This is a genomic window from Aggregatibacter actinomycetemcomitans, from assembly GCF_003130205.1.
Taxonomy (GTDB): domain Bacteria; phylum Pseudomonadota; class Gammaproteobacteria; order Enterobacterales; family Pasteurellaceae; genus Aggregatibacter; species Aggregatibacter actinomycetemcomitans_A.
This window is the reverse complement of record NZ_NRDF01000009.1, coordinates 1-57,671: the sequence shown is the minus strand read 5'-3', so window position 1 is coordinate 57,671 and position 57,671 is coordinate 1. Positions and strand designations below refer to the sequence as shown.

The 57,671-nt window shown below is 44.9% G+C and carries 52 protein-coding genes, 3 tRNA genes and 3 pseudogenes (1 of these 58 running past the window's edge); 30 read left to right on the top strand and 28 right to left on the bottom strand.

Annotated features, from left to right (window positions below):
• Window positions 1-1,441: pseudogene (locus tag DK423_RS07725) on the top strand (TonB-dependent hemoglobin/transferrin/lactoferrin family receptor) (it extends 1,636 nt beyond the left edge of the window).
• A gap of 111 nt (window positions 1,442-1,552) precedes the next feature.
• Here the strand turns inward: DK423_RS07725 and grpE are convergent.
• Window positions 1,553-2,131, bottom strand: coding sequence for a nucleotide exchange factor GrpE (grpE, locus tag DK423_RS07720; RefSeq protein WP_005559582.1), 579 nt, complete (start codon window positions 2,129-2,131; stop codon window positions 1,553-1,555).
• Between the two features lie 140 nt (window positions 2,132-2,271).
• Between grpE and DK423_RS07715 the strand changes: the two genes are divergently transcribed.
• Window positions 2,272-3,189, top strand: a complete 918-nt coding sequence (locus tag DK423_RS07715; protein ID WP_005559584.1) for an NAD(+) kinase — start codon at window positions 2,272-2,274, stop codon at window positions 3,187-3,189.
• 73 nt (window positions 3,190-3,262) lie between these two features.
• Window positions 3,263-4,942, top strand: a complete 1,680-nt coding sequence (gene recN, locus DK423_RS07710) for a DNA repair protein RecN (RefSeq protein ID WP_005559586.1) — start codon at window positions 3,263-3,265, stop codon at window positions 4,940-4,942.
• 62 nt (window positions 4,943-5,004) lie between these two features.
• Here the strand turns inward: recN and DK423_RS07705 are convergent, their stop codons facing one another.
• Window positions 5,005-5,652, bottom strand: a complete 648-nt coding sequence (locus DK423_RS07705) for an OmpW/AlkL family protein (protein ID WP_005559588.1) — start codon at window positions 5,650-5,652, stop codon at window positions 5,005-5,007.
• 267 nt (window positions 5,653-5,919) lie between these two features.
• Here DK423_RS07705 and DK423_RS07695 point away from each other — a divergent pair, with 267 nt between their 5' ends.
• From DK423_RS07695 to DK423_RS07645, 11 genes are all read left to right on the top strand, one after another.
• On the top strand, window positions 5,920-6,678 hold the full coding sequence (locus tag DK423_RS07695; RefSeq protein ID WP_005559591.1) for a hypothetical protein: 759 nt from the start codon (window positions 5,920-5,922) through the stop codon (window positions 6,676-6,678).
• 5 nt (window positions 6,679-6,683) lie between these two features.
• Complete coding sequence (locus DK423_RS07690) at window positions 6,684-7,235, top strand: septation protein A (RefSeq protein ID WP_005559593.1); 552 nt, start codon at window positions 6,684-6,686, stop codon at window positions 7,233-7,235.
• A 3-nt stretch (window positions 7,236-7,238) separates the two neighbouring features.
• A complete protein-coding gene (gene yciA, locus DK423_RS07685; protein ID WP_005577840.1) occupies window positions 7,239-7,709 on the top strand; it encodes an acyl-CoA thioester hydrolase YciA in 471 nt (156 codons plus the stop codon).
• A gap of 2 nt (window positions 7,710-7,711) precedes the next feature.
• Window positions 7,712-8,008, top strand: a complete 297-nt coding sequence (locus DK423_RS07680) for a YciI family protein (RefSeq protein WP_109043941.1) — start codon at window positions 7,712-7,714, stop codon at window positions 8,006-8,008.
• Window positions 8,009-8,488: 480 nt separating this feature from the next.
• Window positions 8,489-9,664 carry a Cof-type HAD-IIB family hydrolase gene (locus tag DK423_RS07675; protein WP_005557819.1) on the top strand — a complete coding sequence of 392 codons (1,176 nt, stop codon included), beginning with the start codon at window positions 8,489-8,491 and terminating at the stop codon, window positions 9,662-9,664.
• Window positions 9,665-9,953: 289 nt separating this feature from the next.
• Entirely contained in the window at window positions 9,954-11,204 is a 1,251-nt protein-coding gene (locus DK423_RS07670; RefSeq protein WP_109043940.1) for a NupC/NupG family nucleoside CNT transporter, read from the top strand.
• 127 nt (window positions 11,205-11,331) lie between these two features.
• Window positions 11,332-12,051 carry a purine-nucleoside phosphorylase gene (gene deoD, locus DK423_RS07665; protein WP_005557816.1) on the top strand — a complete coding sequence of 240 codons (720 nt, stop codon included), beginning with the start codon at window positions 11,332-11,334 and terminating at the stop codon, window positions 12,049-12,051.
• A gap of 302 nt (window positions 12,052-12,353) precedes the next feature.
• Entirely contained in the window at window positions 12,354-14,741 is a 2,388-nt protein-coding gene (pgaA, locus tag DK423_RS07660) for a poly-beta-1,6 N-acetyl-D-glucosamine export porin PgaA (RefSeq protein ID WP_005557814.1), read from the top strand.
• A 15-nt stretch (window positions 14,742-14,756) separates the two neighbouring features.
• Window positions 14,757-16,667 carry a poly-beta-1,6-N-acetyl-D-glucosamine N-deacetylase PgaB gene (gene pgaB, locus DK423_RS07655; RefSeq protein ID WP_005557811.1) on the top strand — a complete coding sequence of 637 codons (1,911 nt, stop codon included), beginning with the start codon at window positions 14,757-14,759 and terminating at the stop codon, window positions 16,665-16,667.
• A gap of 8 nt (window positions 16,668-16,675) precedes the next feature.
• Window positions 16,676-17,911 (top strand): poly-beta-1,6-N-acetyl-D-glucosamine synthase, encoded by a 1,236-nt coding sequence (gene pgaC / locus DK423_RS07650; RefSeq protein WP_005557809.1) that lies wholly within the window; start codon window positions 16,676-16,678, stop codon window positions 17,909-17,911.
• Window positions 17,912-17,913: 2 nt separating this feature from the next.
• Window positions 17,914-18,207: a hypothetical protein gene (locus DK423_RS07645; protein ID WP_005575916.1), complete on the top strand. Its 294-nt coding sequence runs from the start codon at window positions 17,914-17,916 to the stop codon at window positions 18,205-18,207.
• Between the two features lie 119 nt (window positions 18,208-18,326).
• On the opposite strand, the gene uhpC is transcribed toward DK423_RS07645, so the two are convergent.
• Entirely contained in the window at window positions 18,327-19,652 is a 1,326-nt protein-coding gene (gene uhpC / locus DK423_RS07640; RefSeq protein ID WP_005557805.1) for an MFS transporter family glucose-6-phosphate receptor UhpC, read from the bottom strand.
• A 170-nt stretch (window positions 19,653-19,822) separates the two neighbouring features.
• Between uhpC and pdxH the strand changes: the two genes are divergently transcribed.
• Complete coding sequence (pdxH, locus tag DK423_RS07635) at window positions 19,823-20,455, top strand: pyridoxamine 5'-phosphate oxidase (protein ID WP_005557804.1); 633 nt, start codon at window positions 19,823-19,825, stop codon at window positions 20,453-20,455.
• Window positions 20,456-20,570: 115 nt separating this feature from the next.
• Here pdxH and DK423_RS07630 read toward each other — a convergent pair whose 3' ends face one another.
• The 4 genes from DK423_RS07630 to srmB form a co-directional block, all read right to left on the bottom strand.
• Window positions 20,571-21,122 (bottom strand): hypothetical protein, encoded by a 552-nt coding sequence (locus DK423_RS07630; protein WP_032996713.1) that lies wholly within the window; start codon window positions 21,120-21,122, stop codon window positions 20,571-20,573.
• 6 nt (window positions 21,123-21,128) lie between these two features.
• Window positions 21,129-22,430, bottom strand: coding sequence for an ATP-binding protein (locus tag DK423_RS07625; RefSeq protein ID WP_005557799.1), 1,302 nt, complete (start codon window positions 22,428-22,430; stop codon window positions 21,129-21,131).
• A gap of 199 nt (window positions 22,431-22,629) precedes the next feature.
• The gene (locus DK423_RS07620) at window positions 22,630-22,800 is read right to left on the bottom strand and encodes a catalase-related domain-containing protein (RefSeq protein WP_005557796.1); all 171 of its coding nucleotides are present in this window, start codon (window positions 22,798-22,800) and stop codon (window positions 22,630-22,632) included.
• 25 nt (window positions 22,801-22,825) lie between these two features.
• A complete protein-coding gene (gene srmB / locus DK423_RS07615; protein WP_109043939.1) occupies window positions 22,826-24,157 on the bottom strand; it encodes an ATP-dependent RNA helicase SrmB in 1,332 nt (443 codons plus the stop codon).
• Window positions 24,158-24,246: 89 nt separating this feature from the next.
• On the opposite strand from srmB, the gene DK423_RS07610 reads away from it, so the two are divergent.
• The gene (locus DK423_RS07610) at window positions 24,247-24,948 is read left to right on the top strand and encodes a tRNA1(Val) (adenine(37)-N6)-methyltransferase (protein WP_032996711.1); all 702 of its coding nucleotides are present in this window, start codon (window positions 24,247-24,249) and stop codon (window positions 24,946-24,948) included.
• Window positions 24,949-25,035: 87 nt separating this feature from the next.
• Here the strand turns inward: DK423_RS07610 and pnuC are convergent, their stop codons facing one another.
• The gene (gene pnuC / locus DK423_RS07605; RefSeq protein WP_109043938.1) at window positions 25,036-25,725 is read right to left on the bottom strand and encodes a nicotinamide riboside transporter PnuC; all 690 of its coding nucleotides are present in this window, start codon (window positions 25,723-25,725) and stop codon (window positions 25,036-25,038) included.
• A 379-nt stretch (window positions 25,726-26,104) separates the two neighbouring features.
• Between pnuC and rluA the strand changes: the two genes are divergently transcribed.
• Complete coding sequence (gene rluA / locus DK423_RS07600) at window positions 26,105-26,764, top strand: bifunctional tRNA pseudouridine(32) synthase/23S rRNA pseudouridine(746) synthase RluA (protein WP_005557787.1); 660 nt, start codon at window positions 26,105-26,107, stop codon at window positions 26,762-26,764.
• Here rluA and DK423_RS11180 read toward each other — a convergent pair.
• The 5 genes from DK423_RS11180 to DK423_RS07580 all read right to left on the bottom strand — a co-directional run bounded on the left by DK423_RS11180 (window position 26,761) and on the right by DK423_RS07580 (window position 29,497).
• Window positions 26,761-26,913: a hypothetical protein gene (locus tag DK423_RS11180; protein WP_005557785.1), complete on the bottom strand. Its 153-nt coding sequence runs from the start codon at window positions 26,911-26,913 to the stop codon at window positions 26,761-26,763. The genes rluA and DK423_RS11180 overlap by 4 nt on opposite strands.
• Window positions 26,914-27,082: 169 nt before the next feature.
• Complete coding sequence (gene luxS / locus DK423_RS07595) at window positions 27,083-27,589, bottom strand: S-ribosylhomocysteine lyase (protein ID WP_005548120.1); 507 nt, start codon at window positions 27,587-27,589, stop codon at window positions 27,083-27,085.
• Window positions 27,590-27,801: 212 nt separating this feature from the next.
• On the bottom strand, window positions 27,802-28,287 hold the full coding sequence (locus tag DK423_RS07590; RefSeq protein ID WP_061886980.1) for a YqaA family protein: 486 nt from the start codon (window positions 28,285-28,287) through the stop codon (window positions 27,802-27,804).
• A gap of 2 nt (window positions 28,288-28,289) precedes the next feature.
• Window positions 28,290-28,895: a sugar O-acetyltransferase gene (locus DK423_RS07585; RefSeq protein WP_005557780.1), complete on the bottom strand. Its 606-nt coding sequence runs from the start codon at window positions 28,893-28,895 to the stop codon at window positions 28,290-28,292.
• Window positions 28,895-29,497 (bottom strand): beta-phosphoglucomutase family hydrolase, encoded by a 603-nt coding sequence (locus tag DK423_RS07580; RefSeq protein ID WP_005559736.1) that lies wholly within the window; start codon window positions 29,495-29,497, stop codon window positions 28,895-28,897. The genes DK423_RS07585 and DK423_RS07580 overlap by 1 nt, the downstream gene beginning before the upstream one ends.
• 127 nt (window positions 29,498-29,624) lie before the next feature.
• Here DK423_RS07580 and DK423_RS07575 point away from each other — a divergent pair, with 127 nt between their 5' ends.
• On the top strand, window positions 29,625-30,005 hold the full coding sequence (locus tag DK423_RS07575; RefSeq protein WP_005557776.1) for a PRD domain-containing protein: 381 nt from the start codon (window positions 29,625-29,627) through the stop codon (window positions 30,003-30,005).
• Window positions 30,006-30,076: 71 nt separating this feature from the next.
• Here the strand turns inward: DK423_RS07575 and DK423_RS07570 are convergent.
• The 6 genes from DK423_RS07570 to DK423_RS07545 form a co-directional block, all read right to left on the bottom strand.
• Window positions 30,077-30,153, bottom strand: a tRNA-Arg gene (locus tag DK423_RS07570).
• A 54-nt stretch (window positions 30,154-30,207) separates the two neighbouring features.
• Window positions 30,208-30,284 (bottom strand) — tRNA-Arg (locus DK423_RS07565).
• A 17-nt stretch (window positions 30,285-30,301) separates the two neighbouring features.
• Window positions 30,302-30,395: transfer RNA gene (locus DK423_RS07560), tRNA-Ser, on the bottom strand.
• Between the two features lie 125 nt (window positions 30,396-30,520).
• Entirely contained in the window at window positions 30,521-32,536 is a 2,016-nt protein-coding gene (gene rep, locus DK423_RS07555; RefSeq protein ID WP_005557774.1) for a DNA helicase Rep, read from the bottom strand.
• A 9-nt stretch (window positions 32,537-32,545) separates the two neighbouring features.
• Window positions 32,546-32,776, bottom strand: coding sequence for a YceK/YidQ family lipoprotein (locus DK423_RS07550; protein WP_005557771.1), 231 nt, complete (start codon window positions 32,774-32,776; stop codon window positions 32,546-32,548).
• Between the two features lie 102 nt (window positions 32,777-32,878).
• Complete coding sequence (locus DK423_RS07545; protein WP_005557768.1) at window positions 32,879-33,442, bottom strand: porin family protein; 564 nt, start codon at window positions 33,440-33,442, stop codon at window positions 32,879-32,881.
• Between the two features lie 214 nt (window positions 33,443-33,656).
• Between DK423_RS07545 and polA the strand changes: the two genes are divergently transcribed.
• The 4 genes and pseudogenes from polA to DK423_RS11665 all read left to right on the top strand — a co-directional run.
• A complete protein-coding gene (polA, locus tag DK423_RS07540; RefSeq protein WP_061886979.1) occupies window positions 33,657-36,458 on the top strand; it encodes a DNA polymerase I in 2,802 nt (933 codons plus the stop codon).
• A gap of 14 nt (window positions 36,459-36,472) precedes the next feature.
• Window positions 36,473-36,790 carry a cupin domain-containing protein gene (locus DK423_RS07535; RefSeq protein ID WP_109043937.1) on the top strand — a complete coding sequence of 106 codons (318 nt, stop codon included), beginning with the start codon at window positions 36,473-36,475 and terminating at the stop codon, window positions 36,788-36,790.
• Between the two features lie 56 nt (window positions 36,791-36,846).
• Window positions 36,847-37,170 (top strand): IS630 transposase-related protein, encoded by a 324-nt coding sequence (locus DK423_RS07530; protein ID WP_005557764.1) that lies wholly within the window; start codon window positions 36,847-36,849, stop codon window positions 37,168-37,170.
• 10 nt (window positions 37,171-37,180) lie between these two features.
• Window positions 37,181-37,225, top strand: a pseudogene (locus DK423_RS11665) (hypothetical protein); the annotation flags it as partial.
• 51 nt (window positions 37,226-37,276) lie between these two features.
• Here DK423_RS11665 and nadN read toward each other — a convergent pair.
• Window positions 37,277-39,091: an NAD nucleotidase gene (gene nadN, locus DK423_RS07520; protein ID WP_005557763.1), complete on the bottom strand. Its 1,815-nt coding sequence runs from the start codon at window positions 39,089-39,091 to the stop codon at window positions 37,277-37,279.
• A 26-nt stretch (window positions 39,092-39,117) separates the two neighbouring features.
• Window positions 39,118-39,894: a hypothetical protein gene (locus DK423_RS07515; protein ID WP_061886978.1), complete on the bottom strand. Its 777-nt coding sequence runs from the start codon at window positions 39,892-39,894 to the stop codon at window positions 39,118-39,120.
• 279 nt (window positions 39,895-40,173) lie between these two features.
• Here DK423_RS07515 and rfaD point away from each other — a divergent pair, with 279 nt between their 5' ends.
• From rfaD to gss, 4 genes and pseudogenes are all read left to right on the top strand, one after another.
• Window positions 40,174-41,100: an ADP-glyceromanno-heptose 6-epimerase gene (gene rfaD, locus DK423_RS07510; RefSeq protein WP_005557760.1), complete on the top strand. Its 927-nt coding sequence runs from the start codon at window positions 40,174-40,176 to the stop codon at window positions 41,098-41,100.
• Between the two features lie 170 nt (window positions 41,101-41,270).
• On the top strand, window positions 41,271-42,398 hold the full coding sequence (locus tag DK423_RS07505; protein ID WP_005557759.1) for a DUF4172 domain-containing protein: 1,128 nt from the start codon (window positions 41,271-41,273) through the stop codon (window positions 42,396-42,398).
• 19 nt (window positions 42,399-42,417) lie between these two features.
• Window positions 42,418-43,461 (top strand): lipopolysaccharide heptosyltransferase II, encoded by a 1,044-nt coding sequence (gene waaF, locus DK423_RS07500; RefSeq protein WP_061886977.1) that lies wholly within the window; start codon window positions 42,418-42,420, stop codon window positions 43,459-43,461.
• Between the two features lie 117 nt (window positions 43,462-43,578).
• A pseudogene (gene gss, locus DK423_RS07495) lies at window positions 43,579-45,472 on the top strand (bifunctional glutathionylspermidine amidase/synthase).
• Between the two features lie 85 nt (window positions 45,473-45,557).
• Here gss and DK423_RS07490 read toward each other — a convergent pair.
• The 6 genes from DK423_RS07490 to DK423_RS07465 form a co-directional block, all read right to left on the bottom strand.
• Entirely contained in the window at window positions 45,558-46,193 is a 636-nt protein-coding gene (locus DK423_RS07490) for a cytochrome c3 family protein (RefSeq protein ID WP_005557756.1), read from the bottom strand.
• A gap of 13 nt (window positions 46,194-46,206) precedes the next feature.
• Entirely contained in the window at window positions 46,207-46,656 is a 450-nt protein-coding gene (locus tag DK423_RS07485; RefSeq protein WP_005557755.1) for a nitrate reductase cytochrome c-type subunit, read from the bottom strand.
• Between the two features lie 37 nt (window positions 46,657-46,693).
• A complete protein-coding gene (gene napH, locus DK423_RS07480; RefSeq protein ID WP_005557754.1) occupies window positions 46,694-47,575 on the bottom strand; it encodes a quinol dehydrogenase ferredoxin subunit NapH in 882 nt (293 codons plus the stop codon).
• A complete protein-coding gene (napG, locus tag DK423_RS07475; RefSeq protein ID WP_109043936.1) occupies window positions 47,575-48,390 on the bottom strand; it encodes a ferredoxin-type protein NapG in 816 nt (271 codons plus the stop codon). The genes napH and napG overlap by 1 nt, the downstream gene beginning before the upstream one ends.
• Window positions 48,391-48,462: 72 nt before the next feature.
• Entirely contained in the window at window positions 48,463-50,949 is a 2,487-nt protein-coding gene (napA, locus tag DK423_RS07470) for a nitrate reductase catalytic subunit NapA (protein WP_005557751.1), read from the bottom strand.
• A 35-nt stretch (window positions 50,950-50,984) separates the two neighbouring features.
• On the bottom strand, window positions 50,985-51,269 hold the full coding sequence (locus DK423_RS07465; protein WP_061885865.1) for a chaperone NapD: 285 nt from the start codon (window positions 51,267-51,269) through the stop codon (window positions 50,985-50,987).
• Window positions 51,270-51,544: 275 nt separating this feature from the next.
• On the opposite strand from DK423_RS07465, the gene narQ reads away from it, so the two are divergent.
• From narQ to rpoH, 4 genes are all read left to right on the top strand, one after another.
• Window positions 51,545-53,248: a nitrate/nitrite two-component system sensor histidine kinase NarQ gene (narQ, locus tag DK423_RS07460; RefSeq protein WP_005557748.1), complete on the top strand. Its 1,704-nt coding sequence runs from the start codon at window positions 51,545-51,547 to the stop codon at window positions 53,246-53,248.
• Window positions 53,249-53,262: 14 nt separating this feature from the next.
• Window positions 53,263-54,288, top strand: coding sequence for a UDP-N-acetylmuramate dehydrogenase (murB, locus tag DK423_RS07455; RefSeq protein ID WP_005557747.1), 1,026 nt, complete (start codon window positions 53,263-53,265; stop codon window positions 54,286-54,288).
• Window positions 54,289-54,302: 14 nt separating this feature from the next.
• Complete coding sequence (locus DK423_RS07450) at window positions 54,303-54,617, top strand: DUF2322 family protein (RefSeq protein ID WP_005557746.1); 315 nt, start codon at window positions 54,303-54,305, stop codon at window positions 54,615-54,617.
• A gap of 184 nt (window positions 54,618-54,801) precedes the next feature.
• A complete protein-coding gene (gene rpoH, locus DK423_RS07445) occupies window positions 54,802-55,650 on the top strand; it encodes an RNA polymerase sigma factor RpoH (protein WP_061886295.1) in 849 nt (282 codons plus the stop codon).
• Between the two features lie 65 nt (window positions 55,651-55,715).
• Here rpoH and DK423_RS07440 read toward each other — a convergent pair whose 3' ends face one another.
• Window positions 55,716-56,351, bottom strand: a complete 636-nt coding sequence (locus DK423_RS07440; protein ID WP_005557743.1) for a TfoX/Sxy family DNA transformation protein — start codon at window positions 56,349-56,351, stop codon at window positions 55,716-55,718.
• Between the last annotated feature and the right edge of the window lie 1,320 nt (window positions 56,352-57,671).

Genomic DNA, 57,671 nt, shown 5'->3' with positions numbered 1-57,671 from the left:
TAAATCCGGCTATCAAGAAAACTTATGGACTCAGCGTGATCTTACAACCAAAACAAAGCAGATCAATATTGATTTAACAAAGCATATTGAAATCTCCGGTACAGAACATGATCTGTCCTATGGTGGGTTGTGGGCAGAGTCTAAAAAAGAAATGATAAATATTTCAGGCATCAGTGCTAGAAATATAAAGTGGTGGGCTCAATATCCTAAAGATTGTTCACCTTCAATAAGTAATCCGGATCGCTACAATGCACTTTGCAATAGAAAGAATGTTTATTCTTTCCTAATTCCTGTGAAAACTAAAACAGGCGCACTATACTTTATTGACGATTTCAAATTAAATGATTACATAAGTTTCGGTATCGGTTACCGTTATGACCGTGTGAAATATAATCCGGAATATATCCCCGGCGTCACTCCAAAAATTCCTGATGATCTGGTAACTAATCTGTATATAACAGATCCAAAGTTTGATCCATCCGATTTAACATCTCCTGAAAATCAGGCAAGACGGGAAGCTAACGCAAACGCGAATATCAAAAAAATTGCACAGCCGAAAAAGTTCTCTGCCAGCTCGTATTCATTGAATACGACGGTAGATCCACTGGATTGGTTACGTTTGCAGGCGAAATATAGCAAAGCATTCCGGGCGCCAACTGGTGATGAAATTTATTTTACCTTTAAACACCCTGATTTCTCTGTATTACCCAATAAGGATCTTGCGCAAGAAACAGCAAAAACTAAAGAATTGTCTATAACCTTACATAATGATATGGGCTATGTTTCTACGTCTGTGTTTGAGACCCGATATAATAACTTCATTGATTTGGTATACAAAGGCAACAAACAACTACAAGGGCATTCCAAGTTACGCCCGTTTAATGTATATCAAAATATAAACAGACCTAATGCAAAAGTAACGGGCTTTGAAATCGTATCTCAAATTTCTTTGAATGATTTGGCAAAAATCCTTAATGGATTTAATTTAAGTTATAAATACACTTACCAAAAAGGGAGAATGGATGGCGGTATTCCGATGAACGCAATTCAGCCCAGAACTGCTGTTTATGGTATAGGTTATGTTCATTCTGATGATAAATTCGGTTTAGATTTATATATAACTCATGCCGGAGCAAAACAAGCTAAAGATACTTACAACATGTACCACAAAGAGGAGGGTAAAAAGGACAGCTCCATCAAATGGCGTAGTAATTCTTATACAACGATTGATTTACTTGGTTATATTAAACCAATCAAAAACTTAACTTTAAGGGCCGGAGTATATAATCTCACAAACAGAAAATATATTACTTGGGATTCTGCAAGATCAATTCGCCCGTTTGGTACAAGTAATCTGATTGACCAAAAGAGCGGATTGGGTATCAACCGCTTCAATGCACCGGGTCGTAATTATAGACTTTCAATGCAACTTGAATTCTAACCAAACAAAAAGGAGAAGCCCTCGCTTCCCCTTTTCTTTTGCCTCAAAAGTGCGGTCGTTTTAAAAAACGTTTTTCAAAACGACCGCACTTTTATTTGATTTGGCATTAGTTTACGCCGCTACCATCACCATTGCCGGGCGGATGACTCGTCCGTTTAATAGATAACCTTTTTGTAATACGGCGGTGATTTGGTTGCTTTCAAAGCCTTCCGCCGGTTGCATGGAAATGGCTTGGTGTAATTCCGGGTTGAAGGCTTCACCGACGGCGCCGACAGGTTCAATACCGAAACGGGCAACCGTTGCCAATAATTCTTTTAAAGTCAGTTTAACGCCATCAAACAGCGCTTTTACGCTTTCATCTTCGGTATTTGCCGAGGTGGCGAGTGCGCGTTCTAAGTTATCAATGGTATTTAAAATGTCTTTGGCAAATTTTTCCAAAGCAAATTTATGCGCTTTTTCAATGTCTTGTTCGGTACGACGACGGATATTATCAATTTCGGCACGGGTGCGTAGCAATAAATCCTGTTCTTTTTTTGACGTTTCGGCAAGTTGCGCTTCTAACTCCTGAACGCGCGCAATGGCTTCTTCCAGCGGGTCTTCACCCTGTTCTTTTACCTCATCAACAACGTCTTCCTGTTGCATCTCTTGTTCCAATTCGTGCTGATTATCTGCGCTTTGGTGGTTTGTCATTCTTATTTCTCCTTGAGTCAAATTTGGGCGATTATAGCAAAAAATCTTAAACTTACCATGTGCGCCGACTGGCAAGCAAAAGGCGTTCTGTTGTAATATAATGCCCAATTTTCCGAATTCAAGTTAATCACAAGATAAATATGGATACCTTAAATGCGGTGAAACCGCAAACTTTACACACGTCATTTCAGACCATTGGTTTGGTGGGGAAACCGAGAAATGACCTAAACCTGCAAATGCATAAAAACTTGTTTTTTTGGCTGTTGGAGCACGGTTATCACGTTCTGGTTGAGCGGGAAATCGGGGAAAAAATCGAACTTCCGCCAGAACACTTGGCGTCCGTCGATGAAATCGGCAGCGAAGCGCAGCTTGCCATTGTTATCGGCGGTGACGGCAATATGCTGGGGCGTGCGCGAATCCTTGCCAAATACGACATTCCGCTTATCGGCATTAATCGCGGAAACTTAGGTTTTCTAACGGACATTGACCCGAAAAACGCCTACGCACAGTTGCAAGCCTGTTTGGAACACGGCGAGTTTTTTGTGGAAGAACGCTTTTTATTGCAAGCCTCCATTGAGCGGGATAATGAAATTGTCGCAAGCGGCATCGCCGTTAATGAAGCGGTCATTCACCCGGCAAAAATCGCCCACATGATTGATTTTCATGTACACATTAACGATCAATTCGCCTTTTCCCAACGTTCCGACGGTTTAATCATTTCCACCCCCACCGGTTCCACCGCTTATTCGCTGTCCGCCGGCGGTCCGATTTTAACGCCGAAACTGGATGCCATTGCGTTGGTGCCGATGTTTCCGCACACCCTGACTTCACGCCCTTTGGTCATTGACGGCAACAGCAAAATTTCCATGCGTTTCGCCGAATACAATACGTCACAACTGGAAGTGGGCTGCGACAGCCAAATCGCCATGCCGTTCTCCCCTTATGATGTGGTGCATATTCAAAAAAGCGAACATAAACTGCGCTTACTGCATCTAAAAAACTACAATTATTACAAAGTATTAAGTTCCAAATTAGGTTGGTTACGCAATAAATCCTAGCACAATAAAAATCCGCTTTACTGTATATTAGAACAGTATTATACTGACAAACATACAGTAAAGAGGATTGTTTATGTTAACCCAACTCACTATCAATAATTTTGCTATCGTACGCCATTTAAACATTGAATTAATGCAAGGCATGTCCGTGATTACGGGCGAAACCGGTGCAGGAAAATCCATTGCCATCGATGCCTTGGGCGTTTGTTTGGGGCAACGCACGGAAGCTGCCATGCTGCGCGAAGGTCAGGAACGCGCCGACATTTGCGCCACCTTTCAAATAAGCCGAAACAATCCCGCCTACCAATTTCTGCTGGATCACGACTTGCAGGATCAAGATAATCCCGAAGAATGTATTTTGCGTCGCATGATTAATCATGACGGACGTTCCAAAAGTTTTATTAACGGCATTCCCGTCGCTGCCGCACAGCTCAAAGAAATCGGACAACACCTCATTCAAATCAGCGGGCAACACGCCTCACAATTGTTATTAAAAAATGAATATCAGCTACAGCTGGTGGATAATTTTTGTCATCACCCCGTCCTTTTACAACAGATGCAAACGGATTACCAAACCTGGCGCGATTTGCAACAGCAAGTAAAAACTTTTCAACAAAAATGTGCGGAAAATGAAGCCCGAAAGCAACTTTTGCAATATCAAGTCAGCGAACTGGATGAATTCAATTTGAAAGCCAATGAATATGCGGAATTGGAGGCGGATCATAACCGTTTGTCCAATAGCGAAGAATTGACCCAACTTTCGCAATCCGTATTACAACTGTTAAGCGAAAATGAAACGGTGAGCGTAGATTCCCTGCTCTATCGTGCCACAAAACATTTAGACGAGCTTTGCGAACTGGATAATCGTTATGCGGAAGTACAAAATTTACTTAACGAGGCGATGATTCAGGTGCAGGAAGCCGCAGCGGAAATACAATCGTTAAGCAGCAATATTGAACAGGATCCTGCTCTCTTGGCGGATATTGAACAACGTATGGGACAAGCGGTTCAACTGGCACGCAAACATAATGTAAAACCACAGGAATTGGTAGAATTGCACCACCAATTAAAAGCGGAATTAAATGCGTTGGAAGCGTTTTCCGACAGCGAAGACGAACTCATTAAGCAAGCGGAAACGGCGCATGAAAAAATGCTTGCCAGCGCCACCGCACTCCATCAAAGTCGCCAAAACGGCGCGCAAAAACTGGCGCAACAAGTGACCAAATCCATTAAACAGCTCGCCATGGAACACGCGGAATTTTTCATTACGTTGAGCACGGACTACGACAAAATCGGGGCAAACGGCGCGGATTTCGCCACATTCACGTTGCAAAGTAACCTGGGGCAAACCGCCCAACCACTCGCCAAAATCGCTTCCGGCGGTGAGCTTTCCCGCATTGCGCTAGCGATTCAGGTGCAAGCCTCCAACCAAACGGCGATTCCGACCTTAATTTTCGACGAAATTGATGTGGGTATCAGCGGAGCCACCGCCAACGTGGTCGGAAAATTATTACGAAAACTCAGTGAGAAATGCCAGGTCATTTGCGTTACCCATTTGCCGCAAGTCGCCTGCCATGGCACACATCATTTTTCTGTGGAAAAATCCACCGTCGATCAAAAAACGGAAACAAAAATGACCGCACTTTCCGCCCAACAACGGGTGAAAGCGTTGGCGAAATTATTGGGCGGAAGCAAAATCACCGATGCTGTTTTAGCCAACGCACAGGAAATGTTAGATACTTCGACACAATAAAAGAAAACAAAAAATTGGGCAACGAAAGCCCAATTTTTCAATGAGAAACAAAAGAAGGAAAATCAGAAGCGGTATGCTAAACCGGTGAAGAATACAAGAGGATCCAATTTAACTTTTACTTCATGAGACGCCCCTAGCGCTTTAAATTTAGCGGTTGTTTTAATTTTGGTGTACCACATCGCGGTATTTAGATACACGTTATCGGTTAATTTAATATCAATACCAGCATTTAATATAGGGCTGAAAGAGTGTTTTTTCACATCAAGATCAGTAATAGCACTTACCATCGGTTTTGCACTAAAGAAGCGGGTATAGTTAATACCTGCCCCGACATAAGGACGGGAACCGGAATCTTGATCTAAGAAATAATATTGAGCATACAGGCTAGGCGGCAATTGTTTAAGTTTAACCACATCACCTAAACCTAATTTAAGCGCCGGTACAGTTGCACTAATTTTATGGGAAAAAGGCGTTGCACCCAATAACTCAATACCAAAGTTGTCAGTGAACATATAAGTGCCGGTTAAACCTAACTGTGCGTTATCTCCAACATCTAAATTCACATTAATCGGGGTTTTAGTGACTGAATCGGAGTTGGCAGAAACAAAAATACCACCACCACGAACAATAAAGCTGCCTGCTTCATGGGCATTTACCGCTCCCATTGCTAAAACAGACGCCAAACCTAAAATAATTTTGTGCTTTTGCATAATGAACTCCTAAAAATTATTGTAATGTTTATCCCTAATAAAAATGTGTTTATTAAGCGCGGTGAAATATACCACTTTATGAGTAATCCGATATGTGAAATCAAATTTTTGGAAATTAGAGAAAATAATTTGGAGAATCTACATCATTTTTACCTCATACCTCGTAAGGAAAGCATTGTTTTAAATCAAAATGGAGTTTTTTATGCTTTTATCTCAAAAGGACAGTATAATTAAACACTTTATTTCACATCAAATTGAGTAGATGAAATGTCAATTAACTTTACCCAAATCATGAAAGATAGCTTCCATTTCATACAAAATGAAAAACAAAACGTCATTATATTGTCGACACTCTATTTCTTTGCCATCATCACCATAGCATTGTTGCAATCGTCAATGCTGCCAAATGAAATCATTATTTCCTTAACCGAAAAACAAATCTCTCCTGCGATGTCAGAAGGACAAGCTATAGATTTAGTAATCTTCTTTTTTCTGAAACAAATTATCTATATTTTTATCAGTGCATGGTGCTTGGTGAGTATTCACCAAATCAGTCTGCGTCACTTTAATACATTGCAACACAGCTTCTCCATAACCTTAAAACGTATTTGGGGAGTAATTTTGATTAGCTTTGTGATATTTATTCCAATCTTCATCGGACTAACCGAAGCGATAATTGCAATTCAACAGAAAATACAGCCATCAATCGTCTCACTACTTGCTATCATTATCGGTATTGGATTATACATTCGCCTCTGTTTAGCACCGGTGCATTACTTGCTGACAGATGACACCATGAGCACTGCCGGAAAAACGATATGGCGCGCTGCTATCGGGCGCGTTTCTATGTTAGTTATTTTCTGCTTACTCATCTATGTTCTCATACCAATGACAGAAAATTTTCTTGTCAGTTTTTCAACTAATTCAATCATGGCGTTGATTACGGGTATCATGGTGGCATTCTTGAATATCTTTGCATTAATTGTCACCTACCGTTTTTACACACGCTTTATTCAAAAGGTATAATACAAATGAAACAACTCCTTGAATTTATTCCGCTTATTTTATTCTTCGCCGTGTACAAATTAATGGGTATTCGCGAAGCGGCAGTCACCTTGGTGATTGCCACCATTGTGCAATTTATCATTTTAAAAGTGAAATACGGCAAAATTGAAACTCAGCAAAAATTCGTTGCCGGCGCGGTGGTTTTCTTTGGTACGCTGACCGCTTATTTCAACGATCTTGAATTTTTAAAATGGAAAGTCACGATTATCTACGCCCTTTTTGCTTTGGTATTATTAATCGCTCAGTTTGGTTTCAAAAAACTGCTCATCAAACAATTGCTCGGTAAAGAAATCGAATTACCGGAAGCCGTGTGGAAAAATGTAAATCTCGGCTGGAGCGGGTTCTTCATTTTGTGTATGCTGGTGAACATTTATATCAGCCAGTATCTCTCCGACGATATTTGGGTGGATTTTAAATCCTTCGGTATTATCGGCATGACGTTTGTTGCCACTTTCATTACCGGTCTTTATATTTACCGTTATTTACCTAAAAACGAACAGGAACAAACAAAGGAATAAATTATGGCACATCAACCGGTTGATCCAAGAAACGCCCAACCGCACGGTACGTTATTGTTAAGAACCTTGGCAATGCCTTCCGACACCAACGCCAACGGCGATATTTTCGGCGGCTGGATTATGTCGCAAATGGATATGGGCGGCGCCATTCTCGCCAAAGAAATTGCCCACGGGCGTGTGGTAACCGTAGCGGTAGAAAGTATGAACTTCATCCGTCCGGTGACGGTCGGAGATGTGGTGTGCTGTTATGGACGTTGTTTATATGTGGGTCGCAGTTCGCTCAAAATCAAAGTGGAAGTGTGGGTGAAAAAAGTGGCAAGCGAACCCATCGGCGAACGTTATTGCGTTACCGAAGCGGTATTTACCTTCGTCGCCGTGAATAACGAAGGCAAATCCAGAGCGATTCCCCGTGAAAACAATCACGAATTGGATAACGCCTTAGCACAAATTCAAGCCAATCAAACGGAGAAATAATCATGTACTACGTTATTTTTGCGCAAGACAAACCGAATACCCTAGCACAGCGTTTGAGCGTGCGTGAGCAACATCTCGCGCGCTTAACCCAATTACAGGCGGAAAATCGTTTACTCACCGCCGGTCCGAATCCGGCAATTGATGATGAAAACCCGGGCGACGCGGGTTTTTCAGGCTCTACCGTCATCGCCCGATTTGACGGCCTGCAAGCCGCAAAAGACTGGGCAGCACAGGATCCTTATGTAGAAGCCGGCGTATATGGCGAAGTGATTGTTAAACCGTTTAAGAAAGTGTTTTAATCAATAGCGGCAGTTTGGTAGATAATTCCTAATGGATAACACTTAACAGATAGCGAGCGTCTCCCGACCACAGCTGTTCGAAACATCGTAATTCATTGATATTTTTAAATACCTTGCCTTCCTCCGTTTACGGGGGACAAAACGCAATGCGTTTTGAGCGTTGGCTTTGCCAACGACCCCAAAGGGGTGAGCAAGTGAGTTTCCGAGCTTGCGAATAACGTGCCCGAAGGGCGGAAGGGGGGGTTTATCTTGATGTTTTCACAAGATCATGCTTAAAAATTGAGATTTTGCCCCCCTCAGGGCTTCGCCCGGCTCCCCCCGTGAACGAGGGGAACCAAGTTTTTTTCTTTTTATATAAAATAGTTACAATGTTTCGAACAGTTGTGGTCTCCTGACGCGTGCCTTCTGCATTTTAGAATAAAAAGTATGCGTCGGGACGCACACTATCCATAAACAACGCCACCAATAAACGGATTCCGCATGAAACTCAAAGACCTCATCAAAGCGCCGCCCGCCGAGGGCTACATCAAAAATTCATCGAATTTAGTGACCGCACTTTTTATTCTGGCGGGCGTGTTGTACTACCCCACCAACGGCTACGGTGCGGTGATTGCCCTTGCCGTCGCGCTTATCGTGCTCATCGGACAGAAAATGCTCATCGGGCAAGCCAATAAAGATTTCGCCGAGATGCAATTTGCCGAAAAGCAATTTCCGCAAACGCAGAATTTGGATTATGTGCGTTTCATTCATGCCCGCGCCACACAAATTTTAAATGATAACAAAGTGTTATCGGAAAAAGGCAAAAAGGAACTCCACCGCCTGCTCAGGTTCGCCGACGCCACGCTGGCGGAAAACAACGAACAAATCCCCCCGCCATACAACGCCGTCTTCAGCGACATCGACGGCACGCTGCTCAACAACGAACATAAAATCACCCCGAAGACGGAAGACGCCATCAAAAACGTGCTCAAACTGGGGATTCCGTTTATTCCCGTCTCCGCCCGTCCGCCTTACGCCATTACCCCTTATACGGAACAGCTTGGTGCACAGCACGGCATGATTTGTTATAGCGGCGCGTTAATTTTAGATAAAAATCTGACCGCACTTTACAGCGTGATTCTCGAACCTCAGGATCTACAAAAACTGAACGAACTGATGGCGGATTTCGCCCACCTTTCCATCAGTTACTACGCCGGGTTGGATTGGTTCTGTAACGATGTCAACAATGATTGGATTAAACAGGAAAGCACCATCACCGGCTTAAACGCCGCACCGATGCCGGACAACCTTACGGAAGTGCATAAACTCTTAATCATGGGCGATACGGATGAAATCCAAGCGGTGGAACCCGTGTTGAAACAGGCATTGCCGCATTTAAGCATTCACCGTTCCAAAAACGAATATTTGGAAATCATGAACTCAGCCGCCACCAAAGCCAAAGCCATTCAATTTATGGAACAGCACCTCGGCACCACGGCGGAGCAGGTCATTGCTTTCGGCGATAATTTCAACGATTTGGATATGTTGCAATACGCCGGTTTAAGCGTCGCCATGGGGAATGCCCCCGACGCCGTCAAACAGGCGGCAAAAGAAGTCACCGCCAACAATAACGAAGACGGCATTGCCTTAGTACTCAATCGGGTATTTGGTCAGTAAAATTTAACGTGGGAAATGACCGCACTTTTCGTTCCGATGACAAAACTTGAAGCAAAAACTGTGACGGAGATCACGTATCTTGGACATGCGTAAATTGCGTTTGCCTGTTGCATTTCGTAAAATGACTCACCCATTTACTTCATTCAGTGTGAGAATTTTCACATCACGCCGGTTCCGGGATATTTTAACCACGATGAAGTTAGATGCTTAACCTACCAATAAAATTCGTTCCCATTTTTTATGGGAAACAAATAAAATAGGCGGAATTTTAATTTACTTTGAGGTTTTTATGGACATTTTAATTAGCATTATCGGTATTTTTGTGCTGTTAGGGATTGCGGTTTTATTCTCTAATAACCGTAAGGCGATAAATTTACGTACTGTTTTCGGTGCCCTGGCAATCCAAATCGCTATTGGTGCTTTCGTGCTTTATGTGGATAAGGGACGTGAAGCGTTAAAAGCCGCTTCCGATTTTATCGGGAAAATCATCGGGTTCGGGAATGAGGGAATTAGTTTTGTGTTCGGTGGTCTGACCGATCCGAGCCAAAGTTTTGGCTTTATCTTTGCCGTGAAAGTACTACCCGTCATTATCTTCTTCTCCGCATTAATTTCACTCCTTTACTATATCGGCATCATGCAATGGGTTATTAAGCTTATCGGTGGTGGATTACAAAAATTATTAGGCACCTCAAAAGCCGAATCCATGTCTGCCGCAGCGAATATTTTCGTCGGTCAAACAGAAGCACCATTAATCGTCAAGCCATTCATTGGTCGCATGACGCAATCCGAATTATTCACAGTTATGGTCGGTGGTGTGGCGTCTATTGCAGGTTCCGTTATGGCAGGCTATGCAGGTATGGGCGTGCCGTTGACTTACTTGATCGCGGCATCCTTCATGGCAGCACCGGGTGGTTTATTGTTTGCCAAAATCATGTTTCCACAAACGGAAAAAACCGATGACGCATTAAAAGAAGATGCGAATGTGGAAAAACCGTCCAACGCCATTGAGGCCTTGGCAAACGGTGCACGTGATGGCATGCATTTAGCAATGAATGTAGGCGCAATGCTGATTGCTTTCGTTTCTGTTATCGCCTTAATTAACTGGATTTTAAGCAGTTTCGGTGGATTTTTTGGCGAACCGAATTTGACCTTACAAGTGATTTTAGGATGGATCTTTAAACCTCTGGCCTATTTAATCGGGATTCCTTGGAATGAATCAGCTGTAGCAGGTCAGATGATCGGTCTGAAATTAGCGGTCAATGAATTCGTCGGCTACCTGGAATTCACTAAATATTTGCAACCTGATGCGGCAATAGTATTAAGCGATAAAACCAAAGCAATTATCACCTTTGCCCTTTGTGGTTTCGCCAACTTCAGCTCCATCGCGATTTTAATCGGCGGCTTGGGCGGAATGGCACCAAATCGCCGTAGTGATGTTGCCCGCTTAGGTTTAAAAGCCGTAGTTGCCGGTTCATTATCCAACTTAATGAGCGCAACCATTGCCGGTTTATTTATTGGTTTAAGTGGTGCCGTGCTATAAAGTGCGGTATGATTTAACGACGTTTTTTATGACGACACCACGATGCGTTCGTGGTGTCGTCGTTTATAGGCAGCGAAAACGTTTGCTTGGAATTTTGTTCAACGTAATCTAATAAAAGGAAAACACTATGACTCCACATATTAACGCACCTGCCGGTGCATTTGCCGATGCCGTATTAATGCCGGGCGACCCGCTCCGTGCAAAATATATCGCTGAAACCTTTTTAGACGATGTGAAAGAAGTGACTAATGTACGCAATATGCTGGGCTTCACAGGCACTTATAAGGGCCGTCGCATTTCCGTCATGGCGCACGGTATGGGAATTCCGTCTTGCTCCATTTATGCGAAAGAATTGATCACTGAGTACGGCGTAAAAAAACTCATCCGCGTGGGTTCCTGTGGTGCCGTACGTATGGACGTTAAAGTGCGTGATGTGGTTATCGGCGTTGGCGCCTGTACCGATTCCAAAGTAAACCGTATCCGTTTTAAAGACAATGATTTCGCTGCTATCGCCGATTTTGGTTTAACTCAGGCAGCTGTACAGGCGGCAAAAGCGTTGGGCGTGAAGGCACGTGTCGGCAATTTATTCTCTGCCGATTTATTCTATACCCCGGATGTGGCAATGTTCGACGTGATGGAAAAATATGGCATTCTCGGCGTGGAAATGGAAGCGGCGGGTATTTATGGTGTAGCGGCAGAATACGGCGCCCGTGCATTAACTATCTGCACCGTTTCCGACCATATCCGCACTCATGAACAAACCAGTGCGGAAGAACGTCAATTAACCTTTAATGAAATGATTAAGATTGCATTAGAAGCCATATTAATTGACGATAAAGAAGCATAATTTTATTTAATTATTTTTTGAACGCGAAAGTGCGGTCAAAAATCTCGATGTTTCGTAGCAAAGACTTAGTTTTTGTATTTGCTACGATTTTATTTATGAAGATGTTAATTATCAGTAATAAAAATGTTATATTTTCTACTGTTTTTTTATCATTTATGTAAATTGTGACTGAACTAATTTATAAAGTTATTGTCTTCCTGACTGATCAGTAGAATTTTTAAACAACATTCTGCAATTTATAATAAATCCATGGAATAAACTAAAAAATGAAGCGACCGTCTTATCTATTTAAGATGGTATTTATGAGTGGAATTTCGCTCTCAACAATACCATTTGCACACGCCAATCAATCTCCAATTGATCTTGAACGGGAAAAAATTATTATCTTTTCCAGACAGGGCGATAGCGAATTAAAACAAGCTATTCCCCAATTAGAAAAACTCTTTGAACGCACTAAAGATCTCAAAGTCCGTGATGATTTAATCGCCCTTTATTTGCGTAATAATCAATCTGTACACGCCTTAAAGGTATGTGAATTCTGCACACCGACGAAATTTTCCGAAAGTGAGTTGGAAAATCTGGGAAAAGCTGCCCGTAATGAAAAACAATTCCAACGTTCTTTTGAACTGTATTCAGAGTTAGCAAAAAAATATCCGCAAAATCCTAATGGGTTATTAGGCAAAGTCTTGGTGGCAACCGAATTAAAAAATTATACGGTGGCAAAAGACGCGCTCACTAACTACAAAAAACGTTTTGGTGAAAATGCAGCTTATTGGGATGCCAACAGTTATTTATTGGATTTTACCCAATCCGATATGGCAAAATTGGGGCGTTGGCAGCGTGAATTGTCAAGAAATCCGAAAAATACCCATCTTGCCGGTAATCTTTATCGGCTTGCCTCAAAATACAACATTCATCCGTTGCAGAAAAAATTACAAGCGGAATATCCTGATTTGTTTAGTGAAAAAGATTTGCTTTGGTACGAGCATGATAAAATCATCGCATCAGCAAAAAATGCCAAAAATAATAGAAAGCATTTAAAAAATTCATTCGCAGGATTGACCGCACTTTTACAGAAAATTGATCCGGCCCATCCGCTTTATCAACAAACATTAATAGATCGATTTGTATTAGGTGTGCAATTACATGAATTTGATGCCGTTCGTGATGATTATGCCACTTTAAAAGCGTTACCGACCCCGTCGGCTTATTTGCGCGAAGCTTTTGCCGATTATGAACTGGCACATGCGTCACCGCATAAAGCCTTGGCAATATATCAATCTTTTGCACAGCCCGCTTTAGATAAGAAAGCGCCGGTAAGTGATGAGCTTTTGTTAAAAATGTTTTCTGCCGCCAGTGACGCAGGTGAATTCGCTTTGGCACAGCACTATTTAGAACAGATTAACAGCTCACCTTATGTAAATGATTATACTCATACATCACGGGTTCCGAATCCGTCATATGATGAGCGTTATTTCGGTTTGGCACGCTTGGCATTATGGCGTGGCAATGCAGGTTTGGCGCAGAAAATGATTGATGAACGTGCATTGGATAAAACCCCGGGGGATGGTTGGGTACTATTGCAAAAAGCCGAGTTGGAACGTAATCGTTACAATTTTGATGAGGCTAAAGAATGGGCGAATAAAGCAGGCGTTTTCTTTATTGAATCCGACCAAAAATATGTTCGTCATGCCTTAATTGAAATCGCATTACGTCAAAATGATTTACCAACGGCGAAACGTTTGATTCAGGAAATGAGCCCTGAAGAAATGGATTCGGTCAAACCCTTGATAGAGCGTTATGAATTGGCGCATAAAGGGCGTATTGTAGGAAGCGTTAATCTACAGCACCGCACTTCTGCACCGACCAAACAACATAATGAATCCACTCAAGATTACGCGATTTACACGCCAAAAACCGCAGAGGGGCACGATCTTTATGTGCGCTATACGGAAAGCCGCGTACCGGTGGATGGCAATTCACTCAATGCACAATTTATTGGTGCGGGTACCGAACTGAATTTCTATCCGCTTAATGTGCGTATCGAAGCCGGCAAAGGCATTAAACTCAGCAAACGCGGTTATGTGGCATCCGATTTAAGTTATGAGTTAAATCAGCGTTGGGCATTTAATTTGCGTGGACATATTAACGGCACCGATGTTCCGTCAAGAGCAGCTGCGCAAAATGTTTATACCAAAGGTGGCGGCGCATCGGTGGTTTACACCTATTCTGATCTGTTCCAATTGGGCGGTGGTGTTTATTTTTCCCGCTTTACTGACAGTAATTTAAGACGTGATGCTAATGTATGGCTGAATACAAAAACCTTTAAGTATGATCGTTGGGCGCTAACCAACAATTTCCGCGTGGATTATACGCGAAACAAAACCGTTCAATCGGCGGATTATTACAACCCGATAAAAGCAGTCAGTTACGAAGTGGGCGGTGATTTGAGTTATTACCAACCGTTTGATTATGCGCTGATTCTGACCCATCACTTGAAAGGCAACTTTGGTGCTTATAAACAGCAGACACAACAGCGTAGTAAAACCTGGTCAGTGAGTTACGGGCATGAATGGCGTATTGGTAAACAATATGGCTTTTTATATGAAATCGGACGTAAAAAGAATATTTATGACGGTAATCCCGAATTTAATAACTTTGGTAACCTCTCTTTCTCACTTTATTATTAGTACTCGGTAGCTATTATGAAAATTTTACAAAAATTATTCCAAATTATTGTCGTTTCATTTGTGTTTATCACCGGTGTAGCATCTGCTCAGGATAGATACGGCGTGCTGGCGTATCACTCAGTAGTGGATGATACGGCCGCAAAAGAAGAAAAACAGTATTTCCCGCAAACCATTTCTACCAATTTGTTAATTAGCCATTTTAACTGGTTAAAAGATAATGGTTATAACGTGGTAAGCTGGCAACAGATTATTGATGCGGAAAACGGCAAAAGTACTTTGCCGGAAAAAGCGGTGGTGCTTTCTTTTGATGATGGCTATGCCACCATGTACAACGTGATTTATCCGATTCTAAAAGCCTATAATTATCCCGCCGTGTTTGCCCCGGTGAGCAGTTGGTTAGATACCCCGGTAAACCGATTAATTCCTTATGCCAACATCAAGCTTCCACGTAACGTTTTTGTCACTTGGGATCAAGTGCGTGAAATGGAACAAAGTGGCTTGGTGGAAATCGCCTCCCATACGGATGATTTACACCATGGTGTACGCGCTAATCCGGCGGGCAGCCAACTTCCGGCGGTGGTGGCACCGGAATATAAAAATAATCGATACGAGAGCAAAACAGAGTATAAAAATCGTTTAGTTCAGGATTTTTCCCGCTCATCAAAAAGTATTCAACGTCAAATCGGTAAGAAACCGCGCATTATGGTATGGCCTTACGGGCAGTTTAATGACGTTGCCATAGACGCGGCGAAGCAATCGGGAATGACGCATCACTTTGCTTTAGGGCAGAAAATTATTAATAAAATTGGCGATAAATACGTCGGTCGTTTATTGATTGATACGGAAACCGGTTTCTCTACCATTAAAAATTTCCTTGATGGCGTGGATGATGAAAGTAAATTGATGCGCATAGTCCATATTGATCTCGACTCTCTTTATAACGCCGATAAAAAACAACAGGCCAAGAATTTTGATAAATTAATTGAGCGTATGTATCGTTATGGTATTACCACGGTTTATCTGAAAGCGTTTTCCGATCCGGACGGCGATGGCGTTGCCGATGCCTTGTATTTCCCGAATCGTTACTTACCGGTGCGGGATGATATTTTCAGTCAAATTGCCTGGCAGCTCAGAACCCGTGCCAACGTGAAGGTATATGCGTGGATGCCGGTATTGGCGTTTGACTTGCGCAATTATGTTAAAGAGGCAACCTATGTGGTGGATCACCGCACAAACCAACCGGCGAAAGATAAATACTTACGCCTTTCGCCGTATGACCGAAAGAATGTGGAGATGATTAAGTCTATTTATAATGACTTGTCCTTCTATGCAAAATTTGACGGAATTTTATTCCACGATGATGCGTTTTTAACGGATTTTGAAGGCGTGAAAAGCCATAGCGAAGGCGTGAGTGCCGCTGCAAAACAAAAAACGTTGGATTTAATTAGCGTGACTGATGAGCTGACGAATGCGCTGAAACCTTATTTTCTAAGTAGTACGCCCGCCCTAAAAACCGTGCGTAGCTTGCATGCGTCGGTGATTACCAATCCGAAAGCGGAAGAATGGTTTGCCCAAAACCTGGCTACCTTAACCAAGCATTACGACACCACGGCAATTATGGCGATGCCTTACATGGAACATGATCAGGTAATTTCCGCCAAACAAGCAGAAAAATGGTTTGACGCCCTGATTCAGCAGGTCAAAGCACAGGCACCGTTAAATAAAGTGTTATTTGAATTCCAGTCGGTGAATTGGAAAACCAAACAGCCAATTCCTGAAACGGAATTAATTAGCTGGATTGAATTGTTGCAGCGCAACGGTATCTATAGCTACGGCTACTATCCGGACAATTTTGTTGCGGATCAGCCGAATATGCAAAAAATGAGACGTTATATGTCTCTAAATACTCAAGCAGGCAAACCATAGGGATTGGTATGAGTGTATTCGAAATATTAAGTATTTTCGTCTTTGTCTATCCTGCCGGTATGGCGATTTACTGGTTCATGGCAGGTACCTGTTACTATTTATTTAAGGAAGGCAAATTAAACGAACCGATTTCCCGTTATTTACCGGGTGAGCAAGTACCTATGATTAGCCTCATGGTGCCTTGTTATAACGAGGGCAATAATCTTGATGAATCCATACCGCACTTGCTTCAGCTGAGATACCCGAATTACGAACTCATTTTTATTAATGATGGCAGTAAGGATAATACCGCTGAAGTCATTGATCGCTGGGCGGCGAAAGAACCTCGAATCACTGCATTGCACCAAGAAAATCAAGGCAAAGCCAGTGCATTGAATCATGGTTTAACGGTTGCCAAAGGAAAATACGTTGCCTGTATTGACGGTGATGCGGTATTGGATTACTACGCATTGGACTACATGGTTCAAGCCTTGGAGCAAGATCCGAAATATGCTGCTACCACAGGTAATCCGCGTGTACGTAACCGTAGTACTATTTTGGGGCGTTTACAGGTATCCGAGTTCAGTTCTATTATCGGCTTAATTAAACGGGCACAAGGTCTAATGGGCACGATTTTTACCGTTTCCGGCGTGTGTTGTTTATTCCGTAAAGATGTCATGGAAGAAATCGGTGGATGGAGTACCAACATGATCACCGAAGACATTGATATTAGCTGGAAAATTCAAATTGCCGGTTACAACATCATGTACGAACCACGCGCACTCTGCTGGGTGCTTATGCCGGAAAGCATAAAAGGGCTTTATAAACAGCGTTTGCGTTGGGCGCAAGGCGGTGCGGAAACCATCATGAAGTACTTTCCGAAAGTATGGCATTGGCGGAATCGTCGCTTGTGGCCAATGTATATTGAGTATTTTGCTACCGTTATTTGGGCATTTCTTTGGGTGTTACTTGCTGTTATTGCCTTAATTCAAAAATATATATTTGACATCAGTATTGAAAATATGGGGCTGTTTGAAACTAACATTTCCATTATGTTCTTCGCTTTCTTTTTACAGTGTCTGTTAAGTTTGTATATTGATTCACGATATGAACGCAACTTACTACGTTATGGTTTATCTTGTATTTGGTATCCTTATGTCTATTGGCTATTAAATACCGTGACGTTATTGGTTGGTATCCCTAAGGCGATTTTCCGAAACAAATCAAAATTTGCCGTATGGACCAGCCCGGATAGAGGAGTATAACGATGTCGTCGTCAGATGAATTGCAAAAACTCATGGTGATTGATAAAAGTGATCGTTTATCTTTCAAAATGTTAGTGAAAAACTTTATCTTGGATCTCCTCACTTGGGGATTATGGATTTACAGTATCGCGTTTATCATCAAATATGCCAAAGGGATCTTTACTCAGCCTGTGCTGGAACAATTTTTCTTTCACGACGTGATTGTAATCATGTTTAGTGTAGCAATTATCCTTGTTATCATTACATTCTTTTGGTCGATTATTTCGGCAGGAAGAAGGAGAAAAAAGAGAAAATAAGAAACGATTTCTTAGTTTGATAAAGATGGTTTAACGCTATAAACACATTTAACTTGTAAAGCAACATAAAAAAGTGCGGTGGAAAATCCAAATGTTTTTTCAACCGCACTTTTTGTGTCTTATGCTTTCATTTCATTTTTACGGCGTTGTAAGAAATACACCAACACCAGTAATAACGCGCAGCCCAAGGATACAATAAACAGGCTGCCGAAGAAGCCATTCCAGTGTAAGGATTTAATAATCCACGCCAACGGTACACCGGCAGCAGCGGCACCGATGTATGCAAATAAGCTCACAAAGCCGGTGGCAGAACCGGAAGCATATTTGTGGGAGTTTTCCGCTGCCGCCATGGCGATGAGGAATTGCGGTCCGAAAATAAAGAAGCCTATTAAGAAGAACAAGGCGCTCATTACGAAATAATTATCACTCGGAATAAACCATAGCGCGAGAGACACGGCAATAATGCCCAACACATAAATAATGTTCATTTGGGTACGGTTGCCGTGGAAGAATTTATCAGATCCCCAACCGGCAAATAACGCCCCCAAGAAACCGCCGATTTCAAAGAAGGACACCGCCGAGTTGGCTTTTAACAAGTCGTAGCCATGGGTTTCCGTTAAATATAAATTGCCCCAGTCGTTAATCCCGGTACGAACCATATAAACGAAACACCAAGAGAACGCGAGCGCCCAAATAATCGTGTTTTTGAACACGTAGGTTTTTAAAATTTCCCAGTCGGATAAACCCACACCTTCGCTTTCATGTTCTTTTTCCGCCACATCATTGCGCCATTCCCCTACGGTCGGTAAACCCATGGAGGTCGGGCGGTCACGCAACAAGAAACATATGGCAAAACCGACGACACAGGCAATAATCCCCGGTATAATCATGCCATAGCGCCAGCCCCAATAGAGCGTCACCGCACCGGCAAGCAACGGAATCAACGCACCGCCGAGGTTATGTGAAGTGTTCCAAATTGCCCACCACAATCCGCGTTCATTGCGCGAATACCAAGTGTTCAAAATTTTAGAACAAGGCGGCCAGCCCCAGCCTTGGAAAAACGCATTAATCATCCAAAGGGTAATAAACATAAACACTGAGGAACTCAAGCCGAAGAAAATGTTCACCACTCCGGTCATCATCAACCCGATGCCCATAAAATAGCGCGGGTTTGAACGGTCACCTAACACACCGGACAAAAATTTTGACACGCCGTAGGTCAAGTAAAACGCAGTGCCCATGATCCCAATATCCGTTTTTTGCAAGCCCAAATCCGTTAACATCGCCGGCATCACAAAATTAAAACTTTTCCGCGTAAAATAAAATACAGCATAGCCGATGTAGCTGGTAATCATCAGGTGCATGCGCCAATAACGGTAAGTCTTGTCAATTTCTTCCTTGCTTTTGGTCACCGGCAAATCCGGCTGGACACTAAAAATACCCATCGCTCTCTCCTTATTGTGTGATTTAAATAACAAAACCCATATTGACCAGTATAGTACAAAACAAATGTTCAAAAAGTGACATTTGTCACAGATAACAAAATCCTTTACTCCCGAGGCGACGGATTTTGTTATAGTGAGAACACGCTAACAGCAAATAAAAAGGAGAGGCAATGGACTTACATAATATTCGCGAAGAATACCGCAAAAAAGTGCTATCGCAACGGGAATGCCACTCTAATCCCATCACGCAATTTGAACACTGGCTGGATGACGCCATCAACGCACAAGTGAACGAACCCACCGCCATGAACCTCGCCACCGTCAACGAAAACGGGCGACCGAGCAGCCGCATGGTGTTACTAAAAGAAGTGAATGCGCAGGGTTTTGTGTTTTTCACCAACTACCACAGCCGCAAAGGCCGAGCCATCGAACAACAACCCTACGTCGCCTTAACCTTCTTCTGGCCGGAACTGGAACGCTCCGTACGCATCGAAGGCAAAGCGGAAAAAATCCCCGCCGAACAATCGGACGCCTATTTCGCCAGCCGCCCTTATACCAGCCGCATCGGCGCCTGGGCAAGCGAACAAAGTGCGGTCATTTCCGGCTACAAATCTTTACTCGCCAAAGCCGCCCTCATCGCCGCCCAACACCCCCTCAACGTCCCCCGCCCACAACACTGGGGCGGCTACCTCGTCACCCCCGACCGCATCGAATTCTGGCAAGGCAGACCCAGCCGCCTCCACGACCGCATTTGTTATTTGCCGGAAAACGGAGAATGGAAGAATGTGAGATTGTCACCGTAAAAACGCCGGAAAAAAACACCGCACTTTTGGGAAAAGTGCGGTGGGATTTTAAGTTGTTTTTTAGGTAGGCACGGGCGGAAGAGGTTTGTGCTAGCTAGGTGAGGGTTGAGTAGCTTTATTTTTCTTTCATTTTTCTAGCATCCGTTATAAACCACTCTAGCATATCCCACTGATTTAACTCAGTTGTTTCATTGCCCATACTTTTCCGTATTTCTAGTAGCAATAATCCAATAAGTGACATCATTTCTTTCGCTTTATCGGTTAAATTTGATTGTTCGGTCGATTCAGAATTATCAGTTGTGTTATAGAAATATTGGTATAAGTTATTAAACGCTTTAACTACTTCATCAGAGCCAATTAAAGATAGCCTAAATGACACCTTTCTATATTCTAAGGAAAGTAATTTAGTAGTTCCTATAATAAATTTATCTTTTCCTTTATTTTTAGGATCTGATTTCCAGGCAGCATCAGTCATTAACATGATTATATAAGGCTCAAGTATTTGGTGATAAATTTCTATGCGTTCATCTCTTAGCTTTTCTTCAAGTTTTGTTTTGTGCTCAATTGATTGTCTAACTTTCCATCCAACTGCGGTAAGTAATAAAACTAGAAGTGGAGTAGCAATAGAACCTATTGCTGTTAAAAAATCTAACCATGTTTTATCCATAACCCATTATTCTCCCATATTAGAACTGATAACCCCATACAACGGCACATTCACCACCCAATCCTGTTCCTTATAATCCGCCATTGAAAACCGTAAAGCACGTTTGGGTTGAAATTGATCCACATAGACTTTTAAACTCTTTGCTTTCAAATTTTCTTCCGCTTTCACTTCAATTGGGGTGATGTTTTGTCCTTGTTGCAGCACAAAGTCCACTTCTGCCGTGCCTTTTTCCGTTGCCCAGTAGAAAACGGGATTGTCTTGCAACACTAAGAGCTGTTGCAGAACGTATTGTTCGGTCAGTGCGCCTTTGAATTCGGTGAATAGGCGGTTGCCTTCCAAAAGCACTGTCGGGTCTAAATAGCTTTGTGCGCCGAGCAAGCCCACATCAAGGCTGAATAATTTAAAGGCGTTGTCTTGATAGGCGCTCAGCGGTAAATGCGGTTTTTTAATGCGTGGCACGACGTGGACTAAACCGCTGTCTTTCAGCCATCGCAGGGCGCTTTCATAATCTTTACTGCGAGCCCCTTTTTGCAGCTGGGAATAGACGAATTTTTTGTTTTCTTTTGCCAGCTGTTCCGGAATGCTGTTCCACAATGCGCGCACCCGTTGCACCGTTTGCCCGTCGCTAATGTGTTTGGAAAAATCCTGTTCGTATGCCATCAGCAAATTGCGTTGGATTTGCCGAACTTCGTTTAAATTCTGTGTTTCCGCAAAGGTTTTGACCGCTTCCGGCATACCGCCCACAAAATAATATTGGCGCAGTAAATCAATGTACTCCGATTTCATTGCGCTAATTAACGCCCAATCCTGCAGTTCCAGTAATTGCACGAGATCCTGTTTGCCCATGGCAAGTAAAAATTCGCGAGAATCCATGGGATAAATAGGCTGAAAATCCACTTTTCCCACCGGAAAAGAGGCTTGATGATGGAGCGAAACGCCAAGCAACGAACCGGCGGCGACAATGTAAAAGTGCGGTGCGTTTTCATAAAAATATTTGAGGGAGGAAAGGGCTTGCGGCACTTCTTGGATTTCATCAAAAATGATCAGCGTATTGTCCGCTTGAATATCCACGCCGCTTTCGATTTTTAACCCGAGGATTAAACGCTCGATGTTGTAGTCGCCTGCGAATAGGGTTTTCATGCGCGGATTATTATCGAAGTTAATGTAGGCGACGTGTTCAAAAGCCTGTTCGCCAAAATGTTTCATCGCCCATGTTTTGCCCACTTGTCGAGCGCCTTGAATAATTAAGGGTTTACGATTGGGTTTGGTTTTCCACTTTTGTAATAAGTCTAAGATATAGCGTTTCATCGTTTATTCCCTCATTGGATTTTTCGCTATTCTAGCGCAGGCTTTACATTTTTTCCAAGGAAAAAATGTCACATCAAAACACTTTTTACAAGGAAAAAATGTAACTTTTCACATTTTTTCTAAGGAAAGTGAAATTCACCTAAAAAAATAACCGCACTTTTGAGGCTAAAGTGCGGTCAGTTCTCAAGTCAAATTTGTATCAAGCGAGTTTTGCGCTAATGGCGTTTGCTAATTCCGTGTTGGCTTGTTCAAGGTGTGTCAATTGGCGTTCCACCACCGCCGCGTCGGTGACGTCTGCCAGGCTGATGGCGAAGTTGCCGGCGAGGCGGTAGTGTTGTGCATTTTGATAATAGGACAGGCGTCCCTGCAACTTAATGCCATTGCGGCTAACATGATTATTTAACAGTTTTCGGTGGGGTTGACACGCTCGGTTTGCGGCGCTTACCAATGTTTTTACGATCCTGATGGCGCTGTTTGACCTTCTTATCCGCTTTTTTCTGCGCTTCACGTTTTTCGAGTTTCTTCGCTTTTTGTTTCTTGCTGACGGTTTTGATTTCACCGTCTTTCGGTGCTTTGGTGCGCGGCTCTAAGCCCTCAATCACGCGAGCCTTTAAGAGCTCGCCGGTATAACGTTTGATTTTGCCGAGCAGGCGGTAATCGTGAGCTTCCACAAAAGATACCGCCGTGCCTTTTTTTCCTGCGCGTGCAGTACGCCCGATACGGTGCAAATACGTGTCGGCGCTGTACGGCAAATCGAAATTCATAATGTGGCTGACATCATCAATGTCAATGCCGCGTGCGGAGACATCTGTGGAAACCAGCACCGTTACCACGCTGTTTTTCAGTTTGTCGATGGCATTATTGCGCTGGGTTTGTGCCATTTCGCCTTCCAGATAGGCGCTGCGAATGCCGCGTTTACGCAGATTTTCCGCCAGTTCCCGCACCTCTTCACGGCGGCGCACGAATACAATACCTTTACTCACCTGTTCCTGTCCAATGAAGCGCGCCAGCAATTTGAATTTATGTTCATGGCTGTCGGCGTGATAATACCACTGCTGAATCTTCTTGCGTTCGCGACGACTCGGTTCCGCCTCAATTTTCATCGGCTCGTTTAAGGTGCGTGCGGCAAAATCTTCCAGCAGGTCGCCTTCAAGGGTTGCGGAGAACAATAAGGTTTGCTTGCGCCAGCGGGTTTCCGCCGCAATTTTTTCCGCATCCTGCCCGAACCCCATTTGCAACATTCTGTCCGCTTCATCGAAAATCAGAATCTCCACCGCGCGGCAATCAAAATTTTCTTCTTTAATGTATTGCAACAACCGTCCCGGCGTGGCAACCACAATGTCTTGATTTTTATTGAAAATTCCCCCGTGATTTTGATACGCCACACCGCCTGTAATGGTTGCGATGCTGAGTTTGGTGAAGCAGGCAAGTTCCTTCGCCTGCTCCGCTACCTGCATGGCAAGTTCGCGGGTCGGCGTTAACACTAACACGCGCGGCGCACCCGGTTTACGACGCGGGTAATCCAGCAAATGCTGAATTGCCGGCAACAAAAATGCCGCCGTTTTACCGGTGCCGGTGGGCGCGGAACCCAATACATCACCGCCTTCCATCGCCGCCGGAATGGTTTCCTGCTGGATCGCGGTGGGGCGTTGATAACCTTTTTTCTGAAGGGCGTTGAGTAATTCGGGTGCGAGATCAAAATCTGCAAATTGGATGAGGTTTGTCATTGGTATTTGTCGTTCATTAGCATTAAAATTGCGCCGAATTATACCGCACTTTGCTGTTAAAGTGCGGTTGTTTTTAGCGATGTTTTTTGATGAGCAATATGGGATTTCAATTTAAGCAATTTCGTGTGAATCATGATCGCTGCGCCATGAAAGTGGGCACGGACGGCATTTTATTAGGCGCGTGGGCGGATGTGGCGCAGGCAAAACAGATTCTGGATTTAGGCAGCGGGTTAATTGCCTTGATGTTGGCGCAGCGGAGTTCGGCGGAAAGTCGAATTTGTGCCGTGGAAATCGATCCTGCCGCCGCTCAACAGGCGCAGGAAAACGTATCGGCATCGCCATGGAAAGATAAAATTCAGGTGTATCAACAGGATATAGATACATTCTGCGCGCAAAGCAAGCACGCTTTTGACTTGATTGTCGCCAATCCGCCTTATTTTCAAACGGGCGTGGATTGCCGTAATGAGGAACGCAACATCGCCCGTTATTTGGCGTCTCAAAGCCATTTGCATTGGTTGGAAACCGCCGCTTCTTGCTTGGCGCCGAAAGGGAAAATCAGTTTTGTGTTGCCTTTGGAGGCGGGCGAAACGCTACTAAAAACCACCGCACTTTACTGCGTTGAGCGCTGCGATGTGACGACCAAACAAGGCAAAGCGCCGCAACGGGTGTTGTTGACCTTCGCTATGCAACCACAGCCTCTGCAACATAGCCGACTGATCATTTATGATAAGCATAATCGCTATCACGATGATTTTGTGACGTTGACGCGGGCATTTTATATGAAGTTTTGAAAACGCTGAAAAAGACGACCGCACTTTTGTGATCTGCAAACGTGAAGCTGCAAAAGTGCGGTCATTTTTTTCGGTGAATTTACCTCATCAGCTCTGTTTTGCCAACTTCGTCCAGTTATAATAACCATACAAAGAGTTAAGCAAATAGGCGCTGTACATGAGGTATATTGCCGGTGTTTCTGCCCACAACACAATGGAGATAATGTTCAGCAAAATCCACAACAGCCATTGTTCGCGGTAACGCAAAATCATCAATAACTGCGCGGCGACGGTAATGATGGTGGTTAAGCCGTCTAAGCCGGTAGAACTCCCGCCTGCGGCTTTGAGGGCCTGCACGAATAATAGCGTGCCGACACTAACAGTAGCGGCGAGCATAATCCAGCCCTGTAATGTCAGCGATTTGGCAATCACGCTTTCGTTACCGCTTTTTTCTTGTTGCATATGGGCTTTCCACGTGAAATAGCCGATAAATTGCGCCGGAAGGTAAACGTATAACACGGTGTTCATTTCGCCGATGAAATTCGCCTTCCACGCGACATAGAAATAAGTGTAAGCAAAGATAAGACCGAATAAATAGTTACTAATTTTTCCTTTACTGACAAACACCACGCAAATCACGCCGGCAGTGCCGGAAATCATGGCGAGAAGCGATTGCGGATCCAATACAAATGCAATAATTTGCGCCGCGATGAAAAGTAATAACCAGAAAACCTCAAAGGGTTTCCAGCCGGAAAAGAGTTCCTGTTTGGCTTTGTGTAGGAGTTGCTCCGGGTTCATAATAACCTCGCTTATGACGTACAAAGTGCGGTCATCTTAGAAAGTATTTTTTAGAATGTAAAGGATGTGCTACGTTTTTGTGGGGCGGATCACAAAATTCAGATCAATTCGTGTAGTTACAAAATATCCGTGGAACGTTTATTTTTCTTGATAACACCGCTAAAATAGCGCCTTTTTATGAACAGAGAGAACATCACGACTGTTGCGCTTGGGTTTATCCTGATTGAACATCGACAACCGGTTTTCTGGCGGTATAAAACAATATTCGGCCGAAAAAATCAGCACCCTGCAAGTGTAACGTAGCAGGCTTTGCTGCTGTTACAACAGGCTACTCGGCAATTCGATTGCCCGTGATAATCGTCACCAATAAGGAATAAATATGGCTCTGATTGAATATAATCCACCGCAGGAACCTTGGCTGGATTTGGTGTATCGCGATGATTACATCGCCGTGGTGAATAAACCAAGCGGCTTGCTTTCGGTTCCGGGCAATCAGCCGCAATACTACGACAGCGCCATGTCGCGGGTGAAGGAAAAATACGGTTTTTGCGAACCGGCACACCGGCTGGACATGGCAACCAGCGGCATTTTGCTGTTCGCCTTGAGCAAAGCGGCGGATCGCGAATTAAAACGTCAATTTCGCGAACGCAAACCGAAAAAATATTATCAGGCGCTGGTTTGGGGGCATTTGGAACAAGATCAGGGCGTGGTGGAATTACCGCTCATTTGCGACTGGGAAAACCGCCCGCGTCAGAAAATTTGCTTCGAGCGGGGCAAAAGAGCGGTCACTTTTTACGATGTTTTGCAGCGTTATCCAAACAACACCACCCGCGTAAAACTCACGCCCATCACCGGCCGTTCCCATCAATTACGTTTGCATATGCTGGCGCTCGGACACCCGATTTTGGGCGATAAATTCTACGCCCACCTGCAAGCTAAAGTCCTCTCGTCACGCTTATGTCTACACGCCGAAAGCCTGCAAATCCAACACCCCATCACCGGCGAAACCATGGAATTCACCACACCGGTCGGGTTTTAAAAAGTGCGGTGGATTTTTCCTGTGTTTTTTCGATGTGAAACACCTAAAATTCCGACCGCACTTTTCTGTTCCGAGGCGATAAAAAGCAATGAAACGGGTTCATTGCTTTGGTTGTCTTTATTGTATTGCCAAATATTTTTCTTTTTCAATTATTGTCCTTATCATTCCGATCTTTTGAGATTTGCCTTCCATGATGGCGGGCCGGAAGGGGACAGGCTGATGAAGTTGGCGATTAGAACAGGCAATCCGAATCCTTCTGCCACTAAAAAATGACGAATGCTTTCAGGTTATGTATCGATGGTGGTCATAAACGTCTCCTTATTGTTTTAATAAGCTTTCGTCTAAGGTTAAATCTTCATTTTTATTTACGCCGATACCGCGATCCAACACATTTTGTGCGATTTGATGTGCTTCTTCCAAAGAATGCTCGGTGTAAGTGCCGCATTGGTACTCATTTAGTTCAGGGATTTCGCTTTGTTTCTTTACATTCAGAATATCCTGCATCGAAGCTGCCCACGCCTGTGCGATTTGGGTTTCATTTGGCGTGCCGATTAAGGACATATAAAAACCGGTGCGACAGCCCATCGGGGAAATATCGATAATTTCCACATCCTTGCCATTTAAGTGATCGCGCATAAAACCGGCAAATAAATGTTCAAGGGTGTGAATACCTTTCGGTGGCAAGTTTTCTTTGTTAGGTATCGTGAAACGAAGATCAAAAACGGTGATATTGTCTCCTTTTGGAGTGCGCATGATCTTCGCAATACGTACGGCAGGCGCCTTCATTCGGGTGTGATCCACTTTAAAACTATCAAGTAATGGCATATTTTTTCCTCAATTTTAGCTTTTTTGATTAAAAATTAAGCGTTCGTAAATTATTTATAAGTTTTTGTAAATTCTTGCGAACTTTTTCCGTTATACTATTGTCATAAATTACGAGCAACTTGCAGTTGTTTTAATAAAATTGGTTCCTTAGGTTATTTGCCTCTCTTCGTGAGAGGCATTTTTTTATGTATTTTACAGGAAAATCACAGGCTTTACAGAAAAGCCACACCTAAAAACAACAAAAAAACATACCGCACTATTTTGCCCAGCGCGATAAAAACCAGGCACGCCAACCAGTTCAACCGCAACCAACCCGCCACCGCACAAAATACATCTCCGATGATTGGCAACCAGCTGAAAAATAACATCAAACTGCCGTAACGTTGTGTTTTTTCCAATGCCCAAGCCAGTTCGGCATTCTGCGGCGGTTTATTGAAAGCAGGCAACCAACGCCCTAAAACATAAGTGGTCAGACTTCCAAGTGTATTACCGATAACCGCAACCCATAACAGACTTTGAATGTCGATGGAAAAATAATGAGAGCCTGACCATAAAAGCGGTGCGGCGATGGTAAGAAAAATAATTTCCGAATTGCCGGGCAGCACGGTGGAACTGAGAAAGGCGCTGGCGAACATGATCCAAAGCCGGTGTTCGCCGAATAAGGATTGCCACCAATCCCAGCTGAAGAGGTCTAACATCGTTAGATTTGCGGCCGGTAGGTACGCAGATAATTTTCACGATCTGCCACATTCACTTGTCGCACTACCCGACAAGGAGACCCCACGGCGACGGTGTTTGCAGGAATATCTTTAGTGACTACGGAACCCGCAGCAATTACCACATTATCACCAATTGTCACACCGCCCAGAACCACAACATTGCCGCCAAGCCACACATTATTGCCGATGGTAATCGGAAGCGCCTGCTCCCAGCCGGCGAGGCGCAATTCGGGATCGAGCGGGTGTCCCACCGTATATAAACTCACATTGGGCGCAAACATCACATCGTCGCCGATGGTCACCGGCGCGTTATCTAAAATGGTGCAGTGATAATTGGCAAAAAAGTTTTTTCCCACCTTAATATTGCTGCCGTAGTCACAATAAAAGGGCGCATTGACATGCGTTGTCGCGTCGGCTTTGCCAAACAACGCCAAAATCAACCGCACTTTTTCCGCTTTATCGCTAGGGCGGGTCAGAATATTGAATTGGTACAGCAACTCTTTGGCACGCAAGCGCATTGCTACCAGCTCATCGGTGTAAGGCTGATGGGCGAGACCACGCAGCATTTTCTCTTTTTCGCTCACCATCAGTTTTCTCTCAATAATTTATTTACGCGCACATCAAATACATCCATCCCGGCACTTAATCCCGCTTGAATGCCCAAATCACCGTCTTCAAACACCAAACAACGCTGCGGTTTCACCTTAATCAATTCGGCGCAACGTAAAAACGTATCCGGCGCAGGTTTATGATGTTGAATATCCTCGGCGGTGACGATGGCGGAAAAGTATTTTTCAAAATCAAATTTATCCAACAGGATTTCCGTCATGGCGCGGTGGGAACCCGTGCCTAACGCCAAAGGTTTTTTGCTATAAAAAGAACGCACGACATTGGCGGCGGGCAATAGCGTGGCGTGTTGCATAATCAGTTGTTTACCGTATTCGCGTTTCAAATGAATGACGTCATCCAATCTTTCTAACGGCATGGCATGGCGCTTCATCATCTCCAGCGCAATGGTTTTTACCGGCGCACCGCCTAGTTCATATAATAAATTGCCGTCAAACGGATAGCCAAAATGTTGACCCACCATTTCCCACGCCTTGGCGTGACTTGGCATGGTGTCGATAACCGTGCCATCCATGTCAAAAATTAAACCGTCATATTGGTTTATTACATCATTATCTAACATATTGCCTTCCGGATTGTCTTAGTTACAACAAGTAAGGTGGCTATTGTGCAATAAATTTGTGATCCGTGCATCGTTTAATTTCGGCGGATGCGGTTATACTTAGCCCGTTTTAGGTGAGAGCAGGTAAATGGATATTCAACAACAGCTGTGGTTTTTTCAAACGCGGGAGCTCATTGACGATCATATCGTCGAGACCGTACTCAATGTGCGCCGGCATTTGCAACGCCAATGGCAGGTGGACGTGGAAACGGAACAGGTGAAAATGATGTTGGTGCATATTGCCAGCGCGTTGGGGCGCATTAAACGCGGACATTGCGTTTCGCCGTTGTATGCGGAATTGCTGTTGGAAATGAAAAGTGCGGTGGTTTTTCCGCAAGTTTTGCAGATTCACCAAAATGTGTTGGAACTGATTTCGTTGGATATTCCGGAAGAAGAGCAGACGTATTTCCTGGCGAACGTATATGGTTTGGTATTGGATCAGCCGCATGTGCTGGCGCGGGTAAGTTAAAAACGCATGGAAAAACCACCGCACTTCTTGGCGTTTGAGTAAGATAAATGAGAAATTGTTGGAATGTGAAATGGCGCACCCGAAAGGATTCGAACCTTTGACCGCTCGGTTCGTAGCCGAGTACTCTATCCAGCTGAGCTACGGGTGCGTAGTGAATGTTTAACTCGCTCAAACCATTTTAAACCATAGAGTCGACTTAAAATGGCGCACCCGAGAGGATTCGAACCTCTGACCGCTCGGTTCGTAGCCGAGTACTCTATCCAGCTGAGCTACGGGTGCGAGACAAATTAAACAAATGGCGGTGAGAGAGGGATTCGAACCCTCGATGGAGTTTTTGACCCCATACTCCCTTAGCAGGGGAGCGCCTTCAGCCTGCTCGGCCATCTCACCACAACCAATTTGTGGGCGGTATGATACGGGTTTATGACAATAAGTCAAATTATTTTTTCCGAAAAGTGCCTGAAATCAACTTGGTTGAGCGATTTCTCAACAAATCCTAGCGGGGTTTTTATCCTTTATTTTCCGCGTAAAATCGCCCGTAAATTGGCAATATGGCTTTGCGTTTTTGCCTGTTGTTGCTCGGCACTTAACGGCGGTTTATCCCGCTCCCATTGCAAATCGTTTTCCGGCAGTTCCAACAAAAAGCGACTTGGTTCGGGGCGGATTAACTCGCCGAACTGACGTCGTTCCTTACACAAGGAAAACCACAGATTCTGTTGCGCACGGGTAATGCCCACATACGCCAAACGGCGCTCTTCTTCCACATTGTCTTCGTCAATACTGGTTTGGTGCGGCAAAATGCCTTCTTCCATGCCGATTAAAAACACATGAGGAAATTCCAGCCCTTTGGAGGCGTGTAGCGTCATCAGTTGCACCTGGTCGCCATCGTCTTCCTCTTCGCCGCGCTCCAGCATATCCCGTAAGGTTAAGCGGGTAACGATTTGATTAAGGTTCATGGGCTCGTTAAATTCGTCCCCTTTCAACATACCCGCCACCCAGTCGAACAGCGTCGCCACGTTTTTACTTTGCATTTCCGCCGCTTTCGGGCTGGTGGCATATTCGTACAAATATTCTTCATAATGCAACGAGGAAAGCATGGAACGCACCGCCCGTTCGGGTTCGAAACGCTGTATTTCGTCGTTTAGTTCCACAATCCAACGGGCGAATTTCTGTAATGCGTCATACGCTTTCGGCGTAACCCGTTGAATCAGCTCAAAATCAAAAATCGCTTCAAACAAACTGATGTGTTTTTCCTGTGCTAAGGAACCCAGTTTTTCCAGCGTTGTCGTGCCGATTTCCCGCTTTGGCGTGTTGACGATACGTAAGAACGCCGCGTCGTCGTCCTGATTCACCACCAAACGCAAATACGCCATCATGTCTTTAATCTCCGCGCGGGAGAAAAACGAGGTGCCGCCGGAAATTTTGTACGGAATACGGTTTTGCATGAGGATTTTTTCCAACAGGCGTGATTGATGGTTGCCGCGATACAAAATCGCATAATCGCGATAATGGGTTTTGCCGATAAACCGATGGGCAATCAGCTCTCCCACCACGCGCTCCGCCTCATGTTCTTCGTTTTTCGCTTCGATAATTTGTAATTTTTCCCCTTCTCCCAAATTGGAAAACAGTTTTTTATCGAAAACGTGCTCATTGTTATCAATGAGAATATTGGCGCAATGCAAAATCCGTTGGCTGGAACGGTAGTTTTGTTCCAGTTTAATCACCCGTAATGCGGGGAAATCATCGCGCAGTCGCACCATATTCTGCGGGCGCGCGCCCCGCCAGGAATAAATGGATTGATCGTCATCGCCCACCACGGTAAAACGGGCGCGATCGCCTACCAACAGTTTAATCAGTTCATATTGGCTGGTATTGGTGTCTTGGTATTCGTCCACCAGCAGATAGCGAATTTTCTCCTGCCATTTCGACCGCACTTCGGCGTTCTGTTTGAACAGCAGGGTCGGCAACATAATCAAATCGTCAAAATCCAAGGCGTTGTAAGCGCGCAGTTGTTTGTTGTAGCGATCGTAACAATGGGCGAAAGTCTGCTCTTTGTTATCTCGCGCCAACCCCAATGCCTGTTGCGGGCTGCATAAATCGTTCTTCCAGTTGGAAATACGGTTAATCAGCTCGCGTAATAGGTCTTTGTCTTCCTGCAACACATCGGCGGTGAGCTCTTTTAACAGCGCCATTTGGTCGTGTTCGTCAAACAGCGTCATATTGGCTTTAAAGCCTAAGTGCTTGTATTCGCGCTTAATAATGTCGAAACCTAAGGTGTGGAAGGTGGATACAATCAGCCCTTTGGATTGTGCTTTGCCGATGGATTGCGCCACACGTTCTTTCATTTCGCGGGCGGCTTTGTTGGTGAAGGTGACGGCGGCGATTTGCTTTGGAAGATAACCGCATTTATCAATTAAATGGGCGATTTTGTTGATGATCACGCGGGTTTTGCCGGAACCGGCGCCCGCCAAAACCAGGCAGGGGCCGGAGACATATTCCACGGCTTGTTGTTGTTGCGGATTGAGTTTCATATTCGTCGGTTATTCGCTTTGCGACCAGGCATAAGGCAACAGCGCGGTATCCAATAAAAAGGACAGCGGCAGGTCTAAAATCGGTAAGCCCCAGCGTTTCGCCATGTCAAAATCGTACTTGGTGCCGGCGTAGGCAGCGTAAGGCTCCGTCGGATCGATAAGTTTAACCACCGTGCCGCAACCTCCGGCAGCAAAAAGTGCGGTCGAAATAAAGAGTGTTTTTACGGGTTGAAGTTTCATAAGCGGGCGGATTGTACACCAAATCGGCACAAAGCAGGAGGGGACGCATAAAAATATTGCGCCGCAGGTTGCCCGCAGCGCAATGGTCTTGATGAATTCAGCTTAGAAACGATACGTAGCATTGGTGCTATATACATTACCTCTTAACTTTTGACCATCAAATTTGTTATGAGTCCTTAAATATTCCAAGCTTAGCTCAAAGTCCGGTACCAGATTTACCTTAACACCCGCACCAAAACCTATACCGTTTTTAGTATCACTATGCGTAGCTGAGTAGTTGCGCGTACGGACTTCGCTTTCAAATTTAGCCGTTTGCACCCCAACCTTGGCATAAGGAAGGATGCTTGGTGTTACGCGATAGCCTTGTAAATAACTGATGCCCAAACGTGCTTTTTCGTTCAATTTGCCACGGTAGCCGGAAGCGTTATTATCATGTAACGTTGATTTGTTTAACTTCAATTTTCCTTCAATGATACCGACGAAATCGTTACCATAGTCGATGCCATAATCGGCAATTAAATCAACGTTAGAGATACGTTTTGCGTCTTTGTACTTGGTTGTGCCTACACCAACACCAATTCCAAAGCCGGTAAAATCTGAGGATGCCACCGCGGAGGTTGACACAAGAACAGCTGCGCTAAGCGCCAAAAGCGTTAATTTTTTCATAAAAGTCCTCGTTAGATTTAATTAAAATCGGCTTGAGTATAGGCACTTTAGCTAGTCGGATCAAGATCTTTTGCCGATTTTGTGGATCCGACGGGCGAAAGTGCGGTGGTTTTTTCAGTAATTTTAATCGGTTATCAAGCCCGTATTATTCCATGCGCCGCCCCCTGATTTTCGCTATAATGCGCCAATTATTCATCAACATTATGAGATTATTATGGCCCAAATTGCTGCAAATCCCCTCGTTCTGGTGGACGGTTCTTCTTATTTATATCGCGCGTTTCATGCGTTCCCGCCGCTGACCAATTCCGCCGGCGAGCCGACGGGCGCCATGTACGGCGTGCTGAATATGCTGAAAAGCCTGATTTCGCAGGTACAGCCGAGCCATATTGCGGTGGTGTTCGACGCCAAAGGCAAAACCTTCCGCGATGAAATGTTCGAGCAATACAAATCCCACCGCCCGCCTATGCCCGATGATTTGCGCAAACAAATTCAACCCTTGCACGACATGATCCGCGCGCTGGGCATTCCGTTGTTGGTGGTGGAAGGCGTGGAGGCGGACGATGTGATCGGCACGCTGGCAAGTCAAGCGTCGAAAAACGGGCAAAAAGTGCTCATCAGCACCGGCGACAAAGACATGGCGCAGCTGGTGGACGACAACATTATGTTGATTAACACCATGAACAACAGTCTGCTGGATCGTGCGGGCGTGATTGAAAAATACGGCATTCCGCCGGAATTGATTATTGATTATCTGGCGCTCATGGGCGACAGTTCCGACAACATTCCCGGCGTGGCGGGCGTGGGCGAAAAAACCGCTCTTGGGCTTTTGCAGGGCATCGGCAGCATGGCGAAAATTTATGCCAATCTGGAGAAAGTCGCCGAACTGCCGATTCGTGGCGCAAAAAAATTAGGCGAAAAATTACTCGCCGAAAAAGCCATGGCGGATTTGTCCTACGCGCTGGCAACCATTAAAACCGATGTGGCGCTGGCATTTTCCCCCCATGAACTCACCATCGGTGACAGCGATAACGACGCCTTAATCACGTATTTCGGGCGTTATGAATTTAAACGCTGGCTGGGGGAAGTGATGAACGGCACCAATTCCGTTACGCAACGCGCCGAGCAACCCGTCAAAATTAATCACTACCAAGCCACGCCTGCGGCAAAAATTGATGAAAGTGCGGTCGAAAATGCCGTTAAATTTCACATTGATCGCAGTCGTTACGAAAACATTCTCACCGACGCCGATTTGGCGCGTTGGCTGGAAAAACTGAACACCGCCAAGCTCATCGCCGTGGATACGGAAACCGACGGGCTGGATTATATGTCCGCCAATTTGGTGGGCGTTTCCTTTGCCTTGGAAAATGGCGAAGCGGCATATTTACCGCTCCATTTGGATTACCTCGGCGCACCGAAAACGTTGGAAAAAAGCACCGCACTTTCTGCCATCAAACCGATTCTGGAGAATCCGAACATTGGCAAAATCGGGCAAAATCTCAAGTTCGACATGACCATTTTCGCCCGCAACGGCATTGATTTGCAGGGCATCGAATTTGACACCATGCTGCTTTCCTACATCCTGGACAGCACCGGTCGACACAATATGGACGACCTGGCGAAGCGCTATCTCGGACACCAAACCATCGGCTTTGAAGACATTGCCGGCAAAGGCAAAAACCAGCTGACCTTCAATCAAATTCCGTTGGAACAGGCGGGCGAATACGCGGCGGAAGATGCCGACGTGACCATGAAATTACAACAGGTGTTATGGCAAAAATTACAGCCGCAACCCGGTTTGGTGGCGCTTTATCAATCCATCGAGCTGCCATTACTCGGTGTGTTATCGCGCATGGAACGTTGCGGCGTGCTGATTGATTCCGACGCGCTGTTTTTGCAATCCAACGAAATTACCGAAAGGTTGACCGCACTTGAAATGCAGGCGCACGCTTTGGCGGGACAGCCGTTCAATTTGGCGTCCACCAAGCAGTTACAGGAAATTTTGTTCGACAAGCTTGGCTTGCCTGTGCTGCAAAAAACCCCGAAAGGCGCGCCGTCTACCAATGAAGAAGTGCTGGAAGAACTGGCGTACAGCCACGAATTGCCGAAAGTGCTGGTGGAACATCGCGGCTTGAGTAAACTGAAATCCACGTACACCGATAAATTGCCGCAAATGGTCAACCCGCAAACGGGACGCGTGCATACCTCCTATCATCAGGCGGTGACGGCGACAGGGCGGCTTTCTTCCAGCGATCCGAATTTACAGAACATTCCGATTCGTAACGAAGAAGGACGCCGCATTCGCCAAGCCTTTATTGCGCGTGACGGCTACAAAATCATCGCCGCCGACTATTCTCAAATTGAGCTGCGCATTATGGCGCATTTGTCCAACGATCAAGGCTTGATCAACGCCTTCGCACAAGGCAAAGACATTCACCGTTCCACCGCCGCCGAAATTTTCGGTTTGCCGCTGGAACAGGTCACGAGTGAACAACGCCGCAACGCTAAAGCCATTAACTTCGGTTTGATTTACGGCATGTCTTCCTTCGGTCTTTCCCGCCAGCTCGGTATTTCCCGCGCCGACGCGCAACGCTACATGGATTTATATTTCCAACGCTATCCGAGTGTACAAACCTTCATACATGACATTCGCGAAAAAGCCAAAGCGCAGGGCTATGTGGAAACCTTGTTCGGACGCCGTTTGTATTTGCCGGAGATCAATTCCTCCAATGCCATGCGTCGCAAAGGCGCGGAACGGGTGGCAATCAACGCGCCGATGCAAGGCACTGCTGCCGACATCATCAAACGCGCCATGATTAAACTGGATGAACTGACCCGCGATGACCCGGACATTCACATGATCATGCAGGTGCACGATGAACTGGTGTTTGAAGTGCGGTCGGAAAAAATTGCGTTTTTTAGCGGGCTCATCAAACAACACATGGAAGCCGCCGCCGAGCTGGTGGTGCCGCTGATTGTGGATGTAGGCGTGGGTGAAAATTGGGACGAAGCGCATTAAGTTAAAGGGAAAATATGACACATAAAATCATTCGCAGCGCAGACTCCACCGCCGCCCGCACCCGGGGCGGTTTAGACATTACCGAAATGAACGATATCAGCGTACGTTTACATTGGACCGACGAGCCTTACAAATGGCACATCAATGACGGCGAGGAAGTATCTGCCGTGATGGACGGCGTGATGGAAATGCACTACAAAGAACACGGCGAAGCCAAAAGCGTATTGCTGGAAAGCGGCGATATTTTCTACGCCGGCATCAGCACCGAGCACGTCGCCCACCCGCAAGGTGAAGCGCGGATTTTGGTGGTTGAAAAAACGGGCAGTGTTTAATAAAAAAAAGTGATCTGCACCCCAAAACCTGAACACCTAATTATAAGGTGCTGGTTATGTCCTACTCTTATCAATTTCGTTTAAAAATTATCAAACCGGTCACCGAACAGGATTTTGGTATTTATGAGGTGGCTAAACTTTATAAGATTCCTCATTCTCAAGTCATTTATTGGTTAAAAGCCTTTCGTGAAAGAGGACTTGATAGCGTAAAATCGCTCTATACTAAACCCAAAATGAAAAAAACGCAGATTGAAGCAGCTGAAACAACCGACTTTTCACCACTAGCCTTGAAAAAATTGAAACAAGAACCCGCCCTTGAAAAAGCGGAGATTGATTATCTAAAAAAGTTAGTGGAATTGGGGCAACCAAAAACGAACTAAACTCGATTTAAACGGATTGAGCCCGGTACAATACCGAGCTCAATACTTAAGTTAGCTAACCTGTCCAACTTTTGGGGGGCGGATCAAAGTGCGGTCAACTTTTTTGTTATTTTTTAGGTAAGGCTTCACTAACGACATTTAATTTTACATTTGATGTTTTGAAGGCTTCAAAACGTGGGTTTTTCTTCATGAATTTAATGAAGCTTTCTGCATCCGGAAGATAGGTGTCTGTACCTTCGTATTTCGGATCATTGAAAAGATGACCAAAGGTTTTATATCCGTCTTTACCGCTGGCAATATAGGAATTGGTTCCCACTAGATAACGTTTATTATCGTCAATATTTTCCCATTGTTGCGTTTGTTTATTGAAGACCTCGACGCTTACTAAGCGTTTACCATCGGCATTTGGCGTTTCATTGGCTTCATAACGAACACCCGCCCCGTAAGGGAAACCACCGGTAGAACCATCAACTAACGCAAATTGCAGAGCATCTTCCAAAGCCTGTTTAATCAATGAACCTTCCATTTTATAAGTAAATAAAGTATTACCAAATGGTAAAAAGGTATAGGCATCATTGAAGGTGACGTCACCAGGTAAAATATCTGAACGCACACCTCCGGCATTTTGAATAACCAGATCTACATTTTTTAATTCGTTGTACATTGTTTCTGCCACAAAACGGGTCGCAACCGAACCTTCAGGGTTAGAACCCGCTTTATTCGGAATGCGATTATCCGAACCGCCCGGCATTGCTTGTCCAACAATTGAACCGATGACTTCTTTTGCCAGTTGATCCTTTTCATATCGATATTTGCTAATCAGTTTATCCGTTTTTTTATCATGATAATCCAATGAAACGCTTTTCATCTTTTGTAAACTTTGAATTGCTTTTTGACGTTCTTCTCCACTAAGTTCCTGCCAATTACCGTCACTGTTTTTAACTTTTAATTTATTTGTGCTCATTAATACATGTGGAGTTTTTCGGATTATGGAAGCGATCCCATCTTTGCTGAATTTCACGCCTAAATCGCCCACTACGGCGGAATAAGCCCAAGCTTCCATCACAAAGACAGGCTCACCATTCGGGCTTTTAAATTCTAAGGGATATTCATATACCACCGGTAATTTCAATCCACGTAATTCGTCATTACCATATAAATAGTGGGAATCTCCGGTAACAATAATATCAATATCATTCACTTTTTGCGCAATTTCTATGTTCTTTCCACTGCCTGCATGGGAAAGTAAGATAATTTTGTTAACACCCTGTGCTTTTAAAGCATTCGCCATAATTTGGGCTGTTGCAATTTCATCATAAAATTTAACATCTTTCCCGGGGGAAGATGAATTAACGGTTTTATTTACCGTATCTAACCCAATAATGCCGATTTTTTCTCCATTCACCGAGAAAATATCATAAGGTTTCCATTTATTGTACAAAATAGAACCTTTATCAGGAATGACATTAGCAGATAAAACAGGGATTTTTAGTGGTTCAAGTAATTTTAATAAACCTTCATTTCCTGCATCAAACTCATGATTACCCAGTGTAAAATAATGAAAATTACCTGCATTCATCACCGCTGCATCGGCCGAACCGCCAAAAAGAGTAAAATAAAGTGTTCCTGTAATAGCATCGCCTGCGTGTAATACTAGCGGGTTTTTATATTTTTTGCGTAATTCATTAAGCTTGCTGTTAACTGCGGAAAAACCGCCAATATTTACTTTCGTTTCTTTACCATTTAATAAAATGCGGGCTTCGTGGGGCTCCAAATAGGAATGATGATCATTAATATGCAGAATACTCAATTCAACAGCTTTGTGGTTATCTTCCGGCGGATTTGCCGCCAAACCGGAGGTTGAACAAAATACAAACGTAGTACTAAGAATATGAGTAAGTTTTTTTTTAAGTGTAAACATAAGAACTCCTATGATTGTTAAATAGCTTATTCTAAGCCTTCCAACATTGCCTGAAAGGTTTTATAACGGGTTGTATCATTATTGTGTTGCAAATTTTCACGCGGTTGATCCAAGTAAGAAAAATCATCAACTTCAACCCCTTTAAACTGCTGATCAAAAATTGCAGCTGCCAAGGCAAGGCGTGGCTTAATAACGGAAGAAGGGGCAATAACACTTACTCGATTTTCAGTGATAGTAAACTGTTTTTTATTAGGAAAATCCTGGTGCATTTGTTCGCGGATTCGCCGGAAAATGGTTTTAACAGGTTCTGCCAGTACGGATATTTGCGCAGTCTTTGCTCCTTTTTCTGTTAAAAGCTGAACAAATTGATTGGCGTTTGGCATGTCTTTAATATAGATTTGAGCGCGTTCATTTGCCAAGAAAGAGATCAAAAGATTTTTTTTCATTTCCTGCATTAAGGTATCATCAGTCGTTTCAATTGGCTCAAAATACAGGTAATCAATAAATTTGGGTGTCAGATTTTTCTCTGTTTTAAAAATCCGGGTCAGAATTTTTTCGGTAGTCCGAATTTGTTGCGCAAGACGTTGTGGGGATAAGGAGGACAAAGACGTTAACTTTTTTTGTAAAACGATAATTTGTTTTTGTTCTTGTCGGGCAAGTGCAGCGGCTAATTGCTGTTTTACATCCTGTATGGATTGGTTCGACTGATTTTGACCGGTGTGTTCGATGTTTTGCATGGTTTGTCCTTGAATACTAAAAAAATATGTAAGCAAAAATAACACTGAATGAATCTTTTTTTTCATCTTGAACCTCACGTTTTAACAACATGTTCAGAGTAATATCTTGGCTGCTATTATATCTCAAAGGAATCAGCTTAGCACAAAATAGTGTATTTTTGTTGTAGTTTCAAAGTGATGATAGGAAATTATTACAATATAAATTCATTTTATTAAAATATAGAGATAGGTTTTAACATAATATATGGCATTCCAAACTCATTAATTTTTAACCGCACTTTTACCTCGGCGGGCAAATCTATTACAATGAACAGCAATTTTCACATCTAGCAAAAGGACAGAACTATGATTATCGTAACAGGCGGCGCGGGCTTTATCGGCAGTAACATCGTCAAAGCATTAAACGACATGGGACGCAAAGATATTTTAGTGGTGGATAACTTAAAAGACGGCACCAAATTCGTCAACTTAGTGGATTTAGACATCGCCGACTATTGCGACAAAGAAGACTTCATCGCCTCCATTATCGCCGGTGACGATTTGGGCGACATTGAGGCGGTCTTCCACGAAGGCGCATGCTCTGCCACCACCGAATGGGACGGCAAATACATCATGCACAACAACTACGAATATTCCAAAGAGTTACTACATTACTGCCTGGATCGCCAAATTCCGTTCCTCTACGCCTCCAGTGCCGCCACCTACGGCGACAAAACCGAATTCCGCGAAGAACGCGAGTTTGAAGGCCCGTTAAATGTGTACGGCTATTCCAAATTCCTATTCGATCAATATGTACGCGCCATTTTGCCGGAAGCGCAATCGCCGGTGTGCGGTTTCCGTTATTTCAACGTGTACGGTCCGCGCGAAGGTCACAAAGGCTCTATGGCAAGCGTAGCGTTCCACTTAAACAACCAAATCCTGAAAGGCGAAAACCCAAAACTGTTCGCCGGCAGCGAGCATTTCCGCCGTGATTTCGTCTATGTGGGCGACGTGGCGGCAGTGAACATCTGGTGCTGGCAAAACAAAGTTTCCGGCATTTTCAACTGTGGCACCGGCAGCGCCGAATCCTTCGCCGAAGTGGCGAAAGCGGTCATCAAATTCCACAACAAAGGCGAAGTGGAAACCATCCCGTTCCCGGAACATTTAAAATCCCGCTACCAGGAATACACCCAAGCGGACTTAACCAAACTCCGTGCCACCGGCTACGACAAACCGTTCAAAACCGTGGCGGAAGGCGTCGCGGAATATATGGCGTGGTTGAATCGTAAATAGAACGAAAGCATCTGTTTTAGCAAAGAAATTCAAACGGAAAACAGCGTATAAGTGCGGTTAAAATCCATCGTGTTTTTTAACCGCACTTTTGAAAATAGCAATGACAAATAAGGCAAATAATTATATTATTTGCCTTATATTTTAAGGCGAATAGTAAAGGTAATTGCGGCATGGAACAACAATATATTTGGCAACACGCCAATTGGCGACAATGGGACTATGACCTGCCGCAATTACTGCCACTGTTAAACCAAGCCCATTATCAACAGGGGTTATTGCTCGGACGGCTGTTGGACATCGGTTTAGGTGAGCGCGAACAAATCTGCCTTCAGGCATTAACCAGCAGCGTTCTTAAAAGTAGTGAAATCGAAGGCGAAATGCTCAATGCACAGTCCGTGCGTTCTTCCCTGGCACGCCGTTTGGGTATGGATATCGGCGGCTTAACCGCAACGGATCGCGCCGTCGAAGGCGTCGTGGAAATGACATTAAACGCTACCGAACAGTTTGATAGCCCGCTTACCCTAGAGCGATTATTCGGCTGGCATGCCGCACTCTTCCCAAGCGGTTATAGCGGAATGATGAAAATTCGGACAGCACAGTTGCGTGATGATAGCAACGGCGCAATGCAGGTGGTTTCAGGGAGAATCGGGAGACAAAAAATTCATTTTCAGGCACCGCCGGCAGAGCGACTTGAAAGGGAATTAATGCTATTTCTGACCTGGCTGAATGATTCGAACCAAGCGCTTGATCCTTTTATCAAAACCGGCATCGCCCATCTCTGGTTTTTAACCCTGCATCCTTTTGAAGACGGTAATGGCCGTATTGCACGTGCCATTGCGGATTATTTGCTTGCCAAAGCCGACGGAAACCCGCAACGGTTTTACAGCCTGTCCGCACAAATCCAAAAAGTGCGGTCGGATTATTATGTGATTTTAGAGCAAACTCAGAAGGGCGAAATCGACTTAACCCAATGGCTGATGTGGTTTTTAACCTGTTTAATCAACGCCATGAAGCAGGCGCAGGAAACTTTGGATAAAGTTTTGCTGAAAACCCGATACTGGCAATCCTGGCGTCGGTTTTCGCTCAATGAACGTCAAATCAAAGTCCTCAATCTTATGTTGGACGGATTTGAGGGCAAGCTCAGCAATAAAAAATATGCCGCCTTAACCAAAGTGTCGCGGGACACTGCCTTGCGGGATCTCACGGATTTAGTCGCAAAAAATATATTAAAACGCGCAGAAGAAGGCGGACGGAGCATTCATTATGAATTGACGCCCCCGCATTTATCACAAATTTAAAATCACTTAAGGTGAGAAAATGAATATCCTAATTATCGGCCCCTCTTGGGTCGGCGATATGATGATGTCGCACAGTTTGTATCAACAGCTCAAATTGCAATATCCCCATTGCCAAATCGATGTAATGGCGCCCAATTGGTGCAAGCCGTTGCTGGCACGTATGCCGGAAGTGCGGAATGCCATTGAGATGCCCCTCGGGCACGGGAAATTTGCGTTGTGTGAGCGTTATCGTTTGGGTAAGGTGTTGCGTAATCAATACGATATGGCGATTGTGCTGCCGAACTCGCTGAAATCGGCGTTTATTCCGTTGTTTGCGAAAATTGCCGTGCGTCGCGGTTGGAAAGGGGAAAGCCGTTATTGGCTGCTCAATGACTTACGCCACAACAAACGGGATTACCCCATGATGGTGCAGCGTTATGTGGCGTTGGCGTTTGAAAAAAATGCCGTGCCGAACGCGGACGAAATCCCGGTGCTGAAGCCTTATTTAACCGTCGAACCGAGCCAGCAGGCGGCGACCTTAAAAACGTTTGAAAAACAGACCGCACTTTTAGGCGGACGCCCGATTGTCGGTTTTTGCCCCGGCGCAGAATTCGGTCCGGCGAAGCGTTGGCCGCATTATCATTATGCCGAACTCGCGCGGATGCTCATTGAAAAAGGTTATGCGGTGGAACTTTTCGGCTCACCGAAAGATGTGGACGCCGGCGAACAAATCCGCAACGCCTTGCCTGCCGAACTGCAATCTTTCTGTTTGAACCTGGCGGGGCAAACCAATCTCAATCAGGCGGTGGATTTAATCGCCAACTGTACCGCCGTCGTCAGCAACGACAGCGGTTTAATGCACATTGCCGCCGCGACCGCTCGCCCGTTAGTGGCGCTTTACGGCCCGACCAGCCCGGCTTACACCCCCCCGTTATCGGACAACGCCGGAATCATTCGGTTAATAGAAGGGGATTTGATTAAAGTGCGCAAAAGCACCGACAGCGCGGAAGGCTATCATCAAAGTTTGATCGACATTACACCGAACATGGTGTTTGAAAAGCTAATGGGATTACTCAATCAATAACCGCCTGGCCGCACAAAAGTGCGGTCATTTTTTTCCTTGAATTTCGCATTAAACCCTTTGGGGGCAATGGGTTAAAAGATCTATACTATTGCCCTGATTTACTTTTTCGGAGTTGTTATAGCGGATCGCTCACCTAATATCACGACACATGATCCTTTCGGCAGCTTGTTGGGTTATGCGCCCGGCGGTGTTGCCATCTATTCTTCAGATTACAACACGGCGTATGCGCAGGAATACCCTGACGATGCCGCCTTTCGTAGCTACCTCGGCGGCGAATACATGGGCTACAAATGGCAGTGTGTGGAATTCGCCCGACGTTATCTTTATCTCAACTACGGCATGGTGTTCACCGATGTGGGCATGGCATACGAAATCTTTTCCTTACGCTTTCTGCGCCAAGTGGTGAACGACGCTCTGTTGCCGTTGCAAGCCTTCGCCAACGGCGGCAAGCGGGCGCCGGAATGCGGGGCGTTGCTCATTTGGCAGGAGGGCGGTGAATTTAAGCACACTGGGCATGTGGCGGTGATTACCGAAGTGCTGGCGGGCAGCGTGCGTATTGCCGAGCAAAATGTGATTCATTCCCGCCTGCCGAGCGGTCAGCAATGGACCCGTGAGCTACCGATGACGGTCACGGCAGAGGGATATCGTCTGCAGGACACCTTTGATGACACGGAAATTCTCGGCTGGATGATTCAAACGGACAACGAAGAATTCAGTCTGCCGCAACCCATGCCCGCGCCGGAGAAACTCGCCATTCACGCCGAACATATTGAAAATCGGGGACAATTCGCCGCCAATTGGCTACATGAAGACAAACCGCTGGAGGCGGCTTACGTAAAGGCAATGAAAGGGCATATCATCAATCATGGCGATCAATATCGTTATTTTGCTCTTTCCGAAAGCGCACAACATGAGCTGATTCGCGCCACTAACGAGCTACATTTGATGTATTTGCATGCCACCGACAACGTGTTGAAAGACGATAAGTTATTGCAATATTTCAATATTCCTAAACTGCTTTGGCCGCGTTTACGTTTATCCTGGCAAAATCGTCGTTATCAAACCATTACCGGCAGAATGGATTTTTGTCTGGATGAACGGGGCTTGAAAGTTTATGAATACAACGCTGATTCCGCTTCCTGCCATGCAGAAGCCGGAGCGATTTTACCCCATTGGGCGACGCAGGCGGGCCTGACCGCCGGGCATGACCCCGGCGAGGGCTTGCGCAACGCTTTGGCGGATAGCTGGAAACACAGCCACGCCACGCCGTTGGTACACATTATGCAGGATCACGATGCAGAAGAGGAATATCACGCCTTATTTATGCGTAATGCACTGACGCAGGCGGGTTTTAACACCAAGATTATTCACGGCACCGAAGGGTTGCATTGGGATACGCGCGGGCAATTATTGGACAACGAAAATCAGCGGGTGCAAAGCGTGTGGAAAACCTGGGCGTGGGAAACCGTGCTGGAACAATTACGCGAAGATGCCACAGGGCGTGAGGTGGCGCCGCCGATTCGCACCGGTTATCCGGAGGATAAAGTGCGGTTGATTGACGTGTTACTTCGCCCGGAAGTATTGGTGTATGAGCCTTTATGGACGGCAATCCCGAGCAATAAAGCGATTTTTCCGGTGTTGTGGTCGCTGTTCCCGAATCACCGTTATTTGCTGGAAGCCGGTTTTGAGCTTACACCGAACCTCATTGCCAACGGCTATGCGCAAAAACCTATTGCCGGTCGCCGTGGCGATAACAAAACTTATCGGTGAATGCAAAACTGTCCTGGATAGCACCAACGGGCGTTTTGCTAAACAAGAAAACATTTATCAACAATTATGGTGTTTGCCGAAAGTGGAAGATCAATATGTGCAGGTGTGTACGTTTACTGTAGGCGGGCATTATGCCGGCAGTTGCTTGCGCTCCGACCCGACCCGTGTGATTGTGGGCGACAGTGATATGCAACCGTTGCGCATATTGAGCGACAAGGTGTTTACGCAAAAGGCAAAATAGTCTCAAGCCGGAATCAAAATAGGCACCTTGAAGGTGCCTATTTCATTAAAAAGTGCGGTCAAAAAACACAACGTTTTTTACCTACTTATTTTTTGTCTTTCTGTTCTGCCGGTTTCACTTCCGCATCTTGCAACCAACCCGGCGCAACCTGGCTCATATCCGGCAGGTTATGGGCAATACCTTTATGGCAATCGATACAGGTTTTACCGTTTTCCTGCGCCAATTTATGCATTTTTTGCGCCACGGTTTTTTGTTGGGAGAAGTCCATACGATCCATTTTGTGGCAGTTACGACATTCCTGGGAATCGTTGGCTTTCATACGCTCCCATTCGTTTTCCGCCATGTGCGGACGACGGGCGTTGAATTTTTCCAGTGTGTCGGTTAATCCCATGTAATGGGCATACACCTCTTTTGCCGCCACTATTTTACGCCACATTTTCGGTCCGAATTCGTGCGGAACGTGGCAATCCGGACAGCTGGCGCCCACACCGGTGCGGGTTTGATAATGCACGCTGTGTAAATATTCCGGGTACGCATCGTTCATGTGACAGCCGGCACAGAATTGCTCGGTGTTGGTTTGTTCCAAACCGTAGTTAAAACCGACCCAGGATAAAATACCGCCGATGAAGGATAAGACGATAATCGTGCCTACCGCGATACGGCTAGGCGATCTGAACCAACGCCAGAATCGCACTAAAAAATTAGGTTTCTTCGCTGACATAACCACCTCTTCATTACTGTCCGTAACCTTTCATCGGTTTGAATTCGTTTGGCACGATTGGCTCAACATCGGATTGAGAAACATGGCATTGTAAGCAGAAATAACGACGCGGAGAGGAACTGGAGCCGAGATTGCCGTCACGATCCATAAAGTGCGTCGGGCTGATACGGGTCGCCCCGGTCACGCGGGACGCTTCAACGCTATGGCAGTTTAAGCATTGGTTCACGTTTTTGGTGACCTGATAATTTTTCACACTATGCGGCACCATCGGCGGTTGATTCACATAGTTTAAAGCAGGCAGTTCACTTTGTTTCGGCGCATTGTGAAATGCCGGAGAAACACTTTCCGGTGAATTATTGAAAAAGTCATCGGCGTCTTCCGTCGGCTGTTGCGCCATAACGGACGTAGCGAACAGTGCCGTGAATAGTACACCGCTAAAAGCAAAGAAGTTGTTTCTAGTCATTTTAATCACTCCCCCGAATGATGGAATTTTTTTGTTTTTATTGGTTTAACCTGACGATAGGAATGTCGTTATTAAACCGATGGCTAAAGGTAAATACGTTTTCAGCGCAGACATCAATGCAACGCCCGCAACTGATACAATCTTGCGAAAGCACTAACCGACTTTCGTTATTTTTTCCGTGTAATGGTGAACGCAACACTTGCGGTTCCGGGCAAACGTTGTAGCAATCCATGCAATTATCGCATCTTGCCCGATCAATCACTTTGACCCGAATCAGACTTTTCGCACCAATGACGCCATAGGTTGCGCCAATAGGACACAAATGCCCGCACCAACCGTGTTCAACAATAAATAAATCAAACAGAAAAACCGCCAAAACCAGCCATGCCGTCGCCCCAAAGCTATAAATTAAAGCGCGCCCTAAGGCTGCCACCGGATTAACCCATTCCCACAACAACAAACCGCTGACCGCACTGCCGACTAAAATCATCAGCAAAATGGCATAGCGTAAACCACGCGGAATTTTTGCCGTTTGACGAATCCCCAGTTTACGGCGAATCCAAGCGGCACAATCGGTGACCACATTCAGTGGGCACACCCAACCGCAGAAGACTTTGCTGCCTAACAGGGCATAGAGAGCGAAGATAATTAACGCGCCGATGAGGGTCAGCGAGCCGGGTAAATGCCCGGTGGAAAGACTTTCTAAGGTAATTAACGGATCGCTTAACGGAATCACATCGAAAAGCAGACTTCCGCTGTAATTCCCTTTTAAAATCCACACATCAAAGTACGGCCCGCTTAAGAACATCATCAGGATGCTTAATTGGGTGAGCCTGCGCCAGAATAAGAAACGATTGGCGTGCCACCAGCCCAGTTTTTCCCGCGCTTCTTTGCCTGCAAATTTTGGTACGTTCGCCATTATTTGCCTCCCAACGTCGGTGCCGGAATCGGCTCCGGAATGTCTTCTACGCCCATTGCCGGCATTGAGGCTTCCGGCATACGGGTCGGCATCGAAATCAAATCCTTCGGCGCAAGAGAATGTCCCGCTTTTGCTTTTTCTTCCCAGCCCAAACGATAATGTTTGCCTAACATGCCTTTCGCCAAATGTATCGGCAACACTTTGATTGCCGCCTCTTCCAGGACGCACGCCTGTTCGCATTTGCCACAACCGGTACAGGCATCGGAATGCACCGTCGGAATAAACACCGCGTGCTTGCCGGTGCGCTCATTACGGTGGCTTTCCAACGTAATGGCTTTATCAATTAACGGGCAAACCCGATAACATACGTCGCAACGCAAGCCCTGCCAGTTCAGGCAGGTTTCGTGATCCAGCAACACCGCCAGCCCCATACGGGATTGATTAATATCCTGCGCCTCACGATCTAACGCACCGCTTGGGCACGCATGGGCGCAAGGAATATCCGGACACATTTCGCACGGTTTATCCCGCGCGATAAAATACGGCGTCCCTGCTTCCATCGGTGATAACAACGATGCCAAATGCAACATATCGTAAGGGCAAGCTTGTACGCACTGACCGCAACGAATACAGGCGGCGGAAAATTTCTCGTCATCTTCAATGGCGAACGGTGGGCGCAATGCCACGCCTTCGCGCGCTAAGCTTTGTTTTTGCTGTAAACCAAGTAGCAAGCCGAGCCCAACGAACCCGCCCGCAGTGCGGGTGGCGTCTTTGAGAAATTTACGGCGCTCGGGCGTTACAGTCGGTTTTTGCATTTTCTTTTGATTTTCTGGCCGCACTTTTCTGCTTGGAAAACACAAAAGTGCGGTGGTTTTTTACCACGTTTTTTAAGCCGCTTTTTCCACTTTCACCGCGCATTTTTTGAAGTCGGTTTCTTTAGAAATCGGATCGGTCGCGTCCAAGGTTAATTTGTTCGCCAACTGACCGGCATCAAAGAAGGTTGTATAAACCAAACCTTCCGGCACCTTATTACGTCCGCGGGTATCTAAGAACGAAATAATTTCCCCTCGGCGTGAAGCGACTTTGACTTTATCGCCATGACGTAACCCGCGTTTCTGCGCGTCTGTCGGATGCATCCAAACCAGATTGTTCGGGAAGGAACGGTGTAATTCCGGTACGCGGCGGGTCATGGTGCCGGTGTGCCAGTGTTCCAGCACACGACCGGTACATAACCATAAATCGTATTCTTCATCCGGTGATTCCGCCGGCGGCTCATAAGGCACGGCAAGAATAATCGCTTTCTTATCCGGATAGCCATAGAACGCCACGCCTTCCCCTTCTTTGACATACGGGTCGTAGCCTTCGCGATAACGCCATAAGGTTTCTTTGCCATCCACCACCGGCCAGCGTAAACCGCGTGCTTTGTGGTAGGTATCGAACGGCGCCAAGTCATGTCCGTGACCGCGACCGAAGGTGGCGTATTCTTCAAATAAGCCTTTGTGCAAGTAGAAACCGAAGTGATGTGATTCGTCATTTAACTGACCTTCCGCAAGCTCGGTTAACGGGAATTTATCCACTTGACCGTTGCGATACAGTACTTCATATAAGGTTTTGCCTTTGTATTCCGGATTTTTATCCAGAATTTCCGTCGGCCACATTTCGTCCGTGGTGAAATATTTGGAGAACTCCACCAATTGCCATACGTCCGATTTTGCCTCGCCCGGCGCTTTCACTTGTTGACGCCAGAATTGGGTACGACGTTCCGCGTTACCGTAAGCGCCTTCTTTTTCCACCCACATTGCCGTTGGCAACATCAAATCGGCGGCTAAACAGGACACGGTCGGGTACGGATCGGACACTACAATAAAGTTGTCCGGATTACGCCAGCCCGGGAAGGTTTCTTTGTTAATATTCGGACCGCCCTGCATATTGTTGGTACACATTTGCCACAACACGCGCATTTTGCCATCTTTTAATGCACGGCTTTGGGCGACCGCATGGAAACCAAGAACATCGCTAATCACACCGGCAGGCAATTTCCAGATTTGCTCCGCTTTCTCACGGTGTTTCGGATTGGTAACCACTAAGTCCGCCGGTAAACGGTGGATAAATGTCCCTACTTCGCGCGCCGTACCGCAAGCGGACGGTTGACCGGTTAACGAGAACGGACCGCAGCCCGGAATGGAAATTTTACCGGTCAATAAATGGATGTTATAAATGAGATGGTTCGCCCACACGCCGCGGGTGTGTTGGTTAAAGCCCATGGTCCAGTAAGACACCACTTTTTTCTTCGGATCAGCATATAATTTTGCCAGACTTTCCAACACATCTTTCGGCACGCCGGACATTTCATGGGCTTTGTCTAACGTATATTCGGCGACTAAGGCTTTTAATTCATCGAAATTACTGTCATGCATTTTGCCTGCCGTTTTCACGTTTTTCGCTTTTTGTTCCAACGGATTTTCAGGACGCAAACCATAACCGATGTCGGTTTCGCCGCGTTTGAATTTGGTGTGTTTATTGACGAAATCCCAGTTAATGGCATCGTTTTGGATCAGATAATTGATGATGTAGTTTAAAATCACCAAGTCGGTATGCGGTTTGAAAATAAGGCTGTAATCCGCCAATTCAAAACTACGGTGTTCAAAAGTAGAAAGCACGGCGACTTTCACGTCCGGGTTGGATAAGCGACGATCGGTAATACGGGACCACAAAATCGGGTGCATTTCCGCCATGTTAGAACCCCAAAGTACGAAGGCTTCTGCTTGTTCGATGTCGTTATAACAGCCCATCGGTTCGTCCATGCCGAAAGTACGCATAAAGGCAACCGCCGCAGACGCCATACAGTGACGGGCGTTAGGGTCGATGTTGTTGGAACGGAAACCGGCTTTCCATAATTTGGATTTGGCATAGCCTTCAAAAATGGTGGTTTGTCCGGAACTGAACATCCCCACGCCGTTCGGGCCTAGTTCTTTCACTGCGGCTTTAAATTTTTCCGCCATGGTTTTAAACGCTACGTCCCAGCTCACCGGGGTGAAATCACCGTTTTTATCGTATTTGCCGTCTTTCATGCGCAACATCGGCTGCGTTAAACGGTCTTTACCATACATGATTTTCGGTAAGAAGTAGCCTTTAATACAGTTCAAGCCACGGTTGACTTCCGCATCAGGATCGCCTTGTGACGCCACGACGCGACCGTCTTTCGTGCCCACCAATACCGCACAGCCGGTACCGCAGAAACGGCAAACCGCTTTATCCCATTTAATTTCGGATTCCGCGGCTTCAACATTTTTTACCGGAATGCTTAACCCGGCTGCCGTTGCGGCTGCCATCGCCGCATTGGCTTTCATAAAGTCTCGACGACTTAAATTCATAGCGTTTCCCCCACTATTTTTATATCTGTTTTTGATTATTCGGGCTGTTCGTCCTGTTGATGATAAATCAGCGACACGGTAATCACACCGTCAATCTCTTTTACCGACTCCATGTTCTTCAACAAAATATGCTGATCATGAGATTGCATTACCGCCACGATCTTGCCGATTTTTTCATCAAAGGTCGGGACTTCTGTATGTGGAATGGCTAAAAGTGCGGTGCGAATTGCCGGTATTTTTTGCGGCTTGCCTTGCACCACCAAACCGACAACATGCCAGTCTTTAGCGTCTTCCATGGTTAAAATGTCTGTTTTATTCATATTCTTTCGGATAATGTATTTTTATCGCGCCGTTAGCCCTCGGCGTTATTATTTGTCTTTACCAATTAATCTTTTTGTAGATCCCGCATATTAATTTGTTGCGAATGAATTAATATCACTACAAATGAGTATTTTAGGTGGATTCCCACCGTAATTTGTTTTAGATCAAATTTAAGCATTCAGGCATGAAAAAATGCCGTTTGATAAAACGCCGGTAAAAACCACCGCACTTTTTTGTTACACTAACGACACGTTTTCCACCAAGGCTTTTTATTTTGAAAATTAAACATTCCGTTTCCACCCGCATTGCCAACTATCTTATTGTGATTATTATCTTTGTCGGCATTATCGGCGCATTAAGTCTGGCGCTGATGGCGGGCAATAAATCCTACGCGGAAGCCATTAACGTGTCCGGTTCGTTGCGTATGCAAAGTTATCGCCTACTTTATGAAATCGAACATGAACCGCAAATGGTGGAAAGTAGCCTGCGCCAATATCGCGTGAGTTTGCATTCAAAATCCCTGGTGGAAATTAACTATCAGTCTTTTGCTTCGCAGGATGTAAAAGATTCCTATCACAATTTGATTAAACGCTGGGAAGTGATGGAACGTTTGGCACGGGAACAGAATTTCACCGAATACAAAAAAAATATCGCCAATTATGTGGCACAAGTGGATCAATTTGTTTTTACCCTGCAACATTCGGCGGAAGAAAAATGGATTTGGGCGTTGTGCATAATTATTTTTTCCATGCTGCTTATTGTGATCATGGTGTCTTATGTGAATTGGTACACCCGAAAAGCCGTAGTGCGCCCGTTGGAGCAACTCACCCGCGCCAGTACGCAGGTGCAAATGGGGCAATTCAAGCATATTCTGCTGGATGTGCGTAAAGAGGACGAACTGGGGCATTTAGCGCGCACCTTCACCAAAATGTCATCGGAGCTGGGTAAACTGTATTCCGGTTTGGAAGCCACGGTAAATGAAAAAACGCAAAAGTTACAACAAACTAACCGCTCTTTAACGACCTTATATCACTGCTCCCAACTTGTGACGACCAATAAAATCGACGGCAAAATTTTGCAACTGGTGCTGCAAAATGTCATGATTAGTGAACATTTACGTTATTTGGAACTGAATGTGTTGGATGCCCCGCATTGGAATATGTGCTTGGGCGTGAAAGATGATCGGCTGGAATCGCAACAAACGGAAATGAATATTGAAGGGGAAAGCCTCGCCGTGTTGCGTTGGCAGGCGGGGTTGCCGTGCCCGGATTTGCGCACGATGCAAAATGTGGCGCAAATGCTCAGCCGCTCGTTGTATTTCCAACGCACGCAACGCCAACAAGAACAGCTATTGTTGATGGAAGAGCGTTCCATTATCGCCCGCGAATTACATGACTCTTTAGCGCAAGTGTTGGCGTTTTTACAAATTCAGCTGACCTTGTTGAAACACAATTTAAATAAAGACGAAACGGATTCCAAACAAAAAAGTTTGTCGATTATTAAGCAGTTTGAGCAGGCGCTCAGCGACGGTTACAGCCAATTGCGCGAACTGTTGGCGACCTTCCGCTTAACCGTGCAAGAGGCTAATTTGAAACTGGCGTTGGAGCAGGTGATTGATTCCTTACGTAATCAAACGGATATTCAAATGAGCGTGGATTGTTCTTTACCGTCGCAAAGTTTTAACGCACAACAACTGGTCAACGCCTTGCAAATTGTACGTGAAGCGGTGTTAAATGCTATTAAGCATTCACAAGGCACGCTCATTGAAGTCATTGCCCACACCAATGAAGACGGCGAACATGAACTGATCGTGCGCGATAACGGTATCGGCATTCCAAGCCTGGAAGAACCGGACGGGCATTACGGGCTCAACATCATGCATGAGCGTAGCGCACAGCTCAACGCCAAACTGACTATCACTAACCGCACCGACGGCGGCACGGAAGTGAAAGTGACTTTAGCACACACATTATCTTAATTCAGAGGAAAGCCATGCAGAATTTACAACCGTTCCATACCTTTTCTATTCCGGCGCAAGCCCAAAAACTGATTGAAATCACCTCCGTTCCTCAGCTTAAACAGGTGTGGGAGGAATGCCAACGGGAAAATCTGCCGGTGCTTTTTTTAGGGCAAGGCAGCAACGTGCTGTTTGTGGAGGATTTTGCCGGCGCCGTGCTGATTAATCGCCTGCGTGGTATTGCGCATAAGGAAGACGACCGCTTTCATTATTTACATGTGAATGGCGGCGAAGTGTGGCATGATTTGGTGCAATGGAGCATTGAACAAGGCTTTTACGGCTTGGAAAATCTTGCCCTGATCCCGGGCTGTGCCGGTTCCGCGCCGATTCAAAATATCGGCGCCTATGGCGTGGAATTTAAAGATGTGTGCGATTATGTGGAAGTGCTCGATCTCACGTCCGCAGAACAATTCCGTTTGAGTTGCGAAGAATGCGAATTCGGTTATCGTGAAAGCGTGTTTAAACACAAATACGCGCAAGGTTATGTGGTGACGGCGATCGGTTTAAAACTGGCGAAAAACTGGAAACCGGTGTTGAAATACGGCAACTTGGTAAATTTAGACAAAAGTGCGGTCAGTTCTGCGGACGTTTTTGCCGAGGTTTGTGCCGTGCGTCAAAGCAAATTGCCCGATCCGAAACAATTCGGCAACGCGGGCAGCTTCTTCAAAAACCCCGTCGTTGCCGCCCAACAGTTTGCCCGCTTACAAGAAGAGTACCCCGCCATACCGAATTTCCCGCAAGCGGACGGCAGCGTAAAATTAGCCGCTGGCTGGCTCATCGATCAATGCGGCTTGAAAGGCTATCAAATCGGCGGCGCGGCGGTACACCAACAACAGGCGTTGGTGATTATTAACAAAGGCAACGCCACCGCGTCCGATGTGGTAGAATTAGCGCATCACATTTATCAATTGGTTGCCCTTCGCTTTGATGTCCGTTTACAGCCCGAAGTACGTTTTATCGGCAAACACGGCGAAGTGGATAGCCAACTGGCGATCAGTTAATATAAAGGAACAAGATGAATTTTAATGAAATTTTAGCGACATTGCCCGCTATCGAGCATTTAAGCGGCATCCATATTTTACATAACGGCACATTGGTTCATGAGATTCCTGCCGTTGCCGGGAAATTAGGTTCATTACGGGTTTACAATGCGCTCGCCGTCGCATTTAACGGAAATTTAGACCGCACTTCCGCCCAAAAAGGCTTGCAGTTATTCGCCGAACACACGGAAGATGCGCGCCAAAATCCCGGCAAACATCCGAATATTGATTTGCTGTTACACGTAATTGAACAGGATTTGGCCTATCAAATCAAACCGCTAACAGAATAATTTCAGGATAAAATTTTTGTTTTCTTATGCGGGTTATTTTGTAAAATAAAGAAACTTTTTTCACACAATATAGTCAAATAGCCTGCAAAAAGTTAGAATCCAATCGCCAAAACCGATTAACTTAATACAAATTATATTGCATTGAATTCTTTGATTCGGTGGTTAACAAAGAAGAAGGAAGATAATGGATAAAGAAACTCAAACAATGATGCTCGTTCCGCAAGGCAGTTTAGAAGCTTATATTCGTGCGGCAAATGAATACCCGATGCTGACCGCCGAAGAAGAAAAGGAATTGGCGGAGCGTTTGTATTACAAAGAAGATATTGAAGCGGCAAAAAAATTAGTGTTGTCTCATTTGCGCTTTGTGATTCACGTCGCGCGCGGTTATTCCGGTTACGGCTTGCCGCAAGCGGATTTAATCCAGGAAGGTAATATCGGCTTAATGAAAGCGGTAAAACGCTTCAACCCGGAAGTGGGTGTACGTTTGGTTTCCTTCGCTGTGCACTGGATCAAAGCGGAAATTCACGAGTATGTGTTGCGCAACTGGCGTATTGTTAAAGTCGCCACCACCAAGGCGCAACGCAAATTGTTCTTCAACCTACGCAAAACCAAACAGCGCTTAGGCTGGTTCAACGAAAACGAAGTGGACATGGTCGCCAACGAACTCGGCGTATCGCCGCAAGATGTCATGGAAATGGAGTCACGCATGACCGGTGCCGATGTGGCATTCGACCTGCCCGGCGGTGAACATGACGAAGAAACCTATGCACCGGCATTGTATTTGGAAGATAAAAGTTCTAACTTTGCCGCCGAATTGGAAAACGAAAACTACGAAGCACAAGCCACCGATCAGCTTGCCGTTGCGTTAGATAATCTTGATGCACGTAGCCAAGACATTATCAAAGCCCGCTGGTTGGACGAAACCAAAGCCACGTTGCAGGATTTGGCGGCGAAATACAACATCTCCGCTGAACGTGTTCGTCAGCTGGAAATCAACGCCCTGAAAAAACTCAAAAGTGCGGTGGTTTTCTAAAGTGTTTTAGGTGTGCTATAAATGAAAAAACGCTCAATGGAGCGGTTTTTTTCTTTTTGCGATTCTTAAGCCTTTACTTTCCGTAAACCGTTTGCTACAAGTAAAACATTTAATTTGGTCAAAATTGCCGATTTTTCTTTTTCCGTAAGCAATGAAGCATGCTTATTTTTTAATGCGGCGCATAAAGTCCATAACAATTCTACATTGGCAGAAACACCCAGCTTCTTTAACCTAACATAGCTATGTATTGCGCCGACCTTCTGAAATTCACTTACCGTATGAATATTAATTTTAGCCAGCAATCTTTCATGCTTAATGGAAAAATTGGCTAATTCTTTAATTCGCTCTTTTTTCGTCAAATCTTCAGCAACTTTCTTAAATTTTGCCTGTTGAATAGACAATTTAACGGTTTTTTCAAATAACGGCTTATTTTTACGAATAGAATGAGGAAGTTGATAGTAACGATGAAGTGCCAGTTTATTCGTATTATTGGGATCAATTGAATAAGCTACAGCACCTAAACTTTCTAAGTAAGGGACTAACTCATCTTCAGCATGCAAGAAAATGCTATCGTTTTGATGAAGTGCAAACATTATTCCTGAATGAAATATACCATGTCCGGTGAATAAATTTTTAATACTGATTTCACCATCTACTAGTTGTTTGAATTCGTTCTTGAGTCTTTGAGATACAGTTGTCATAATTAAGTCCTTCAGGTTGTTATTTAATTGTATTTATATCATAAATTAAATTTATATGAAGAAAATATTGTTATTTTAATGTTAAATTTGTGATCTTGATCGAGGAATTGGAAAATTTTACTGAAAAAACGTTCTTTTGAACTAAAACTGTCAAAGAATAACACCTGCAGATATAGCGTAAATCATTTGTCCTTATCTCAAATTCTGTGCAACTCTCACCTCAACTTCGAAAATCAATCATAAATTGATTCATCGCTGGTTTCTGGTTTTGAATCAACATTATTAATTTCTTTGGTGCCTCTTTAATCCCTAGCTAAATGGTATTGAAGACGGGCTCATCTATCGGAAATACAATTATGTTTTCTGATCACACAATAAATCATCGCTATTAAGTGATTATCTAACATTAATCGCCTTAGAAAAACCTTTCAAACCATCTATGTAAGCAATAAAAAGCTTTTTAAACTTCAACTTTGAATCTCCGTTAAAACACACACTAAAAACTTTTCGCTTTTATTTTAAATTAGTTAACTAAATATTCAGTAGTTTTGTGCTCTAAATATTAACTCTAAGGCAGTAATGTAGATAATCTGGTCTCCCCTGTGATTTTTTTGAAAAACCGAGAAAGTCGGCTAGCACCCAGAGCTAGAGGGCGGATTTTAGCAAGTTTAGTTACCAAGTTATAATGTTACTTTTCGTTATTGTAATAGTTTAGGCTTCCACAATATAACAAAGATAAATTTATTTTAAAAACATTTTTTCGCTTCAAACATCATTAGTGATAAATTGCCTAAGGCTGAAGCCGCTTCGGTTGTCTACAGTGAATCTCCGAACCTAACGCCTGTTTACTCAATGCTATATGGATCTCAGCGGAACAGCGCCAATCCACAATTTGACAGGAGTAAAAGTCAATGACTATGGCTAAAATACAGTCAGCATAGCTATGCATAAATAATGTCACCTGCCTACCTCCGGTTTTTGCCTGCACATTAACTTAATTAATTTAACTAATGATTGGTTTATCAGGCTTGAGGTGTTGCTGAAAGTTAGACCGTTACAATATGGATATTATTCACGTCTGAACAATATACAGATTCAGGCATTGAAAAATACGATAAATCGGCTTTAGTCATTATTTAATAGAATTAAAACAAAAATTAGTCGTGTATAACGGATTAACAAGGAAGTGCAGCATAGTATTTATTAAAGATTTCATAAACAAAAAGGCGTATCTTTCGATACACCTTTTCAGTTTTATTTTGGTTTGTCTTATCAATTATTTGATAATTTTAGCTACCACGCCGGCGCCTACCGTACGGC

Excerpts from the sequence above, each read along its gene's own strand:
- grpE (WP_005559582.1), bottom strand. The coding sequence starts at position 2,131 with ATGACAAACCACCAAAGCGCAGATAATCAGCACGAATTGGAACAAGAG.
- DK423_RS07715 (WP_005559584.1), top strand. The coding sequence starts at position 2,272 with ATGGATACCTTAAATGCGGTGAAACCGCAAACTTTACACACGTCATTT.
- recN (WP_005559586.1), top strand. The coding sequence starts at position 3,263 with ATGTTAACCCAACTCACTATCAATAATTTTGCTATCGTACGCCATTTA.
- DK423_RS07705 (WP_005559588.1), bottom strand. The coding sequence starts at position 5,652 with ATGCAAAAGCACAAAATTATTTTAGGTTTGGCGTCTGTTTTAGCAATG.
- DK423_RS07695 (WP_005559591.1), top strand. The coding sequence starts at position 5,920 with ATGTCAATTAACTTTACCCAAATCATGAAAGATAGCTTCCATTTCATA.
- DK423_RS07690 (WP_005559593.1), top strand. The coding sequence starts at position 6,684 with ATGAAACAACTCCTTGAATTTATTCCGCTTATTTTATTCTTCGCCGTG.
- yciA (WP_005577840.1), top strand. The coding sequence starts at position 7,239 with ATGGCACATCAACCGGTTGATCCAAGAAACGCCCAACCGCACGGTACG.
- DK423_RS07680 (WP_109043941.1), top strand. The coding sequence starts at position 7,712 with ATGTACTACGTTATTTTTGCGCAAGACAAACCGAATACCCTAGCACAG.
- DK423_RS07675 (WP_005557819.1), top strand. The coding sequence starts at position 8,489 with ATGAAACTCAAAGACCTCATCAAAGCGCCGCCCGCCGAGGGCTACATC.
- DK423_RS07670 (WP_109043940.1), top strand. The coding sequence starts at position 9,954 with ATGGACATTTTAATTAGCATTATCGGTATTTTTGTGCTGTTAGGGATT.
- deoD (WP_005557816.1), top strand. The coding sequence starts at position 11,332 with ATGACTCCACATATTAACGCACCTGCCGGTGCATTTGCCGATGCCGTA.
- pgaA (WP_005557814.1), top strand. The coding sequence starts at position 12,354 with ATGAGTGGAATTTCGCTCTCAACAATACCATTTGCACACGCCAATCAA.
- pgaB (WP_005557811.1), top strand. The coding sequence starts at position 14,757 with ATGAAAATTTTACAAAAATTATTCCAAATTATTGTCGTTTCATTTGTG.
- pgaC (WP_005557809.1), top strand. The coding sequence starts at position 16,676 with ATGAGTGTATTCGAAATATTAAGTATTTTCGTCTTTGTCTATCCTGCC.
- DK423_RS07645 (WP_005575916.1), top strand. The coding sequence starts at position 17,914 with ATGTCGTCGTCAGATGAATTGCAAAAACTCATGGTGATTGATAAAAGT.
- uhpC (WP_005557805.1), bottom strand. The coding sequence starts at position 19,652 with ATGGGTATTTTTAGTGTCCAGCCGGATTTGCCGGTGACCAAAAGCAAG.
- pdxH (WP_005557804.1), top strand. The coding sequence starts at position 19,823 with ATGGACTTACATAATATTCGCGAAGAATACCGCAAAAAAGTGCTATCG.
- DK423_RS07630 (WP_032996713.1), bottom strand. The coding sequence starts at position 21,122 with ATGGATAAAACATGGTTAGATTTTTTAACAGCAATAGGTTCTATTGCT.
- DK423_RS07625 (WP_005557799.1), bottom strand. The coding sequence starts at position 22,430 with ATGAAACGCTATATCTTAGACTTATTACAAAAGTGGAAAACCAAACCC.
- srmB (WP_109043939.1), bottom strand. The coding sequence starts at position 24,157 with ATGACAAACCTCATCCAATTTGCAGATTTTGATCTCGCACCCGAATTA.
- DK423_RS07610 (WP_032996711.1), top strand. The coding sequence starts at position 24,247 with ATGAGCAATATGGGATTTCAATTTAAGCAATTTCGTGTGAATCATGAT.
- pnuC (WP_109043938.1), bottom strand. The coding sequence starts at position 25,725 with ATGAACCCGGAGCAACTCCTACACAAAGCCAAACAGGAACTCTTTTCC.
- rluA (WP_005557787.1), top strand. The coding sequence starts at position 26,105 with ATGGCTCTGATTGAATATAATCCACCGCAGGAACCTTGGCTGGATTTG.
- luxS (WP_005548120.1), bottom strand. The coding sequence starts at position 27,589 with ATGCCATTACTTGATAGTTTTAAAGTGGATCACACCCGAATGAAGGCG.
- DK423_RS07590 (WP_061886980.1), bottom strand. The coding sequence starts at position 28,287 with ATGTTAGACCTCTTCAGCTGGGATTGGTGGCAATCCTTATTCGGCGAA.
- DK423_RS07585 (WP_005557780.1), bottom strand. The coding sequence starts at position 28,895 with ATGGTGAGCGAAAAAGAGAAAATGCTGCGTGGTCTCGCCCATCAGCCT.
- DK423_RS07580 (WP_005559736.1), bottom strand. The coding sequence starts at position 29,497 with ATGTTAGATAATGATGTAATAAACCAATATGACGGTTTAATTTTTGAC.
- DK423_RS07575 (WP_005557776.1), top strand. The coding sequence starts at position 29,625 with ATGGATATTCAACAACAGCTGTGGTTTTTTCAAACGCGGGAGCTCATT.
- rep (WP_005557774.1), bottom strand. The coding sequence starts at position 32,536 with ATGAAACTCAATCCGCAACAACAACAAGCCGTGGAATATGTCTCCGGC.
- DK423_RS07550 (WP_005557771.1), bottom strand. The coding sequence starts at position 32,776 with ATGAAACTTCAACCCGTAAAAACACTCTTTATTTCGACCGCACTTTTT.
- DK423_RS07545 (WP_005557768.1), bottom strand. The coding sequence starts at position 33,442 with ATGAAAAAATTAACGCTTTTGGCGCTTAGCGCAGCTGTTCTTGTGTCA.
- polA (WP_061886979.1), top strand. The coding sequence starts at position 33,657 with ATGGCCCAAATTGCTGCAAATCCCCTCGTTCTGGTGGACGGTTCTTCT.
- DK423_RS07535 (WP_109043937.1), top strand. The coding sequence starts at position 36,473 with ATGACACATAAAATCATTCGCAGCGCAGACTCCACCGCCGCCCGCACC.
- DK423_RS07530 (WP_005557764.1), top strand. The coding sequence starts at position 36,847 with ATGTCCTACTCTTATCAATTTCGTTTAAAAATTATCAAACCGGTCACC.
- nadN (WP_005557763.1), bottom strand. The coding sequence starts at position 39,091 with ATGTTTACACTTAAAAAAAAACTTACTCATATTCTTAGTACTACGTTT.
- DK423_RS07515 (WP_061886978.1), bottom strand. The coding sequence starts at position 39,894 with ATGAAAAAAAAGATTCATTCAGTGTTATTTTTGCTTACATATTTTTTT.
- rfaD (WP_005557760.1), top strand. The coding sequence starts at position 40,174 with ATGATTATCGTAACAGGCGGCGCGGGCTTTATCGGCAGTAACATCGTC.
- DK423_RS07505 (WP_005557759.1), top strand. The coding sequence starts at position 41,271 with ATGGAACAACAATATATTTGGCAACACGCCAATTGGCGACAATGGGAC.
- waaF (WP_061886977.1), top strand. The coding sequence starts at position 42,418 with ATGAATATCCTAATTATCGGCCCCTCTTGGGTCGGCGATATGATGATG.
- DK423_RS07490 (WP_005557756.1), bottom strand. The coding sequence starts at position 46,193 with ATGTCAGCGAAGAAACCTAATTTTTTAGTGCGATTCTGGCGTTGGTTC.
- DK423_RS07485 (WP_005557755.1), bottom strand. The coding sequence starts at position 46,656 with ATGACTAGAAACAACTTCTTTGCTTTTAGCGGTGTACTATTCACGGCA.
- napH (WP_005557754.1), bottom strand. The coding sequence starts at position 47,575 with ATGGCGAACGTACCAAAATTTGCAGGCAAAGAAGCGCGGGAAAAACTG.
- napG (WP_109043936.1), bottom strand. The coding sequence starts at position 48,390 with ATGCAAAAACCGACTGTAACGCCCGAGCGCCGTAAATTTCTCAAAGAC.
- napA (WP_005557751.1), bottom strand. The coding sequence starts at position 50,949 with ATGAATTTAAGTCGTCGAGACTTTATGAAAGCCAATGCGGCGATGGCA.
- DK423_RS07465 (WP_061885865.1), bottom strand. The coding sequence starts at position 51,269 with ATGAATAAAACAGACATTTTAACCATGGAAGACGCTAAAGACTGGCAT.
- murB (WP_005557747.1), top strand. The coding sequence starts at position 53,263 with ATGCAGAATTTACAACCGTTCCATACCTTTTCTATTCCGGCGCAAGCC.
- DK423_RS07450 (WP_005557746.1), top strand. The coding sequence starts at position 54,303 with ATGAATTTTAATGAAATTTTAGCGACATTGCCCGCTATCGAGCATTTA.
- rpoH (WP_061886295.1), top strand. The coding sequence starts at position 54,802 with ATGGATAAAGAAACTCAAACAATGATGCTCGTTCCGCAAGGCAGTTTA.
- DK423_RS07440 (WP_005557743.1), bottom strand. The coding sequence starts at position 56,351 with ATGACAACTGTATCTCAAAGACTCAAGAACGAATTCAAACAACTAGTA.